Here is a 57,671-nt window from a genome sequence, read left to right as displayed (position 1 = left end):
TCCGCCTATCATACCGTGGAGCAAGAGTATTTCGATATTTTAGCACAATACCGTCTCGGTGAAGTTAATACTAATATTGGTGATGACGATTTAGGTGATGTAGAATTTAGTGAGGGTATTGGTTCACAACTAACGCATGCAAGAAATGATTTAGATGCTTTTATCATAAACGCAGAACATAGAGGTGATTATAAAATCGATGAAGAATCTACTGTAGAATGGTCTCTTAAATACACGCATGAAGATATCAGAGATCGACTTGTAGAATATGAAATTATCGACTCAGCCGGATTCTCTATACGGCCTCCAAACTTTAGTATTCCAAACTTACAGCCTTACGACCCATTTGAAGGTCCATTAACAGCCTTTGAAAATATAAGAGCACTTAATAGAGTGCAAATAGACCGCATGCAAGCTTTTGCCCAATATAGCAAACGCACAGAATGGGGAAATAGCGACGTATTCTACAATGTCGGTGTTAGAGCACATCATTGGACGGTTAGTGGAGAAAACATTGAAAGTAACACACAGACCGTTGTTAGTCCGAGAGCCCAATTTGCCATTAAACCAGATTGGGAAAAAGACATGTTATTTAGGGTTGCGGGAGGTTTGTACTACCAACCACCTTTTTATAGGGAATTAAGAGATTCTTCTGGTGTGGTTCAACCCAATGTGAAAGCCCAGAAGTCATTTCATATTGTTTTGGGTAACGAATATAGTTTTGAAATTTGGGATAGACCATTTAAACTCGTTACGGAAGCCTATTATAAAGGTCTCTCTGACGTAAATCCTTATACTTTAGAAAATGTAAGAATTCGATATAGAGCGAACAATAATGCGAAAGCCTACGCCTACGGATTGGACATGCGACTTAATGGAGAGTTTGTACCAGGTACCGAATCTTGGTTTAGTTTTGGTTATTTAAAGACTGAAGAAAATATACACAATCGTGGTTACATTGCAAGGCCAACAGATCAGCGTTTAAAGTTCGGCGCCTTATTTCAGGATTATGTACCGAATATGCCACACTTAAAGATGTATCTTAATTTGGTCTATAATACTGGTGTTCCAGGGGGTTCTCCGAGTTATGCAGACCCCTATGATTTTCAAATTCGATTACGCGATTACAGACGTGCAGATTTAGGAGTTTCCCTAGAGTTGGTAAATCCAACTAAAACCTACAATGCACGCTGGAAAAAGAAATTCAGGGAACTATCTATTGGTTTCGAAATTTACAACATGTTCAACAACCAAAACTCTATTACCAATACTTGGGTTAGAGATGTTTATACCAAACGACAATTTGCCATCCCTAATTTTTTAACACCTCGTGTTTTTAATTTGAGATTGTCGGCGAAGTTCTAAATTTCAGAAGAATTTCTAGGAACTCACAAAATCCTTTAATACATCAACCACATAATCTAATTCGTCCTTAGTATTGAAAATACTAAATGAGAAACGCACTGAGGGCTGATTCAATTGCTCTTCGTCCAGAATAGCAGAAAGCACATGGGACTGCTGATTGCTCCCACTTTGGCAAGCACTTCCCTTAGAACAAGCTATACCTTTAAGGTCCAATTGAAATTGTAACATAGGTGCTTTTTCAGGAGCTATTGGTAGCCAAACGTTGACAAGTGTATACGTGCTATTGCCCTGATCTTCACAGCCACCATTAAAGCAAACACCAGGTATATGTTTTTTAAGTTGCTGAATGAAGTAAGTTTTCAATTCTGAAACATAGGCTTTTTCATCATCAAGATTGGTGTAAGCTATTTTCAAAGCTTCGTCCATACCAACAATGTTATGAATTGCTTCCGTACCGGCTCTATAGCCTCTCTCCTGCTCACCTCCAAAGATTAAAGGTTTTAATCCAGATTCTTTCCTAATATAACAAAAACCTACACCCTTAGGACCATGAAATTTATGGGCGCTGGCTGCTAAAAAGTCAATCCGAATCGCGTGCAAATCAATCTTATAATGACCAATCGATTGTACGGCATCGGTATGAAACAAGGCATCATGATTTTGGCATAGTTCACCTACATGTTCTACATCTAAAATATTACCGATTTCGTTATTAATGTGCATTAAGCTTACAACAGCTTTGTCTGCAGACGTTAATAACGCTTCCAAGTGGTTATAATCAATCAGACCACAGCTGTCTAGATTCACAAAACTTAGTTTTACTCCATATTCACTTTGTAATTGTTCTGCAGTATGCAAAACCGCATGATGCTCTATTCTGGATGTGATGATTTCGGTGACACCCAAATCCCTAACCGCACTGCGTAATGCTAAATTATCTGCTTCCGTGCCACCAGAAGTAAATACAATCTCCGAAGCGGATACATTAAAATAGCTGGCAATATTTTTTCTGCACTGCTCTAAAAGTGCCTTGGAAGAGCGGCCAAAACTATGTGTAGACGAGGCATTTCCAAAGTTATTTCTTAATACTTCGGTGATACGTTCTATCACTTCCGGACGTAAAGCTGTCGTTGCTGCATTATCTAAATAAACCTGCTTCATGCTGCAAAAATATCGCAAATAAAATTATTTAGACAATGCAACGTTATAATTTTACAAATCCTTTATTTTTGTTCAAAATTGAGACTATGATGCGTCGTTTTTTTATATGCTTTTCTTTGCTTTCTTTGTTCACTTGCGATGATGGTGATATCATTACTGTAGAATTAGAATTTGACCAAGATTTGGAACGCTGTGAAGATTTTGAGGATTCTTATGTGATATTTGATACGAGAGAAGATCCTAATGAAGCTTTGATCTTGATTTTCCCGAGAGATGAAACAACCGATGAATACTTCACCAATGATACTCCTGCAGAAGAGATCGATGGCAATAGCATAATTAATTCACTTACAATTGACGAATCTGCGATTAGATTTATTTATAGAACTTACAATAGAGCATTAACCGCAGACGATATATGCTCTATTTTGCCGCCATCTAATCTTAACATTATAGAAGATTATGAAGCTGATGCAGGCGGGACTGTACAAGTTACCTTTTCATTTGTAGATGATGACAATGATGATGTACCAAGCATATATGAATATGGGCCAGGTGGTATTGATGATCCGCAAGATTCAGATGATGATGGAATTCCTGATTATTTAGACCAAGACGATGATAATGATAACGTACTCACAAAAGATGAGCTTAATGATGACGATGATGACGATGACCCTATGACTAACCCTTTGAATACTGATGCTAACTTACCAAATGGTGATGATATACCAGATTATTTAGATAATGATGATGATGGAGATGGATTCCCTACAAGACTAGAAGATGAAACAGAAAGCCAAAACCCTAGGGATCTTGAAAATTTTGTTATAGACACAGGTGGAATAGAAGTTTATCGTTATTTGTCTAATGATGCAAATGCTATGGAGTCATTTCCAGATTCTGGATTCATATTTAATACTTACACAAGATCTGCAACGACTCGCTTTGAAATATTAAATGCTGGATTGGAGATTATTAATTCTACCTATATCGATATGGGTACTTTCGAGGATTCATTCGATATAGACAACGAACCCGATGAAGACTAAGGCTCTAAATTCTGAAATATCCTTACTTCAGTAGCTCCCAAACCATAGGTCTTATAGTCGGCATCATAGAATTTTACATTGTTGTAGCGTCCAAATAAGGTTTCTAATTCTTGTCGAAGTACGCCCTCACCAACACCATGAATAAACACTATTTTTGGAATACGTTTTCGAATCGCGAATTCTAGCTGCCGCCTAGCTGTATCCAGTTGAAGATTCAACATGTCGTAATTGGTCATGCCTTTTGTAGAATCCGTTAAATGGTGAATATGTAAATCTACTTCAAACTTTGGTGCATGCCGTTCTTTGGGTTTTACCTTCGTAACTTTTCTTTTCTTATTGCCTTCCTTTTCTTTTTTTATGCTTTCAATGTCAGTATCATAAATGGCATTATCGAATTTTGATTTTGACTGTTTTAAGATAAGTTCGTTCGCATGAAATTGAAACTCAAAACCATCAACATCTTCAATAGTAATGTCATTTTCTGAAATTTTTATGACTTCACCAATTATGGCGTCATCAATCGTTTCTACCGTATCGCCTACTTTAATCTTCATCTAGCTCTTCACTTTTAACAAACGTCTCCTCCTCTTGCTTATCGTACTTACTAGGAATATTACGAGATGTTCTGTATATGCCAAACATGAGTAATACAATGCCTCCTATTAATAAATAGGTATTTTGTTTTTCTTCGGCTTGCGCATAAATGGCTATAGCACCTCCAATGACTATACTTATAAAATTTATTGTTCTAGAAATATTCATGATAAGATCTTATGATTTACAAAAATACGCTTTAAGGCAATTTACTTCTGTAATCCTAAAAATTATTTTACAAATCCTTAATTTAGCGCTATGCTTTTATCAATTAAAGGGTTAGAAGATTACATGCTACCTTGCCTTAATAAAAAATATTTTGGTTTTGAATGCATGGGCTGTGGGTTGCAACGCTCCTTTGCCCTACTTCTGAAAGGCCAATTTATAGAAGCCTTCTATATGTATCCTGCTATTTACACATTAATTGCCCTCTTTGGTTTTGTTTTCTTAAACAGTTTCAAAAATTTTAAAAACGGAACTAGAATTATTGTTATCTTGGCAATATTGAATGTGGTTGTTATCATAACCAGCTATTTACTTAAACTTTATATTAAATAAATCTAATCATGGAAAAACAAAAATTACCTTATGCCACCGCAAGTTTAATTCTAGCAATTTTATCATTAATCGGCTGTTGTTGCACGAGTGGAATTGGAGGCATTATTCTTTCTGGAATAGCACTTTTCTTAGTTAAAAAAGACGAAAAAACTTATGCGGAAGATCCAGATAAGTATGACAATTTTAGTCAGGTAAAAACAGCTAAAATTATCGCAATTATATCTTTAGTACTAAGTGTAATTATTGTAGGTATTTACATTTACTTAGTCGCCACAGGTCAATATGATGAAATGATGCAGCAGTACATGGAAATGCTTGAAGAAATGCAGCAGCAAAATCAATAAACAAACTTCTTTCTATATAAAAAAAGCGATTTTCAACTTAGAAAATCGCTTTTTTTATATTATAATTGTTGTTCTAATTAATCTTCAAACTCTTTTAAAGTCTTGGCAATAATAGACACGCAATCTAGTAATTGATCTTCCGTCATTACTAAAGGTGGTGCAAAACGAATAATATTACCATGTGTTGGTTTTGCCAGTAAGCCATTATCTCTCAACTTTAAACAGATATTCCAAGCTGTATCACTATCCTCATCATCATTAATAACTATAGCATTTAAAAGACCTTTACCTCTTACTAGGTTGACAATTGAGCTACTCTTAATGTATTTATTCATTTCGGCTCTAAACAGTTTACCAAGATAATCTGCATTTTCGGCTAATTTCTCATCTTTTACAACCTCCAAAGCTGCAATGGCCACTGCAGCAGCAATCGGATTTCCACCAAAAGTACTCCCATGATTTCCTGGTTGAATGACGTTCATGATTTCGTTATTGGCCATTACGGCAGATACAGGATATAAACCGCCACTTAATGCTTTTCCTAAGATTAACACATCCGGTTTTACATCTGGCGTACCAGAACAATTCTTATCTGCACAGTCGCAATTTCCGCAGCTTGCTAATAATCGACCTGTACGCGCGATACCTGTTTGCACTTCATCTGCAATAAATAATACGTTATACTTTTCACAAAGTGCCTTAGCTTCTCTTAAATAGTTTTCACCTGGTACGTAAACTCCTGCTTCTCCCTGAATTGGTTCTACCATAAATCCAGCAACATTAGGATTAGAACTTAGCACAGCCTCTAATTCTTCAAGATTATCGTATTCTACTTTGATAAAGCCATCAGTATAAGGTCCAAAGTTTTTGCGTGCTACAGGATCATTGGAAAATGAAATAATTGTTGTTGTTCTTCCATGAAAATTATTCTTACAAACAACAATTTCAGCTTTATTTAAATCAATACCTTTTACCTCATATGCCCATTTTCTACAAAGTTTCAAAGCGGTTTCAACTGCTTCAGCTCCTGAGTTCATTGGTAACATTTTATCGAACTTAAAAAACTCGGTCGCATATTTTTCGTAACGTCCAAGCATATCGTTATAAAATGCTCGAGAGGTTAATGTTAATCGTTGTGCTTGCTCGGTCATAGCATTCACAATCTTTGGATGACAATGTCCTTGATTAAGAGAAGAGTACGCTGATAAAAAGTCGTAATACTTTTTACCTTCTACATCCCAAACAAACACGCCATCTCCTTTACTCAATACTACTGGTAACGGGTGATAATTCTGTGCTCCATACTTGTTTTCTAGTGCCATCGCCTCTTGCGATGAAATGTGGTCTAAAACAGCCATTTCAAAAGTTTTTAAAGTTTAACATAAGCTGAGCAAAGAGTGAGGGGTTGCCTAATCTCGCTTAGCGAGTTCCTTATCTACCTTTATTCTTTCGAAGAGTCCGAAAAAGCAGCGTGGGAAAGAAATCATCCCTTAGAGCCCGCAAATTAATAAATAATCTTGTTGTTTTAAAACTTACTCAGAAATTTTACCAGATAGCGATGATACTTGCAGTTCAAGTCGTTTTATTTCTCTTATAATGGCCTTTTTATCCATTTGCATCCAAGAAAATAATTTAAGCATACTAGATCCTATTAAACTAATAGTTCCAAAAACGCCCCATTTTATGAGATCGTTTGTTGATTCAACTTCAAAGAACTGAATTGCACAGTAAATAAAAAGCCCGAAGAAAACAACTTGAACAATGCTCATTGTATAAACGATCCAGCTATTCTTTCCTGAGAATATACCAGATATCATCTGCATGAGGTTTTGTTCTTCTAATTCGTCATAGAACTTCGCTTCTTCTTCTGTAAGTGTTTCTTTAATTAATTGGTCTATGTCTTCCATATTAGTTTTCATAATGTCTATGTTTTAAAGTTTTTTTTAATTTTTCCCTTGCGTGGAACAACCTCGATTTTGCGGTTCCTACAGATATGTTCAATAGTGTACTTATTTGTTTTAAGCTATGGTTTTGCAAATAAAATAGTTTTACAACAGCGTTTTGATTTGGAGGCAAATTGTTTATAGCTTTTAAAAGCATTACTTTCTCAATATCGTTTTCGCTGTATTGCCCTTGTTTACTTTCTATTTCCGTATCATAGCTCAAAGTTCGTTTTTGATTTTTGGATTCCTTTCTAAGCCAGTCCGTTGATTTGTTGCACACAATTCTATAAGCCCAAAATTTAAATTGATTAGGGTTCTTGAGACTATCTATTCTATTAATAATGATCGTCCAACTATCCTGCGCAATATCTTTGGCTACATCCTTATCCTTAACTAGCCAGTAGGCTTTATTACAGAATAATTTGTGCCATCGTTTTACCAAAGTTGCCAAAGCGGTTTTGTCACCCAGCTTATAGGCTTCAATCAGTTCTGCATCTATGCTGTCTTCTTTTTTCAACTAAGCATGTTTGGTTTGAAACGATTTTCGTTTGTAAACTTCCCGCAATAGTTTAACCCATAGATTGTATTCACTGTGTGCTTTTTGTTCTGTGAATTGATTTTCAACTTTATCAAATGCATCCTCTATCAAAGCATCATGCAGCCAACGAATGACAAAAACCCATAAAAGAGTAGCTCTGAGAGATAGTTTTGCACTTATAATATGTTCTATTGCTGTCTCTGAATCATTAATCTTACTAATTGCAAATTCATGAGTACCATTAAAACCATCAGGTTTTGAAAATTGAAACTTTATTGATTCACCAGTTTGAAAATCAATAATTGTATAGCGAATACGTCCATGGCCACCTTTAGAGCCTACTTTTAAGCCGTCTCTAAAACGTATAGCTGGCCAGTTTTCACCTGGCCAAATCAAATCGTTTTGAGTAGCAAGAGTCCTGAATATTTGAGACACCTGTTCTTTGGGTTTGTGAATCTTGCGCTTATGTATATTTAGTACTGTCATGCTATAAAGACGTGAAAGCATTGAAAAGGTTCAATTTTATTTTCAAACTATTTAAAGATAGTCTAAAATGCATCTATATTTGCATTCAAATTTGCATAGATGCCTAGACGAGAACGTAACAAGTTTGTTAAACGTGGACAAATCATTGAGATTTTAATTGAAGATTATGCCTTTGGTGGTAAAGGCATCGGTCGTATTCGTAATGAGCATGGTGAATTTGTGGTGTTCGTCCCCAATACACTTCCTGGTCAATGGGTTAAAGCTCAAGTAAAAAAGTCAAGTAAAAAATACGCAGAGTGCAAACTGCTTGATGTTTTAAAACTTTCAGAAGACGAAATAGAGATGCCTTATCAGGACATTCCTGGTGCTCCATATATTCAACTTCCTATTGAAAAGCAACATGAATACAAAAAGCAAAGTACATTGGAGCTTTTTAAACGAATTGGTAAGGTTGCAGATATTGAAGACAAATTTGACGAATTCGTTAGTTCACCAAACACCTTTCATTATCGCAATAAAATGGAATATGGCTTTTCTGCTATAGGCTATGACAGAACTTTAAAAACCGATGTTGACGAGTTCACTCTTGGATTTAAAAGACGAGGCCTTTGGTGGTGTGGCGAAAATTTAAATAAGGACTCTGGCCTATTTGATGCTGATGTCGAAAACCAGCTTAAAAATATAAAGGTATATTGTGAGAACACTGGGTTAGCACCTTGGCACGCTCCGAGAAAAGAAGGCTTCTTTAGATATTTTGTAATTAGAAAATCTTATAAAACCAACAGATTGTTATTCAACTTAGTAACAACATCTCATGATTTACCAAAATTCGATTTAGATAAATTCGCTCAGTATTTAGTGGAGCTTTTTGGAAGTCGTGTTGCAGGATTACTTCATACGATTAACGACGAGATTGGAGACAGAACTATTGCCACAACTGGAAGTATCGATTTAGTATATGGAGACGATAAAATTGTAGAAGAACTTTTAGGTTTAAATTTTGAAATTAGCATGAAGAGCTTTTTTCAAACTAATCCCAAATGTGCTGAAAAACTCTATTCTAAGGTTGCTGATTATGCCTTAGAAAAAAAAGAGAGCATTGATAATTCCGTGGTATTAGATTTATTTTGTGGTACAGGAACAATTGGACAGATTGTTGCGAGCAGAGCTGAAAATGCAAAAATCATTGGTGTAGATATCGTAGTATCGGCTATTGAGGATGCTAAAGAAAATGCCAAGCGAAATGTAATTAAAGGATTAGAATTTTATGCCGCAGATGTTGGTAAGTTCTTAAATGAGCACCCAGAATACAAGGATAGTATAGGAACAATTATACTAGATCCAGCACGTGCTGGCATTGCGCCAAAAACCCTTAAAAAAATAATAAACCTTAATGCAGAACGTTTGGTTTATGTATCTTGTAATCCTGCTACACAAGCCAGAGATACAGAGCAACTAATGTTGGCAGGATATCAATTAAAAAAGTTGAGTTTAGTGGATCAGTTTCCGCATACAGCGCATATTGAAACTGTGGTATTGTTTGAGAAATAGTTAATGAAAAAGCTAAATATATTTATACTACTCATAGCGATTGTATTCATCGGATGCGAACGTGATGACATTTGTGCAGAAAGCACACCTACAACTCCAAGACTTAGGATTGAGTTTTATGATGCTACTAGTCAAGAGGATTTAAAAAGCGTACCTCGATTAACTGTTTATGGAGAGGGCCTTATTTTAGACGACGACGGCATGGAAATAGAACCAATTGTAGTTTCTAATAAGACCATCATATTCAATTCAAACCAAAATACAGTGGACCTACCTTTAAGAATCGATGATGACATAGAGGAAGAACGTACCATTACAAGATTCATTTTGGAAAAAGATACCAATCTAAGATTAGACACCGAAAATCCTGAAACGTCCAACGTTGATATTATAGAAATCTCATATATACCAAAGTTTGAATATGTATCTAGAGCTTGTGGATATAAAAGTATCTTTACAGATGTTGAAGTCACTTTAGATACCAATAATGACAGTGATACGTGGATCAGTAACAATATAGCTGTTGATATAAGAGATGTTGAAAACGAAAATGAAATACATGTCCGCATCTTCCATTAAAATTCTCATAACCTTTTTGCTATGCTCTACAATAGCCATAGCCCAGCAGCAAGAGAAGAAAACCGAAAAGGATACTTTGATTTACAAACAAAAGTATGGTTTACGGCTTGGTGCAGATATCAGCAAATTGGCTCGTACTTTTTTTGATGATGCTTATACTGGCGTAGAAATTATGGGAGATTATCGTCTTACAAAACGCATTTACTTGGCTGGTGAGATTGGAAATGAAGAACGCACAATTGAAAATGAAGTCTTGAACAATACCACTAAAGGAAGTTACTTTAAAGGGGGAATAGACCTAAATTTCTACAAAAATTGGCTAGACATGGAAAACATGATTTATGTGGGTTTCCGAGGTGGTGCAAGTACCTTTAGTCAAACTTTGAATTCTTACGACATTTACAATATCAATAATCAATATTGGGATGAGCAGTTTTCTGTAGAAGAAGGTACTGAATTCAAAGGACTAACGGCTATTTGGGGAGAAATACTCATTGGTATGAAAGCTGAAGTATTTAATAATTTTTATGCCGGTATCAATGCTCAACTTAAAGGGCTAATCACCGAAACCGCGCCAAATAACTTCGAGAACCTTTACATTCCCGGTTTTAATAGAACATTTGATAGTGGTCGTTTTGGAGTGGGATTCGGATTTAATTTGTCTTATCTCGTTCCTATCTTCAAAAAAGATAAAATAGTTGTTCAAGAAAAAGAGGCTGAAGATTAGTTAACAACCATTTAGGTTAATATACTATTCAACATTTTTTCCTATCTTTTCTTTATCAAAATTAACGTCTTTATGGATAAAGAAACTATTGCCGAACTGATAGAAGTCAAACACACCGAATTACTTTCTTGGCTAGAACAACAACCCAATGAGTCGTGGACTCAAGGACCTGAGGGTAAATGGACTCAAGGTCAACAGGCTTTACACTTGCTTCAAAGTATTAAACCATTGAACACCGCCTTAAGTATGCCCAAATTTTTATTACGCTATAAGTTTGGAAAAGCCAATAGACCTGTTAGAGATTATGAGACTGTAACAAAACGTTACCAAGAACGATTACGAGATGTCAAAGGCAAGACCTACAAGGGTTCTCAAAATATGAAAGTACCCTCTATGAATGAGAAGCAGTATATACTTAACAGACTACAAACCGAAAGCAAAAAACTGCAATACAAAACAAAAAAGATTAGTGATAAAAATTTAGATACTGTAATACTTCCTCATCCCTTAATGGGTAAAATGCCAGTTCGAGAAATTATCATGTGGACGGCACATCATGTAGAGCATCACATGGAGAGTTTGAAAGAGAGGTATTAGTTCCTATGTTATGCTGAATTTAGTTCAGCATCTCACAGAGAAAAGCAGGCTAGATTCTGAAACGAGTTCAGAATGACACATCATCGAATTAAACAATAAACAATTAAACGTTTTCTAAATACTCCAAAACATTAGCCTCTATCCTACTCTGGATGTTTGAAACATCAGCTTTGACAAAAGTTTCGCCAGTAATGTTCTCGTATAATTCAATGTATCGTTCACTTACCGTTTCAATATAGTCGTCACTCATAAAAGGAACGCTCTGGCCTTCTAAACCTTGAAATCCATTACCTATCAACCATTGGCGAACAAACTCCTTGGACAATTGCTTTTGTGCTTCTCCACTATCTTGACGCTCTTGATAACCATCTGCATAGAAATAGCGAGAAGAATCTGGCGTATGGATTTCATCAATCAAAACGATTTTACCATCTTTAGTTTTTCCAAATTCGTATTTGGTATCGACTAAAATCAAACCGCGCTCTACAGCGATTTCTGTTCCTTTTTGAAACAACTTTCTGGTATAATCTTCGAGAACTATATAATCTTCTTCAGAAACAATACCGCGTTTCAATATGTCCTCTCTTGAGATATCCTCATCATGATCACCCATTTCAGCTTTTGTAGCAGGTGTGATTATTGGCTCTGGAAACTTATCATTTTCTTTCATACTATCTGGCATTGCCACGCCACAAAGCGTGCGCTTACCAGCCTTATATTCACGAGCGGCATGTCCGGACATATAACCTCTGATCACCATTTCTACCTTAAAAGGTTCGCATAGATGACCAACAGCTACATTAGGATCTGGCGTAGCCACTAACCAATTTGGCACCAAATCCTCAGTGTCTTTCATCATCTTAGTCGCGATCTGGTTAAGAATCTGTCCTTTATAAGGAATACCCTTAGGCATGACCACATCAAAAGCGCTCAGTCTATCCGTAGCGATCATCACTAATAGCTCATCATTGATGTTGTAAACCTCTCTTACCTTTCCCTTGTAAACACTTTTCTGACTTGGAAAATTGAAATTGGTATCTATTATGGTATTGCTCATTGTTGACTATTAGTTTATACGTTGAGTTGTTTATGTGTTACCCTGATATTGAGACTGACACTGCGTACTAGTCGCGATTTTCTATACTCTTATATGCAGAAATCACTTTCTTCACTAATTTATGGCGAATCACATCTTTGTCATCCAAATAAATCATACCAATGCCTTCGATATTCTTCAGGACTAGAAGCGCCTCTTTAAGACCAGAAATCGTTCGACGTGGTAAATCTACCTGCCCTGGATCTCCTGTCAATAAGAACTTGGCATTCTTTCCCATTCGCGTTAAGAACATTTTCATCTGTGCATGTGTCGTATTCTGTCCTTCATCCAAGATGACAAAAGCATTATCTAGAGTTCGCCCGCGCATAAACGCTAAAGGCGCAATTTGTATAACACCCTTCTCAATATAGCTTTCTAATTTTTCATGCGGAATCATATCTCGCAGAGCATCATACAAAGGTTGCATATAAGGATCCAATTTCTCTTTTAAATCACCTGGGAGAAATCCTAAATTCTCTCCTGCCTCAACCGCTGGTCTTGTTAAAATTATACGCTTTACCTCTTTATTCTTAAGTGCTTGTACAGCAAGTGCTACACCAGTGTAGGTCTTACCGGTTCCAGCAGGACCAATAGCAAAAACCATATCATTTTTACGCATACTTTCAACCAGCTTGCGTTGATTAGCCGTTTGCGCCTTGATCAACTTACCTCCAACACCATGAACAATCACTTCACCACTTTTAGCAGAAGTCGTGTAATCCTCACTACTATTGCTTGTCAGTACACGCTCTATAACATTTTCGTCTAACTTGTTATACTTACCAAAATGTTTCATCAGCATCATCATTCTAGTATCAAATTCCTCAAGTAAATCTTCATCACCATATGCCTTGATTTTATTGCCTCTAGCTACGATTTTAAGTTTAGGGAAGTATTTCTTTAAAAGTTCTATGTTGGCATTTTGGGCACCGAAGAATTCTTTAGGCGTTATTTCTTCGAGTTCAAGGATAAGTTCGTTCAAAAGGCTAATAAATTTAGTATGTTAATCTGTTTTCTTTTCTTAGTTTTGTGTCACGTTTGTGTACAAACAAATCTAAGAATTTTACAACCTCATTTCTAAAAAAAATATCAACAATTAATCCATGGCAATAATCACCTTAACGACTGATTTTGGAGAAAAAGATCACTTTGCTGGTGCCATAAAAGGAGCTATTTATAGTGAATTGTCGGATATTAGAATAGTAGATGTATCACATTCCGTATCGCCATTTAATATTTCAGAAGCAGCTTATATTATCTTAAATGCCTACAGTAGTTTTCCAAAAGGCACTATACATATCATAGGAATTGATTCTGAGTTAAGTCCTGAAAACAAGCATATTGCACTTAAGTTAGATGACCATTACTTTATATGCGCTAACAACGGCATAATGAGTATGATTTGTACTGAGATTGCGCCAGAAAAAATTGTTGAGATTAACATTCATGATAAAATAGAAACGAGTTTTCCGGTTTTGGATGTGTTCGTGAAGGTTGCATGTCATATTGCGCGAGGAGGTACCCTTGAGATTATTGGAAAAGTTATTAACACCATAAAACCAATTAAAAATTTGATTCCTTTTGTTAATGACGAAAAAAATCAAATTATTGGTAGTGTGATCTATATAGACAACTATGGGAATGTTGTTACCAATATCAAGCAAAAGTTTTTTGAGGAAGTTCAAAAAACAAGAGCTTATGAAATTTCGGCACGCAACCATAAGTTCAAAAGAATATATAGTAAGTACAGTGACATTGTAAATTTTGAAATCGAGGAATTCAAACGTAATGATGAGGGCAAGGGACTTGTGGTCTTTAACTCCTCTGGGTATTTGGAAATTGCTGTTTATAAAAGTAATTGCACTACGGTTGGTAGTGCGTCTACGCTCATGGGATTAAAGACAATGGATACGGTAACGGTAAACTTTCAGCCCACCCTTAGTCCCTCCCAACGCGAGGGAAACCTGAGATAGTGCTGAAAATATTTTCACAACAGTGAGAAAGTTCTTTCCTTTGGAAAGGATTTAGGAAAGGCTTTTAAAAATGTTAGTAAGAATTGTAAAAATGAGTTTTGAACCGTCTAAGATTGAAGAATTCTTAGCTAATTTTGGAATCAGTAAAAACAAGATTCGCAATTTTGATGGTTGTCAATTTTTGGAGCTCTACCAAGACCAAAACAATACCAATGTCTTTTTTACGTATAGTTATTGGAACTCGGAAGACGATTTAAATAATTACAGACATTCGGATCTGTTTAAAGGTGTTTGGGCGAAAACCAAACCGTTGTTTAATGCAAAACCTGAAGCTTGGAGTGTAGATAAAATCGCTTCACTTAAATAAGAAATGAATATAAAGATTTATTATTGATTTTATAAAATGCTAGCAATCCTAAAAAAAGAAATAAATACCTTTTTCGCCTCACCAATAGGTTATTTGGTCATTGGTGTGTTTTTATTACTTAACGGTCTTTTTCTATGGGTATTTAAAGGAGAATTTAATATCCTAGATAATGGTTTGGCGAGTTTATCATCATTCTTTTTGTTAGCACCTTGGATTCTTATTTTTTTAGTACCTGCTGTGACCATGCGAAGCTTTAGTGACGAAACAAAACAAGGCACGTTAGAATTATTGGTTACAAAACCTATTTCTCATTTTCAGATTGTTCTTGGAAAATATCTAGGGGCGTTGGCACTTATTCTTTTGGCCTTAATTCCAACATTATTATACGTCTACACAACATCACAACTAGGAAATCCAGAAGGAAATCTCGATATGGGCGGCACTATTGGCTCCTACTTCGGTCTACTATTTTTAATTGCTGCTTACACGGCAATTGGCGTGTTTGCTTCCACTCTTTCCGATAACCAAATTGTAGCATTCATTATTGCTGTTTTTATATGCTTCTTTTTCTATTTTGGATTTGAAGGGCTTTCAAATTATAATGTTTTTGGTGATATGGTCTATATGGAAAATCTAGGTATGTCAGCGCATTACAATAGTATGAGTCGTGGTGTTTTAGACACTAGAGATTTAGTCTATTTTATAAGTATTGCCTTGGCGTTTTTATTATTTACAAAACTTAGAATTCAAAAATAATGATCATTACACCATTTCTTATCATTTTTATGATAGTGGTTTTTGTACTGCTCTTTTTGTTTTTAAATACCGTTGACAGGCGCAAATGGCTAACAGGCTTAATCAGTCTAATCCTGACACCTTTCGTCTACTTTTATTTGTTCTATCCATTTGTTAATATTATTAGTAGTTATCATCATCAAAAGTATTTTGACAATGAAACTTGGGTAGAACAACCAGCTTTACGCTATGAAATGATCGATCATACCATCACATCAGATACACTTATTGGTATGCCTAAATCTAAAATCGAAAGCTTATTGGGCAAGCACGAATGGCTCTCATGGGATGATGACAAAAAAGATCATGATTCCGACAAATGGAATTATGCCTTAGGCATTGAACCTGGTGCATTCAATAATAAAAAAGAATGCGTGGAAATCACATTTAAAGAAGACAAAGTGGCTGTGCTAAAGCATTATCAAGAAGAAATTACATACGAGGATGAAAAAGAATAAAACCCAAATTTACATACTCGGTATTATTGTTGGCTTAATTGCTGTCAACGCTATTTCGAGCAAATTTTACGGTCGTTTTGATTTAACTAAAGATAAGCGTTATACCTTGTCTGATGTTTCAAAGAATCTAGTAAAAAATTTAGATTCACCCTTAATCATTGATGTGTTTTTGGAAGGCGAATTTCCGTCGGAGTTTAGATTACTTCAAACTGAAGTAAGACAAATCATAGAAGAGTTTCAGTTGCAAACTAGTGATATTAGGGTTAATTACATAGACCCCATCGAAAACGAAAGCACAAGAGAACGCTATATTGAAGAGCTTACGAGAGCTGGACTAGAACCTTATGTAAATACTGACAATAGTACTGGTAAGGTTACCCAAGAAATAATTTTTCCATGGGCATTTGCGAGCTACAAAGATCAAACGGTTAAAATTCCACTGTTAAAACGAAGCATAACCAAAGGACTTCAAGAACAAATTAACAATTCGGTTCAAGGTCTGGAATATGCCTTTGCTGATGGATTTAGCAAGTTGGTAAAATCTAAATCAAAAAAAATTGCCATTTTAAAAGGTAATGGCGAGTTAGATGACTTAGACTCTAATGGAATGATTAGAACTCGTTATCTAAATGATTTTTTATCAACCATACACCCTTATTACAACATTGCTCCTTTCACATTGGATAGCGTAGCTAAGAATCCTCAAAAAACCTTAGATAGCTTAAAAAGATATGATTTAGTTGTTATAGCAAAACCGACTGAAGCGTTTTCCGAAAATGAAAAACTGGTTCTAGATCAGTATACGATGTCAGGCGGCAAAAGTCTTTGGCTAACAGAAGCAGTTATCATGGATAAAGACAGTCTCTATAATGACTCTGGTTCTGGCGTATCCATTATGCGAGATTTAAATTTAAAAGATTTCTTTTTTAAGTATGGTCTAAGAGTTAACCCTAATTTGGTAAAAGACCTCTACTCTGCTCCAATTATGTTGGCAATTGGTGAAGGAAGTCAAGCACAACTCCAACCCATTCAATGGCAATATTCGCCACTAGCAGCGTCCAACCCAAATCATCCTGTTACCAAAAACCTGAACTTGGTTAAGTTCGATTTTGCAAGTCCTATGGATACACTTAAGAATGGTATTAAAAAAACAATATTGTTACAAAGTTCTCCAAAATCTAAACTTGAAGGTGCACCTACCAGCATTTCCCTGGCAAGTGTTACTAAGTCTCCAGATGAATCTACATATATGGCAGGACCACAAAACCTAGCCATTTTACTTGAAGGCGAATTTACTTCGGTTTATGATAAACGCGTACGTCCTTTTAAAGTTAACAACTATAAAGCGAAAAGTTTACCTACGAAAATGGTGGTGATCTCCGATGGTGATGTCGTTAAAAACAAAGTCATAAGAAATAGACCTCAAGAATTAGGTTTTGATGAAGTTACTGGTAAAGCTTTTGGAAATAAGGAATTCCTGCTCAATACAATCAATTATCTACTTGATGATACTGGACTTATAAACATTAGAGCCAAAGAGATTAGCATTGCGTATTTAGAATCTGATAAAATTAAAGACAATAAAGGGAAATGGCAGTTTATAAACATCGCCTTACCATTACTGATTTTGGCAATGTTCGGATTCGTTTTCAATTATCTTAGAAAGCGAAAATATACGTAATGAAATTCATTTTTTTCAATATTCCCATTCCCGCTTTCGTGGGATTTTTTTGTTAATAAGTTTGTTTTAGAAAACCCTAGTATTGGGATATATTTGTAAGACAAAATAATACGACCAAAACATATAATTTTCATGAAATTTATAGTTTCAAGCACATATTTATTAAAACAACTTCAGGTATTGGGAGGTGTGATTAACAATAGCAATACGTTGCCTATTTTAGACAACTTCTTATTCGAGTTAAACACATCGAAACTTACAGTGTCTGCGAGTGATTTGGAGACTACAATGTCCTCTACAATTGATGTGGAAAGTAATTCTGAAGGTAGTATCGCGCTACCAGCACGTTTGTTATTGGATACACTCAAGACATTTCCTGAGCAACCGTTAACATTTGTTGTAGAAGATAATAATACTGTTGAAATCAGTTCTAATCATGGTAAATATGCTTTGGCTTATGCTGATGGCGCTGAGTTCCCAAATGCAGTTTCTGTTGAAGATGCCAGCAAGACCACAATTATGGGAGATATTTTAGCAACGGCTATAAGTAAAACTATTTTTGCAGCTGGGAACGATGATTTAAGACCTGTCATGAGCGGCGTATTTTTTCAGTTTTCACAAGATAATTTAACCTTTGTAGCAACTGATGCACACAAGCTAGTAAAATATACAAGAAATGATGTTTCGGCGACTGAAACTGCAGAATTCATAATGCCTAAGAAACCTTTGAATCTTTTAAAAGGAATTCTAGCAGGAAGTGATGATGATGTAGTCGTTGAGTATAACGAGTCTAATGCCAAATTTACATTTGAAAATTCGGTACTTATTTGTCGTTTAATTGACGGTAAATACCCTAACTACGAAGCGGTAATTCCAAAAGAGAATCCAAATAAATTGATTATTGACAGAACACAATTTTTAAATTCCGTGCGTCGTGTTAGTATTTTCTCTAACAAGACTACGCATCAAATACGTTTAAAAATTGCTGGCGCAGAACTAAACATCTCTGCAGAAGATATCGATTACAGCAATAAGGCCGAAGAACGCTTAACTTGTGATTACCAGGGTGACGATATGCAAATTGGTTTTAATTCGCGTTTCTTAACCGAAATGATTAACAACTTAAGTTCTAACGAAGTACAGTTAGAAATGAGCTTACCAAATAGAGCTGGTATTTTAACACCGACTGACGGTCTTGATGAAGGTGAGCATGTAACAATGCTTGTTATGCCTGTTATGCTTAATAACTAAATTAAGCCAACGCTTTGCTATTTCAACAATTTTGACTGAGAAAAGGCTCACTGTAATGGTGAGCTTTTTTTTTAATTAAAGTATTAAAAAACTAAAAAAGACCCATCATAAGATGAGCCTTTTCAATTCCATTTTCTTTAATAACTAACTAACAAAATTAAGAGATAATGGATAGCTAGGTAATTCTCCATTACTAGCTTTAATAGCGTTTATGATTGGCATTACAAAGGCTAAGATGCCTATTAGTAATAAAGGTATAAAACCTATCAAAAAAAGAGGGATAAGAAATATACTTATAATAACATATACAATGATGCTTAATTGAAAATTAATAATTGCTTTTCCATGAGCATTCAAACCATCTACACGATCTTTTTGTGTAGCCCAAATAATTAACGGCACAATTAATCCACCAAAACCTGTAATATAAGTCAATAGTTGGGCTAAGTGCGTAATCATTATTAAATGGTTGTCCGTTCGTTTAAGCGTATGATAATTCGATTCCATTTTATTCTAATTTACAACTATGTGACGCAAATAATTTGAAAATGTTACAAAAAAAAGCACACAAAATTGTGTGCGTGAAAAACGATAGATAATTTGGTTAGTTGTCTTCGGTTTTGTTCTTGCCCTTACCACTCATCATAAAATTAACCAAGACTCCAATTAATATGACACAAACCAAGGCAAAGACGGAGATCATTACTACGCCATTAGTCCAGTCGTATAACAAAGCTAATAATGTACTAGTCATAATTTATTCTATTAATTTGAATGATAAAATTATAGCATTCTACAATTAATACACATGATATTTATCATATATCATTGTGCTTTCTGTTTTTATGATGTATGTTAAATCATTAGGAAAAAGTGTGACCCATGATGTGCCAAATTAAGATTCAGAAATTACTTTGATAGCTCTTTAAAGATAATATAAACACCCATAACGAGTACAAACCATCCAAACCCTTTTTTGAGTTTTTTACCTTCAATAAAGTTAGAAAGGTAAATCCCCAAGAATATTCCAATAACAGAAATTGAAGTAAAAAGCAATAGGAATGACCAATCTATCTCAAGATTCTCTACATCACCAATAAAACCAATTAGAGATTTTATGGCTATAATTAAGAGTGATGTAGCAACAGCTTTTTTCATTGGCAGCTTGGCCAGTAACACCAACGCAGGAATAATTAGGAAGCCACCACCTGCACCAACAATTCCTGTGATAATCCCCACTAATAAGCCTTCAATAATTATCAGAGGGTAATTATAGGTTATTACAGTTTCTTCAGGCGAATCTGCGCGTTTATTTCTTATCATAGATATTGAGGCGACCAACATTACAATAGCAAAAAATAACATTATAGCTATATTCTTAGTTACAGAAAAATTACCAACTGTAAATACAGTTTCAGGAATAGCAGGCACTAAGTACTTTCTTGCAATATATACTGCAATAAAAGCAGGAACCGCAAAAACGATTGCTGTTTTAAAATCAACTAAACCTTTTTGAATATTTCTAATGGCTCCTACCAAAGAGGATACACCAACTACGAATAATGAATATGCCGTTGCAGTAACAGGATTTACAAATAACAAATAAACCAAAATTGGAACTGTTAGTATGGATCCTCCACCTCCAATTAGTCCAAGTACAATACCTATGAGCAGTGCACCTAAATATCCAAATATTTGATTTATATCCATATAAGATTGGTTAGTTTCGATCCAAAACTAGTTGATAAAGATATTTAAGATAGTAACCAATGTTACAGTATTCATTCTAGTCTAAACATATTACTTCCCAATACAAAAATTAGCAAAGATGTTACCTAATAAATCATCATTAGTAATCTCACCAGTAATTTCTCCAAAGTGATATAAGGCTTGTCTTATATCTATTGCCAATAAATCTCCAGAAAGCCCAGTCTCAAGACCATTCCGTACTTTCTGAATTTCCTCAGAAGCCTTTAATAAAGCGTCATAATGACGTGTGTTTGTCACTATAGTTTCATTATTTCTTAATGCACCTGTATTTATTAAATTCAAAATTGAATTCGTTAGTTGTTCTACTCCAAAACCTGTTTTGGCAGACAACAATAATACATCAGCAATTATTTTATTGATTTCTGCCAGTTGTATATCAGTTAACGTATCTATTTTATTAGCAATTACCAATAAAGGTTTTTGAGGATGCTTATTCCGTATTTTCTCTATTTCAATTCTGACATCCTCTAAACTTGCAATATTTTTTTGTGCATCGAACAAGTAAATAGTCACTTGAGATTGTTCAATCTTCTCAAATGTCTTTTTAATACCAATACTTTCTACAACATCTTCGGTTTCTCTAATACCCGCAGTATCAATAAAGCGGAATCCTATACCACCAATGGAAATTTCATCTTCAATGGTATCTCTAGTGGTTCCAGCAATTTCAGATACTATCGCTCTATCTTCGTTTAATAGTGCATTGAGTAATGTAGATTTTCCAACGTTGGGTTCGCCAACAATGGCCACTGGTATGCCATTCTTGATAACATTACCTACAGCAAAGGAGTCTATAAGACGTTTCAAAACAAAAGTAATGCGCTCAATAAGCTCCTTGAATTGCGCCCTATCTGCAAATTCTACATCTTCCTCAGCAAAATCCAACTCCAACTCTATTAGTGATGCAAAGTTCAGTAGCTCTTCTCTTAGCTTGGCGATTTCGGAAGAAAAGCCTCCTCGCATTTGCTGCATAGCTATCTGATGTGAGGCTTCATTATCGCTTGAGATTAAATCGGCTACTGCTTCGGCTTGGCTTAAGTCCAGTTTTCCATTCAAAAAAGCACGTAATGTAAACTCTCCCGCATTTGCCATGCGACAACCACACCTTAAAAACAATTGAATGATTTCCTGTTGTACATATGACGAACCATGGCAAGAAATTTCAACAACATCTTCACCTGTATAAGAATTAGGATTCTTAAAAATAGAAACCAAAACCTCATCTAATGTTCTTTTTCCGTCTACAATATGTCCTAAATGAATGGTATGTGTTTTCTGGTTCTTGAGCGACTTCTTGGGAGTCACAGACTTAAAATTATCATCTGCGATAGTTATAGCATTTTTACCAGACAAGCGTATGATAGCGATAGCACCGCTCCCAGAAGGTGTCGCCAAAGCTACAATAGTATCGTTATATATCATTTTCACGTGTTACAAATGTATAGCAAAATATGGGATTGGCTCAAAAAGAGTCTCATGTATTTTTTAGATTTAATTTATGTATCACTCCTGTAACTTTCCACTTTGTTTTTATATTTGTGAGACAAAAATTTTAGAGTAATGAAGTACAGCATCTTATTAATGATATCTGTTTTATTTTTTTCTTGTAAAACTGAAACAGCTAGCACTGGATATTTAATTGAAGGCAATGCTCCTGGTATTTATAATGGCATAAGGTCATATATTATGACCACTGATGACCGCGGAAGACAAAGGGCCATTGACACTGCTATCGTTATGAATGAGAAATTTGTGTTTGAAGGTCAAACCGATAATCCAGATCAATATGTTTTGACTATTGACAATGTTCAACGGTCTTTACCTTTCCTGTTAACAAATGAGACCATGACAATAGATATCAATAAATCTGATATCACTAAGTCCGAAATTAAGGGTTCTCAAGCAAATGCTGACTATAATAGATTTAACAAAGGTCTAGAAGTTTTAATCTCTGATCTAAGATCCATCAGTAATGAGAGACGTGCAGCCATTAGGAATAAAGATACTGCTCTAGCCAAATCGTTAGAAGACAAATTAAGGGAGGATCAAGTGAAAGTTGTCGATTATGGATTTGAATTTATTAAAGACAATCCTGAAAGCCTCACGTCTTTGGTTATATTAGGCCAACAATTGGGAGCTAAAAATATTAACGCTGAAAAGTTGTTGAACACATTTAATGGTTTAGGAGAAGACTTAAAAACTACAAAAAAAGGTAGAAGCTTAAATGCAGCAATCCAAACACTAATAGATACTAAGAAAAAAGAAGAAGCTCTTGCCATAGGAAAAATGGCACCAACGTTTGAGGCGCCTTCACCAGAAGGCAATACGGTTAGTTTAGGTGACATTAAGGGCAAAGTTACTATTATTGATTTCTGGGCAGCATGGTGTGGGCCATGTCGTAGAGAAAATCCTAATGTTGTTAGAATTTATGAAAAATATCACGATAAAGGATTAGAGATCATAGGTGTATCTTTAGATGGTGAAAGAAGACAACAAAACCCTAAAAAAGCTTGGACCGATGCTATTGAAAAAGATGGATTAAAATGGCATCAAGTTTCAAATCTAAAGTACTTTAACGATCCTGTCGCTAAATTGTACAACATAGAAGCCATTCCTGCAACCTTTATTTTGGATGAAGAAGGTAAAATTGTTGCAAAAAATTTGAGAGGTAAAGCTTTGGAGAATAAAATTATGGAGCTTCTTGAGAAGTCCTAAAATAAATAAAACTTTATATTCTATTAAAGCCTGCATCTGCAGGCTTTTTTTAATGCAATTTACCCGTCTTATATAAGATAAATAAAATGATAATCGGAATAGCGAGAAGACCAATATGGCCTAAGTCCGTTTTAAACAAACTAGGCATGAGTATCAGTGTTACGGCATAACCTCCTACTGCGCCACCAAAATGGGCATCGTGACCTATATTGCCAATTCTTTTCTTCATACCATAAATAGAGTATAGCAAATAGCCTATACCAAAGATGTAACCAGGTATTGGAATAGGTATGAAGAACATGTATAGACTCATTTCAGGTTGTAAGAGTATCGCTGCATAAAGTATCCCGGTTACAGCACCACTCGCTCCAACTGCACTATACCAAAACTCATCTTTATGAAAATAGAGTGACAGAAGATTGCCAAATACTAAACTTGCGATGTAGATTATAATAAAATTAAGTTGACCCAACTCCAAAATCACAGGATTAGCAAAGAAATATAAAGTGAACATGTTGAAAAGTAAGTGTGTGGTGTCAACATGTAAGAATCCAGAACTAAACATCCTGATTTGCTCGCCTCGTGTAATACTACCGACGTTAAACTTATATTTTTCAAAAAAAACACGGTCGTCGAAGCCTTTAATAGACATTATAACGTTAGCCGCAATTATAGCAATTGTAACAGGATCTAAATTGTACATAAACTCTAATCTAATAAATCAAATATAACATATATTTGTGCTATAAAACTAACAATCAAAGATGCAACTTATTGCTTATATTTTAATCTATCCATTTCTTTGGTTAATTTCTATTTTACCGTTTAGACTACTATATTTTGTCTCCGATATAGCCTATGTTTTCGTTTACAAAATTTTTGGCTATAGAAAGAAAACCGTTATTCCCAACTTAAAATTGGTTTTTCCTGAAAAATCAGAAAAAGAAATTTTAGAATTGGCTAGTCTGTTCTATCATCATCTTTGTGATATGATTTTAGAATCTATAAAATCTTTGACCATATCAGAAAAAGAACTCAAAAAAAGATTTGTTGCTACAAACATAGACCTCATTAACAACCTAGGTGTAAAAAACAAATCAATTATTATAATGTGCGCACATTATGGTAGTTGGGAATGGATATTTATTATTCAAAAGTCTATTAAGCATAAGGGATACGCCATTTATAAACGCTTAACAAACAAATATTTTGACAAATTGGTTAAGCGTATAAGAGCTAAGTACAATACGTACCTCATCACGAATAAACAAGCTATTACAACATTAACGGAGTCTAAGAAAAAAGGTGAATTAACACTTAATGGTTTTATATCTGACCAATCGCCAAAAGCTCACAAGGCCTACTATTGGAATGAATTTATGGGTATAAAAGTACCCATGCACACAGGCGCTGAAATTCTTGCTAAAAAACTAGACATGGCAGTTGTATTCTTTAGGGTCAAACGAAAAAAACGTGGTTATTACGAACTAACGTTTGAAACTATTACCGAGAATCCTAAAGACTATGAAAACTATGAAATTACGGATATATTCTTTAAAAAGGTTGAGGAACAAATCTTAGAAGCACCACAATATTATCTTTGGACACACAAACGTTGGAAGCATAGAAACAAGGTTCCTCCTGAGTTTCAATAGAAGTTAATCTAAGTCAAACCAATCATCAACATTAGTAGCATTGCATGGCTTATGTAGTAATGTCTTATGAATAAATTCATTATTACATCTTGAGTATTCATAATCCTTAGCCCATGCATCATGATGTTTTGCTAAAGCTATAATACTGTCACAGACAAATTCAATTTCTGCGTTCGTTGTAGTAGGGTGAATAGACATACGAATCCAACCCGGTTTTCTTACCAAATCACCAATGGAAATTTCATCAGTTAATTCTTTTGAGGTTTGTTGATCCACATGCAATAAAAAATGACCATAAGTACCTGCACAACTGCAACCACCTCGTGTTTGAATACCAAATCTATCATTTAACAACTTTACCCCTAAATTATAATGTAAATCATCAATATAAAACGAAATGACACCTAACCTCTCTTTATGTTTACTTGCAAGAATATTGATATTCGAAACAGGTTCTAACTTTCTAAATACAGTGTGAACTAATTCATGCTCACGCTTTAAAATATTGTCAACACCCATTTGCTCCTTGAGCTTAATGGACAATGCTGTTTTTATAGTTTGAAGAAATCCTGGTGTACCTCCATCTTCACGATCTTCGATATTATCAATGTACTTATGTTCGCCCCAAGGATTCGTCCAACTCACGGTACCACCACCTGGACAGTCTGGAACCATGTTATGGTATAATTTTTTATTAAAAACCAAAACGCCTGAAGTTCCTGGTCCTCCTAAGAACTTATGAGGAGAAAAGAAAATTGCGTCTAAATAAGAATCTTCATCCTTTGGATGCATATTAATATTGACATAAGGTGCCGAACAGGCAAAATCCACAAAACATACGCCGCCATGTTTATGCATAAGTTTCGCAACGTCATGATACGGTGTTTGTATACCTGTAACATTTGAGCCTCCAACAATAGAACAAATTTTAAGTGTACAATCTTTATATTGCTCAAGAAGTGTCTCTAAATTTTTAAGACTAAACAGTCCGCTTTCATCTGGAGGAACGACCTCAACTTTAGCCATCGTTTCTAACCATGACGTCTGATTAGAATGATGCTCCATATGCGAGATAAAAACGACTGGTCGAATTTCATCGGGAATATCAGTGTAATCTCTTAAATTTTCAGGAACCTTTAATCCTAAAATACGTTGAAATTTATTCACAACACCAGTCATTCCATTTCCGGTAACAATTAAAACGTCATCCTCACTAGCATTGACATGGTCTTTTATAATGTGCTTAGCCTTGTGATAGGCTTTGGTCATTGCTGTGCCAGAAACTGTAGTTTCCGTATGCGTATTTGCAACAAAAGGACCAAACTCGTTACACAATTTTTCTTCAATAGGTCTGTACAAACGACCAGAAGCTGTCCAGTCGGTATAAATGATTCTTTGTTCACCATAAGGTGATACAAAAGTCTGATCTTGACCAATAATATGCTTTCTGAACTGCTCAAAGTATGCCTCAAGCTTAGTAGTATATTGTTTTGTGGTTTCAGAAATCATATTCAAAGTTACTAAATATTAGCGACAGCCTTTATTTCATCAATAAAACGGGCGGCTAAAGTATCGGCAGTCTCTTGGGATTGTGCTTCTGTATAAATTCTTATAATTGGCTCTGTATTACTTTTTCTCAAGTGTGCCCAACTATCGTCAAAATCAATTTTAACACCGTCTACTGTAGTTAATTTTTCATGACTGTAATTAGATGCCATAGTTTCCAAAATACCATCCACATCTAACCCTGGAGTTAACTGAATTTTCTTTTTGCTCATAAAGTAATTTGGGTATGTTGCTCTTAATTCGCTTACCGTCATTTTCTTTTCTGCCAAAAGACTTAAAAACAAAGCTACGCCCACCAAGGCATCACGTCCATAATGCAATTCTGGATATATAATTCCTCCATTACCTTCTCCTCCAATAACCACATTGTTTTTCTTCATCAATTCCACAACATTCACCTCACCTACTGCACTGGCTTCATACATGCCGCCGTGTTTTTCAGTAACATCTCTCAACGCCCTAGTCGAGCTCATATTACTAACGGTGTTTCCTGGATTTTTACTTAAAACATAATCTGCACAAGCGACCAAGGTGTATTCCTCTCCAAACATCTCTCCAGTTTCATCCATAAAAGCCAAACGATCAACATCTGGATCTACAACAATTCCGAAATCAGCACGCTCTTTGACTACAGCTTCTGCTAAATCGCCCAAGTGCTCTTTTAGCGGCTCCGGATTATGAGGGAAATGACCCGTTGGATCACAATATAATTTTACAGGATGTACGCCTAAGCGTTCCAACAATAAAGGAATAGCGATACCACCTGTAGAATTTACACCGTCGACTACCACTTTAAAATTAGCATCTTCAATCGCTTTCTTATTCACCAATGGTAAATCTAAAACTTCATCAATATGCAAATCGATATAAGCTTCATTTTTAGTGATTTTGCCTAAGTCATCTACTTCGGCAAAATTCATAGTATTAGATTCAGCTAACTCTAAAATCTTCTGACCTTCAGCACCATTTAAAAATTCTCCTTTATGATTTAATAACTTCAGGGCATTCCATTGTTTTGGGTTATGACTAGCAGTTAATATGATACCACCATCTGCATGTTCCATAGGTACAGCAACTTCTACTGTTGGTGTTGTTGATAATCCTAAATCAATAACATGTATCCCAAGTCCAACTAAGGTATTCATTACCAAATTCTGAATCATTTCGCCAGAAATACGTGCATCTCTTCCAACGACTACACGATAGTTTTCTTTTTGACGTTGCGCTTTTAACCAAGTACCATAAGCTGCTGCAAATTTTACAGCATCAATAGGTGTTAGATTCTCCTCAACTTTACCACCAATTGTACCACGAATTCCAGAAATAGATTTTATTAAAGTCATGTCCTTTGTATTTTCAGCAAATATAACATCTTAATACTATTTTGTAATTATGAATTTGTAAATTCGATGAATGAATTTTCTCGCTCACATCTATCTTTCTGGTGAAAACGAATTAGTGACCATTGGCAACTTTGTAGCTGATGGCGTTAGGGGAAATAAATACAAAAACTATCCCAAGGATATCCAAATAGGCATCCAGTTACATCGTGAAATTGATACCTTTACAGATGCTCATCCCATCTTTAGACAAAGCACGAAAAGACTCCACAAAGGTTATGGACATTATAGCGGTGTTATTGTAGATATTTTTTACGATCATTTTTTAGCAAAGAACTGGATAGCCTACTCCGATATACCTTTAGCCAATTATATTCAAGATTTTTATAAAAGCTTAGATAATAATTTTGATAGTCTCCCACCACGTTTTAAACATTTAACGCCAATAATGATAGAGGGCAATTGGCTCTTAAGTTATGCAACTGTTGATGGTATCCAGCAAGTTTTGAATGGCATGAATCGACGAACTAAAGGAAAATCAAAAATGAATGAAGCCACAAAAGAACTTCAGACCCATTACAATGCATTTGAAACCGATTTTACCTTGTTTTTTGCTGAACTGGTTGAATTCAGCACTAAAAAGCGTGAAGAGATAGAAAAACGATTCAACTTATGAAACAAAACATCATCGTCTTACTTTGCTTTGCAATTTGTTATTTAAGCTGCAAGGATCAATCAAAAACTTCTAATTCAGTAATAGAAAATAGAGGTGTGATTTCTAAAAGTGCCATGGTTGTAAGTGCACGTGGAGAAGCCTCTAAAATTGGTGTTGAAATTCTTAAGCAAGGTGGAAATGCCTTTGATGCCATGATGGCTACCGAAATGGCTTTAGCAGTATGCTATCCATATGCTGGAAATCTTGGTGGTGGTGGGTTTTTGGTCTACAGAATGGCTGATGGTACCAAAGGTGCACTCGACTACAGGGAAAAATCACCTTTGGCATCTAGTAAGAATATGTATCTAGATGAAGATGGGAACGTCATCAAAAACCTCAGTACTATTGGCAGTATGGCCGTTGGAGTTCCTGGAACTATTGCTGGTATTTTTGAAGCCCAAAAACGCTTTGGTAAACTTGATGTTGCATCCATTTTAAAGCCTGTCATTGAATTGGCACAAAATGGTTATAAAATAACTGAAAAACAAGAAAGACGTATTGCCAGTTACGACAGTCTTATTACAGCTGTGAATGAAAAAGAAATTCTTTATAACAAAAAGCTTAAAGCTGGCCAAACTCTAATAAATACTGCTTTAGCGAAAACCTTGCAACGCATTGCCGATAATGGAAGAGACGAGTTTTATACAGGTGAAACAGCAAAGCAACTCATAGATTACTTGCAATCTAAAGGTAGCATCATTACCCTAGAGGACTTAGCGAAATACGAGGCCAAATGGCGCGATCCTATTTCGTTTCAATATGATGATTTAACCATTACATCAATGTCACCTCCATCTTCAGGTGGCATCTGCCTAAATCAAATCATGACGATGGTAGAACCTTTTGATTTAGAAGATTATGGTCATAATTCCTTGAGGACCATTCAAGTCTTGGTCGAAGCTGAAAAGCGCGCATACGCAGACCGAAGTTTTTATTTAGGTGATCCTGACTTTGTTGATATTCCTATTGAAACATTAACAAGTGATATGTACTTACAGGAAAGAATGAAAGAATTTTCTTTTCAAGCACCAACGCCAGTCGATTCCATTTCACATGGAAAGATAATTGCTTATGAAAGTAATGAAACGACCCACTACTCCATTGTGGATCAATTCGGCAATGCCATTGCGGTAACCACAACACTAAATGGCGGCTATGGTTCTAAACTCTATGTTGAAGAATTAGGTTTCTTCCTAAATAACGAGATGGATGATTTTAGCAGCAAGCCAGGAGAACCAAACTATTACGGTTTAATCGGTGCTGAGGCCAATAGCATTGCACCAGAAAAACGCATGCTTAGTTCTATGACACCAACAATAGTCGAAAAAGATGGTGAATTTTACATGTCAGTGGGCACACCTGGTGGTTCAACCATTATCACTTCGGTCTTACAAACCATTCTTAATGTTCATGAATTTAAAATGACCATGCAAGAAGCTGTAAATGCACATCGTTTCCACAATCAATGGTTGCCAGATGAAATCCGTATGGAACCTAACTCGTTTGATAAAAGCTTAGTCAAGCAACTCCAAAATCTGGGTTACAATATAAATGAAGAGCGATCGCCTATTATTGGTATCGTTGACGGCATTCTCATGCAGGAGGATGGTACTTTGGAAGGCGGCGCTGACAAGCGCGGAGATGATACAGCTGTTGGGTTTTAATAAATCTTGATTATGTTAAAAAGAGTTCTTCAAATAGTTCTAGTTATATCATCATTTATTGGATGCAAAAAGCAACCTAGTGTAGAATTATATGAATCCAAGACTTTAAAAATAGAAAAGATAAACGACAAACTTTACAGACATATTTCCTATCTGCAGACCAATGATTTTGGTATGGTACCTTGTAATGGATTGGTTTACATAAATAATAATGAAGCCATTGTTTTTGATACACCAGCTAACAATTCAGCATCAAAAGAATTAATTGAGATAATTAACAAAAAGAATAAAATAAAAGCAGTGGTAGCTACTCATTTTCACATTGACTGCTTAGCTGGACTAAATGAATTCCATAAGAAAAAGATAAAATCTTATGCTAATAATCTAACAATAGCATTGGCTAAGCAACCTCCAAATAATTTACCTCAAAATGGTTTTGACAATAAGTTTCAACTTACAATAGGTAATGAGACAATCATCTTACAATTTTTTGGGGAAGGGCATACAAAAGATAATATTGTAGCCTATTTACCTAGCGAAAAAGCTATGTTTGGTGGTTGCCTTGTAAAATCTTTAAGTTCAACAAAGGGTAACTTAGAAGATGCAGACACTATTAAATGGTCTAATACCATTAAAAAAATAAAGCGTGAATTTATTGATCTTGACATTGTCGTTCCTGGTCATGGTAAAACAGGAGGAATGGAATTACTTGACTACACCGAAAAATTGTTTGAATACAATAATGATTTTTAACAATTCTCTTGATTAATAGCCTGTTCTAATTTGTATCTTTATTTCATCCAATTTGGACATAAACCAACTTCTTAAAACCAACTCAAATGCGACAACTCATTGTTACACTAGCTTTCTGCTATTCATTATTTACATTTTCACAAGGCACACAATTACTTAGACAACCAACACTCCATGGTGACAATGTGGTCTTTGTATATGCCAACGATTTATGGAAAGCGTCTCTTAACGGAGGAACCGCCATTAGACTTACCAGTGACGAGGGTTATGAATCCAATCCTCATTTTTCAAACGATGGAAAGATGATTGCTTTTACAGCACAGTACGATGGTAATGTGGATGTTTTTGTAATACCATCCGAAGGTGGAGAGCCGAAACGATTGACATATCATCCTAGTGGTGACATAGTCCAAGGATGGACACCAGATGGCAAGGTACTGTTTCGATCCAGCAGAGAATCACAACCAACAATGACCAATAAATTCTTTACGGTTTCTACCAAAGGTGGTCTGCCAGAAGCTTTGGACATTCCTAGAGCTGCATACGGTGAGATGTCTGCTGATGGTAAATTCTTAGCATACACGCCTATTACAGGTTGGGATGCAGAATGGAGAAATTATCGAGGTGGGCAAGCCATGCCTATTTGGGTCGTAGATCTTAAAACAAAAGAGTTAATTAGAACCTCACAGCCAACAAAAGAGCGACATTTGAATCCTGTTTGGCTAAATGACATTGTCTATTTTATGTCCGAGCGTGACTACACTATGAATATTTGGTCATTCGACCCATCTACTAAAGAAGAAAAGCAAATTACCTTTCATAAAAAGTTTGATGTTAAAAGTTTAGATACTAGCGCCGACAAAATTGTTTATGAACAAGGCGGTTATCTTCATATCTACAATCCAAGTTCTGGGAATTCAAATCAATTGAATATTGATGTTAAGGCAGACCTGAATTTCTATCGTACGAAATGGGACGATGTTATGCCTTTTCAATTATCCAACCCTAATCTATCGCCAAAAGGAAAGCGTGCCATCTTTGAGCACAGAGGTGAAATTTTTACGGTTCCTAAAGAAAATGGTACTTGGATGAATATTACCAATTCACCAGGGGTTGCGGATCGAAGCCCTATCTGGTCGCCAAAAGGTGATAAAATTGCTTGGTTTTCAGACAAGAGTGGTGAATATCAGCTCATGCTGGCTGATCAAGATGGTCAAAATGCTGAAGCCATTAAATTACCAAATCCAACTTTTTATTTTCAACCAGATTGGTCGCCTGATGGCAAACATATTGCCTATACAGATACACATTATAATATTTGGATAATCAATCTAGATACTCAAAAAACTAAAAAAGTAGCAACAGATCGTTACGCACATCCTAACCGAAGTATGAATCCTGTGTGGTCACCAGATAGCAAATGGATAGCCTATGCTAAGCAGCAGGACAGTCATTTTAAATCCATCTTTGCGTATAATGTAGACTCTAATAAAACCATTCAGCTTACAGATCCAATAGCAGATGCTATTTCGCCAGTTTGGGATGCTTCTGGTAAATACCTTTATACCTTGGCAAGTACCAACTACGGATTACAAAGTGGTTGGTTGGATATGAGCAACTATGATCCTGCGGCAAATTTGACACGTAGTCTTTACGCCGTGGTTCTTAATTCTGAAGATAAAGCACCGAATCTTCCAAAAAATGATATGGAAGCGGCTGATAAAAAAGAGGCTGGAAATAAGTCTGATGATAAGAAAGGTGACAAAAAAGATGATAATAAGACATCTGACGGTGTCACCGTAACAATAACTGAAAACGGTATTTTCGATAGAGCTGTAGCATTAAAATTGCCAGCAAGAAATTATGTGGCCTTGCTAAAAGACTCAAAACATAAAGTGTTCATAGCAGAAGCCATTCCGAATGCCAACGGATTAAAAGTGCACACATATGATGTTGAAAAAGAAGAAGCCTCGGATTTTGCAGATGGTGTTAATCAAATGGTGGCATCAGAAGATAGAAAATCGGTTTTATTATTTCAAAATAGAAATTGGGTACTAACTAGTGCTTCGTCACCGCCAAAACCCGGAAAGGATAATCTAAAAACAAACATTAAAATAAAATTAGACCCTAAAGCCGAAGCCCACCAAATCTTTAAGGAAGGTTGGAGATATATGCGTGATTTCTTGTATGTAGATAACGTGCATGGCGCGCCATGGGATGATGTTTATAAGTGGTATGCACCTTGGATAGATCACGTACGTCACAGAACGGATTTAAATTATGTGGTCGATATTATGAGTGGTGAAGTTGCTGTGGGTCATTCTTATGTCTCTGGTGGTGATTTTCCTGATGTTGATTTCGTTCCTGTAGGTTTGCTGGGTTGTGATATTGAAGCAACCGATGGAAATTTTAAAATTTCAAAAATCTATAATGGTGAACGTTGGAATCCAAATCTAAGAGCACCACTTGCCCAGCCGGGAATAGATGTGAAAGAAGGAGATTATCTCTTGGCTATAAATGGAAAACAATTAACAGCAGATAGTAATCCCTATAATTTATTGGAACAAACTTCTGGTCGTGAAATCAATATTACCGTGAATTCTAAACCAACAATGACTGGCTCTAAGACAGTTTTAGTTAAGCCAATAGGCAGTGAGCGTGGCTTGCGCACTATTGAATGGGTTGAGAGTAACCGAAGAAAAGTAGATGAACTGTCCAACGGTAAATTGGCCTACGTTTATGTACCAAATACAGGTGGAGGCGGTTTCACATCCTTTAATAGATATTACTTTTCACAACAAGATAAAAAAGGAGTTGTTATCGATGAACGTAATAATGGTGGAGGTTCTGCAGCAGATTATATGATAGACATTATGTCTCGAGAACTCTTCGGTTTCTTTAATAGTAAGGCTGGAGATAAGCGACCATGGACCACACCTATTGCTGGAATTTGGGGACCTAAGGTAATGATCATTAATGAGCGAGCAGGCTCTGGTGGTGACTTATTGCCATACATGTTTAAGATGAAAAATATCGGACCACTTATTGGAACTAGAACTTGGGGAGGATTAGTAGGCACTTGGGATACGCCACGTTTTATTGATGGTGGACGTATGGTAGCCCCCCGTGGTGGCTTTTATGATATCGATGGCGAATGGGCCGTTGAAGGCGAAGGTGTTGCACCAGATATTGAAGTGACTCAACATCCAAAAGAAACGTCAAAAGGTAATGATCCACAATTAGAACGTGCTGTCGAAGAAGCACTAAAGTTGCTTAAAGGTAATGAGTTCGAATTAAAACCAGAACCAAAAGCACCAGTACGCTGGAAGCGTCCACAAGGTTATAAAAGCGATAATTAATCTTTGCTGTCTGTTCGAGTGTCCCGACGTTTAAAGTCGGGATGTATCGAGAATTTTTTAATGCTGAAAGCCTAAATGAAAACATACGATGTCGTTATACTCACAGATCAGAAACACGCTTATCCAAAGTCTGTAGATGATTACACAAAAAACGTCATAGCCGAAGATGCACTGGTAATGAACGCCTTAGGTAAATTAGGCCTTAAAACTATTCGTCTTGCTTGGAATGATCCTGATTTCGACTGGTCCACAACAAGATCAGTCTTATTTAGAACTACTTGGGACTATTTTGATGATTTTGCTAAGTTCTCAGAGTGGTTAAATTATATCGCAAAAGTGACAACACTTATTAATTCAGAGCGCTTGATTCGTTGGAATATAGATAAGCATTATCTGCAACACCTAAATATAAATGGTGTACATATAGCGCAAACACTATTTGTTGAGCAAGGCAATTCCAAAACCTTAAAAACCTTGCATCATGAAACAGGTTGGAATGAGACAGTGCTAAAACCTTGTGTCTCTGGTGCAGCACGGCACACTTATAGATTAAATACAGAAAATATTGCTGATCATGAAGCCATCTTCAAATCACTGATAGCACAAGAGGCTATGATGCTTCAACCATTTCAGCACAAAATAGTCACTGAAGGCGAAGTATCAATGATGGTCTTTAATGGGATATTTACACATGCTATTTTAAAGCGTGCTAAAACTGGGGATTTTAGGGTTCAAGATGATTTTGGTGGTAGTATACAAGACTATACACCTACTGACAAAGAGATAGAATTTGCCATTAATACGGTTAATGCTTGTAATGAACTACCGATATATGCCAGAGTTGATATTTTTAATGATAATAATGGAAACATTACGTTGGCTGAACTAGAATTGGTTGAACCCGAACTATGGTTTAGAAATCATCCACAAGCAGCATTGATATTGGCAGAAGCTGTAAAAGAAAAAATTAGTACTTTGTCATTCCACACTTGATGCGTAATCCACATTTATGTAAACGTTATTGTGGATTCCTGATTTCACTTCGACCACTTCGAGTAACCTCAGTGACCAAAGCTCAGTGTGATACGCAGGAATTATGGTAATAATATTATTTTTGAAGAATTATAAAACCTCATGCCAAAAAAGTCAAAAACAAAACGCATCCTTAAAATTATTGGAGGAGTTATCATATTCTTTACACTGCCCACTCTCCTATTTTTCGGTTTTATGTATTTAAAATATAATGAAGATCTGCCTGATGGGCAACAAGGACCAAAAGCAGATCAATTGGCTACTAGAATGTTAGAAGCATTAAACGAAGATGCTTATCGCAATACCGATTATTTAGAATGGACATTTAAAGGTATTCATCACTATAAATGGTACAAAACAGATAAAACCTGTGAAGTGTCTTGGGGTGAGATGACGGTGATTCTTGACCTTCAAAATCAGAATAACTCTAAAGTATTTGCAGGGAAACAAGAATACAATGGCAAAGAAAAATATGACTACATTCTTAAGGCTGAATCATATTTCAACAATGATTCCTTTTGGCTTGTAGCGCCTTACAAAGTTTTTGACGTAGGTACTGAGCGCAGGTTGGTCATAACCGAAGAGGATAAAGACGCACTTTTAGTCACTTATACTTCTGGTGGTTCTACACCTGGAGATTCCTACTTATGGCATTTAGATGACAATGGTAAACCAAAAAGTTTTCAAATGTGGGTCGACATCTTACCAATAGGGGGATTGGAAGCCACTTGGAATGATTGGTTAACAACTGAAAGTAGCGCCATACTACCTAAATTTCATAAACTGTTGTTTTTGAGTTTGGATATGGGTGAGGTTAAAGGATTACGGTTTTAAGTTGCAATTATTTTTGATAAAAGTACCCGATTACTAAACCAAAACTTACTTACTCCTTTGTCCAACAAACTGTTGAGACTTCAATTTAAACAACACATTAAAACTCGTTAAACTTCCGTAACTTCTCGTAATATACTGCTGCAAGTCTATCTTTTCTTGTTCTTCAAGATTACTGGAATTAATTTTCTGTTCCATGACGCGCAAACGGTCACGGACCATGGTTATTTTATGAAAGAATTTATCGATAGGTAGTTCACTTGATTTAAGATTGTCATCCGCTGGTTGCATTATTATTTTACCGCCTTTCCATTTATCGGCAATAGATACGACTTCAGATACATCAGACCATTTTTTAAGAATATCTCTGAGACTCCTTTCAACCTCATAAAAACTTACGGTATCTACATCGTCTTCAGCTGCTTCAATAATTTCAAATTCAGAGTCGATATCTATGGTTTCCAAACCTTGATCAATAAACGTCACCCAATAATGTTTTGAGGTGACATTGGTAACAACACCTTTACCATATTCAGAATGGTTGATTCTTGATCCTATTCCTAGTAATTTCATTACAATTTAAAATTTGTTCCCATAATATATAGGGAAGCTATTACACAATAATTATAAAACGAAATTAACTAATATCGTTTAAAACTAGATATAGGAATTTGATAAAATTTTTGGCAATCGCAAAATATCGAAAACAAAAAAAGCAACGTTTACGCGTTGCTTTTCCAATTAATCATTGTCATCTTCTCGATCGCAATCAGCCAGTTGCTTCATGTAATTAGAAGTGAGATTTTTAATAAGACCAATCATAGAACCTTTAATAGCCTCCAAAGACTTGGCTTGCAGTTTATCTTTCTCAATCGAAGCATTCAAAACCTTATTATCACAATCACATGCCTGCAATGCATTGTTAAAGGTAGTCACATTCTGAGTCAATGTAGATTCTAGTTTAGCAATCAATTCTTCTTTCTGTAAGCGTAGTTCTTCTTGTTTCTTTTCAGTTAATTTTTGCTGCAACTCAGCTTGCTTACGTTCTAGTTCTTGCTGTTGCTGCAACAATTGATTTTGTGCAGCCTCTATAGAAGCCAATTCATTTGTAGCTTCATAACTTTCCACATCAGTAGATTCCATTATTGGTGCTTCTATACCTAAGGTGCAAATATCCAATTGCGCTATAGTGGCATCAGCTAGTTTTTTACCTTTATTGGCGTAGTAATACGCGTCTTCTAAGGTTGTTGACTTTTTAGCTTTGGACAAATATTGTATAGCATCATAAACGGTATCATCTACTTCATCACAATCGCAATCGTTTAGTGATGTTTGTACTTTTATAAAGGCTTCTTTAGCGCGCTCTGCGAAATGTTTGGCATGCGTAATATTGTTAGCTTCTAAGGCAGATTCTGAATGCGATAGTGCATAAACAATATGTGCATAAGCTGTTGAACAGTCGGATTGTGCGAAAGTCTTTAGATAAGCAGCACAACAAAAGAGTAGAAAAATGTAGGTGTTTTTCATGTCGATTTGGGTTATTTTAGTTTAAGTAGGTAGGCTAAAATAACTAAATTTTGGAATTGGGCCCGATTTTTATCAACTAATTCGATGAATCGCTCTTATAGCTAATACGATCCCTTATTCCTCCACTTTCGCGATGAATAATGACATCGGCCTTATAGCGCTTGGCCAATGCTTTGGCTTTTCGTATTGCTGTGCTTTGCTTTCTATGTTTTGAGGTAATACGTTTATTGCCTTCACGATGAACGGCCCAGCCATCTTTATAAGGAACTACATGTTGGTGCCAAGTACGTTTTTTGGCGCTACTGTAACCTAGAGCTTTGAATATAGCTTCTATAAGGTTTTGAATAGCATCTATCAAGGTATTCTGCTTAGGCATGGATTTTATTTTAAAAAGTGTATGAATCTAACGTAATTATTAAAGATATCAAAAGCCTTAATTATTTGATAAAAGATAATAACAAAAAAGTCTATTAAATAATGATTAAAATCATTGTTTAAATTAGTTATTCTCGATAATTTTGCATTATTCTTAATTTAAATCGATTTAATTATGAAAAAAATATTTTTTACCCTCTTATTTTTCGGATGTTGTTTTTTGATAAGTGCACAAACTGAACCTAAAGTTGGTGATGAACTTATTATTGAAGCGCAAGATGGACCAACATACCACCATATTAAGTTTCCAAAACTCAATATACTTGTGAAACGCGGAAAAGTAGCTAATTACAAAAGCGTTCATGGTAATGTTGTAATTATTGATGATGTTATAACCGACAAGGATAATAATACGTATGTAGTTCTAAAGAAAAAAGATGGGTCAAAATTCTTTGGATATTTAACTAAGGTAAAAGCCAATTATGAAAAATCCATAGCCTCAGGCGAAATGGTTGTTAAGTCATAAATAGTATTTTACACTCATAAAATTAGAGCCTTGATTCGTCAAGGCTTTTTTTTATGAATTGGAACTAAAACTCATAGCTATCGTATAAACCTTCACACTAAATTAACAACTAAATATTGTACCTTTGCACCTTCGTTCATAAATGCAAATAATGCAAAGGTGAATCATCTAAAAACAAAAGAAAGAGCATAATCATCTATGAGTCTATTCGAAGATTCCATTGAAGTAAAAGGCGCACGAGTACACAACCTCAAAAACATTGATGTTACTATACCTAGAGAGCGACTGGTAGTTATTACAGGGCTTTCTGGTAGTGGAAAATCGTCATTAGCTTTCGATACCATTTATGCAGAAGGACAACGTCGTTACATTGAAACCTTTTCTGCTTATGCTAGACAATTTTTAGGGAGTCTGGAACGTCCTGATGTCGATAAGATTGATGGTCTTTCACCTGTTATTGCTATTGAACAAAAAACAACGAGCAAATCACCTCGTTCTACTGTTGGTACTATTACTGAAATTTATGACTTTCTGCGTCTGCTATTTGCTAGAGCTGCAGATGCTTACAGTTACGAGACTGGCGACAAAATGGTAAGCTACAGTGATGAGCAAATTAAAGATTTGATATTAGAATCCTATCAGGGAAAACGCATTAATATATTATCTCCTGTTGTCCGCTCTAGAAAAGGTCATTATCGCGAATTATTTGAGCAAATCGCTAAACAAGGCTTCGTTAAGGTACGTACCGATGGTGATATTGTAGACCTTGAAAAAGGTATGAAGCTCGATCGTTATAAAACCCATGATATAGAAATAGTTATCGACCGCCTAAAAATTGACGATATTCAAGATAAAGAAAAACGATTGATGGAAAGCATCAACACAGCTATGTATCATGGCGACGATGTACTGATGGTGATTGACCAAGACACCAATGAGCCACGCTACTTTAGTCGCAATCTCATGTGTCCATCATCCGGTATTTCCTATCCAAATCCAGAGCCCAATAATTTTTCATTCAATTCGCCTAAAGGTGCATGTCCTAACTGCAACGGAATTGGAGAACTTTATGTGGTTAACGAGCAAAAATTGGTTCCTGATGAAAATCTATCCATAAGAAATGGTGCACTTGCGCCTCACGGTCCAGAAAAGAAGAGTTGGATATTCAAACAATTTGATACTATAGCACAACGTTTTGATTTTTCATTAAATGATGCATGGGCAGCTATTCCAGATGAAGCTAAACAAGTAATACTCTATGGCGGAAAAGATAGTTTTTCCGTTGAAAGCAAGTTGCTAGGTGTAAAACGTGATTATAAAATTGATTTTGAAGGTGTCGCTAACTTCATTGAAACACAATACAAATCCAACTCTACGTCCTTAGTGCGCTGGGCAAAGGAGTATATGGATAAGGTAGAATGTTCAGTTTGTGAAGGATCAAGGTTACGCAAGGAATCCTTGTACTTTAAAATAGACGGCAAGAGCATTTCGGACCTTGTGAAAATGGATATCATAGAATTGGGTGAATGGCTAGAAGAACTCAATGACAGACTATCAGAAAAGCAACGTCAAATTTCTGAAGAGATCATTAAGGAAATCAAAGCGCGCACACAGTTTTTACTTGATGTTGGTCTTACCTACCTCTCCCTAAATCGAAGTTCCAAATCTTTGTCTGGTGGTGAAGCGCAACGCATTCGTTTAGCAACACAAATTGGCTCTCAATTAGTCGGTGTACTCTATATTCTGGATGAGCCCAGTATTGGTTTGCATCAAAGGGATAACGAGAAGCTTATTAATTCTTTAGAGTCTCTTAGAGATGTCGGTAACTCAGTGATTGTAGTTGAGCATGACAAGGATATGATTGAACGCGCAGATCATGTTATTGATATTGGTCCTTTTGCTGGAAAGCATGGTGGTGAAATTATCAGCGAAGGCACTCCAAAAGAATTACTAGAGCATCAAACACTAACTGCCGACTACCTTAATGGCACCAAAGAAATAGAAATTCCAAAAAAACGGCGTAAAGGCAACGGTAAAAAAATAGTACTTAAAGGTTGTACAGGAAATAATCTTAAAAATGTGGATGTAGAGTTTCCTTTAGGTAAAATGATTGGTGTTACTGGTGTTTCAGGAAGCGGTAAATCGACCTTAATCAATGAAACGCTCTACCCTATTCTCAATGCGTATTATTTTAACGGTGTAAAAAAGCCAATGCCTCATAAAAGTATTAAAGGTTTAGAGCATATCGATAAAGTGATAGATATTAACCAGTCACCTATTGGACGAACACCTAGAAGTAATCCTGCTACCTATACTAAAACGTTTGATGAAATAAGAAAGTTATTTGCTCAGATCCCAGAAGCAATGATTAGAGGTTACAAACCTGGTCGCTTTAGTTTTAATGTTGCTGGTGGACGTTGCGAAACCTGTCAAGGTGGTGGATTACGCGTTATAGAAATGAATTTTTTACCTGATGTGTATGTTGAATGTGAAACTTGTCAAGGTAAACGCTTTAATAGGGAAACCTTGGAAATTCGCTATAAAGGAAAGTCAATCAGTGATGTTTTGAACATGACTATTAACGAAGCTGTTAGCTTTTTTGAGCATATCCCAAAAATTTATAGAAAACTTAAAACCATTAAAGACGTAGGTTTGGGTTATATAACACTTGGACAACAAAGCACCACACTTTCTGGTGGTGAGGCACAACGTATTAAGTTGGCCACAGAATTAAGCAAGCGCGATACTGGAAACACATTCTACATATTAGACGAACCGACAACTGGTTTACATTTTGAAGATATTCGGGTGTTGATGAAAGTCCTGAACAAATTAGTAGACAAAGGCAATACAGTATTAATTATAGAGCATAACTTAGATGTAATAAAAACTGTTGATTATATTATTGACATAGGTTATGAAGGTGGAAAAGGTGGTGGTGAAGTTGTTGCCAAAGGCACTCCTGAACAAATAATAAAAGACAAAAAGAGCTATACAGCTAAATTTTTAATAAAGGAGTTGAAATAGTGCTATATTGTTATTGTACTTAACAATAATCTATTAAATAAAGTATATTAGCGAGTTTGCAAAAGTTTGCGACACGAGAAACAATAAGAACAGAATATTAAAATACATGAGACAAGAAAGCAAGCATAAAGGCTGGAATGAAATAAAAACCAATGACTCTTGGGCCATATTTAAGATTATGGGCGAGTTTGTAAGTGGCTATGAGAAATTGAGTAAAATAGGACCTTGTGTATCTATTTTTGGATCTGCACGTACTAAGCCAGATCACAAATACTATAAACTTGCGGAAGAAGTTGCCCAAAAAATCGTTGAACATGGTTACGGAGTCATCACAGGTGGTGGTCCTGGTATTATGGAAGCAGGTAATAAAGGTGCACATATTGCAGGTGGAACTTCTGTCGGTCTTAATATTGATCTTCCTTTTGAACAACATGATAACCCTTACATAGACAATGATAAGAGCTTAGACTTTGACTACTTCTTTGTGAGAAAGGTCATGTTTGTAAAATATTCTCAAGGTTTTGTTGTTATGCCTGGTGGTTTTGGGACTCTAGATGAACTATTTGAAGCCATGACATTAATACAAACCCATAAAATTGAGACATTCCCTATTATTTTAGTTGGAAAAGAGTTTTGGGGAGGCCTACTAGATTGGATAAAAACTACACTTTTAGATGCAGGTAATATCAGTCCAAAAGACTTAGATTTGATACATTTAGTTGATACAGGAGATGAAGTCATCGATATATTAAATAGTTTCTATAAAGAATACGGTTTAAGCCCTAACTTTTAAGAAAAGACCATATTTTACATTCAAATGCTATGAAAATGAAAATAATAGGTTTTTTTGCAATAAGTCTATTGACTATTTTAAGTGTTTCCGCACAAGAAACGCTTAAAGTGATGTTTTATAACCTATTAAATTATCCACTTGAAGATGCCGTACCCAATCGTGAGGTAGATTTGGAATTTATACTTGCAGATTATCAACCCGATTTGTTTCTAGTTTGCGAACTTAATAATGTTACTGGAGCTAATAATGTCCTAAACATTACAAGAACTGCCATATCTTCAAATTATGAAATGGCGACTTATGTTTCAAATACATCAGATGATACTAGTGGCGACCCAAATGATCTACAAAACTTACTCTATTACGATAGCACCAAATTTATTCTTGAGGATGAAATTATCGTTCCAACGAATTTAAGAGACTTCAACATTTACAAATTACAATTAAATACTATTGACCGAGCTACAAATCCCATAGAAATTTATGTTGTTGTTTGCCACTTGAAAGCATCAAGCGGAGCGCTTAATGCTCAGAGAAGATTTGAGATGGTATTAGAATTGGATGCATACCTCAATACGCTTCCTTCAAATACCAAAGTGCTCCTAGGTGGGGACTTAAATATATATACTGCTAGTGAATCTGCTTTTCAACAGTTATTGCAAGACACTAACAATATTACTTTTGCAGATCCAGCAGGCAGAGTTGGAAGTTGGAACAACAATCCTAACTTTGTTGATGTTTTTACACAATCTACACGCACACAATCTGGATTGGGAGGCGCTTCTGGTGGCTTTGATGATCGTTTTGATTTTATCCTAACTTCAGAAAACATGTTAAATACTGGCAACATAACTTATGTACCTGACTCCTATCAAGTTTACGGTAATAATGGATTATCTGCCTGTTACAACCAAGCGATAAATTCTTCGGCTTGCGCTATACCCGGTTCTAAATTCACGTTTCCTATAAGAGATGCACTGCACAACTTCAGTGATCATCTGCCAGTAACCCTGACTTTAGAAACTGATGCCACGCTTTTGAATATTGATGATATTGTAGCTAGAGAAGGTTTTTCCTTAGAAAAAACCATGAATACATCAAGCTTGTCCATAGTTGTGAATTCACCTAGATTCTACAATGAATCTGTCTCTATTTACAATATTTTAGGAAAGCACATTAAAGATTTTCAAACAAATTCCAACAACAAACAACAGGTTGATATTTCAGAATTACAAAACGGTATGTACTTTTTAGTTCTAAAAAATTTCGATATGCAACCGCTTAAATTTATTGTACAACATTGAATAAGGTTTTATTGACAATATTGGGCTTGTGCTTTTTTTGTTCGACTTTGTCTGGGCAAAATAAGATCGATGTCAATGCTATTGTCGATATTGAAACCAAAACAATTTCCATAACACAAACTATTGTTTACAAAAACGAGACAGAAGACACTTTAGAAGACATCTACCTTAATGATTGGAACAATAGTTATTCTAACAAGTCTACACCTCTTGCCAAACGTTTTGAGGAAGAATTCAGCACTAAATTTCATCTTGCCAAAAGTGAACAACGTGGTTTTACCCTTATAACTTCAATTGAGGACGATGGTGATAGGTTAGATTTTAATTATTTAAAATTACACCCTGATGTTATTAAGGTAAGCCTTAATCAGTCTCTTAAACCCGGTGAATCCTACAACCTCAAACTGAGCTACATATTGGTTTTACCAGATGCAACGTTTACGGGTTATGGAATAACAAAAAACAAGGACTTTGAACTAAAGCATTGGTATATTACGCCTACGGTTTATGATGGAAAATGGCAGTACTACAGTAACAAGAACCTAAATGATCTTTTTGTCCCAAAGACAGATATCACAATTGCTTTAGAACACCCTATTAACTACAGAACTACTTCTGAACTTGACTTGGTCAATATGATCACGGATAAAGAAAAAAGAAGGCAGACAACTATTCTATATGGAAAGGACAGAATTGACACCTATCTATCTCTTGAAAAGTTTCCGCTTTATCGCATTGTGCAGACGGATGATTTAATATTTATATCTAATATCAACGAAAAAGGACTACCTAGTGTCGATAAAGCTATTCTAACGGATAGAATTGGAAAATTCTTAACTGAAAATCTCGGTAAGTATCCTCACAAGCGTTTATTGGTTTCAGAAATAGACTATAGCAAAGATCCACTCTATGGACTCAACCAATTACCTGATTTTTTAAGCCCATTCCCAGATCAATTTCAATATGAATTAAAGCTTTTAAAGACATCCCTCAAAAAATACATTAATAATATACTACTGCTTAATCCGCGCAAGGAGCATTGGCTAAGTGAAGGTCTTCAGGTCTACTTTTTAATGAAATATGTTGAAACGTATTATCCAGACATGAAACTGTTGGGCAAGCTAGCTAATTTCTGGGGAATTCGAGCGTTTCATGCGTCAGATTTAGACTTCAATTTCCAGTACTTTCTATATTCTATGGAAATCGCTAGAAAGAACAGAGATCAACCTTTATCTACATCAAAAGACTCCCTTATAAAATTCAATAGTAATATTGCAAGTAAGTATAAAGCTGGTGTAGGCTTAAATTACCTAGACGATTTTACGGAAGATATACAGTTAACTGAAATTATAAAAGAGTTCCTAGAGTCTTATAAGCTAAAAACAGTATATATCAAAGATTTCGAGTCATTCTTGAATTCAAAAACCTCTAAAGATGTCGATTGGTTCTTCAATGATTATGTGGAAACGCGAAAGAAAATAGACTTTAAAATTAGTGATATTGAAACTACTAACGATTCTATAAAGCTTACGATAAAGAACAAAAGGGACAATAGCATGCCCATTTCATTGTTCAAAATGTCCAATGACTCAGTAATGGAAAAGCTATGGGTAGAAAACATAAACGGATTAAAAACATTAAGCTTACCTAAAGACAATACAGACAAGTTTGTATTAGACTATGGCAACGTGGTTCCAGAATTTAACCAGCGTGACAATTATAGATCGGTCAACGGTTCATTCCTAAATAATAAACCTTTACAGTTCAGACTCTTTAAGGATATAGAAGACCCAAATTATAATCAGATTTTCTTCATGCCCTTGGCAGAATTCAAGAATATTTATGACGGATTAACCTTAGGTGCAAAGGTCTACAATAAAACCATTCTTAGAAAGCGTCTTAATTATAGGTTTTCACCGCAATACGCAACAAAATCAAAATCACTTACAGGTACGACCTCAATATTTTATACCCACAATATTGAAAATAAAAATTTATTCGATGTTACATATGGCATAACTGCCGGTTATCAATCCTTTGCTGAGGACGCTTTTTTCACGAGGATTAGACCTTCTGTTTCATTTAGCTTTAGAAATGATGATGATTTTAGAGCAGATCAAGTGGATAATATTTCAGCGAGATATGTCAGCATCAACAGAGATATTGGCGAAAATGCTACGGTTGAGATTGATGAACCAGACTATGGTGTTTTCAATTTAAGGTATACTCATTTTAATCCAGGTATCATTAATTATTCTAGATTCAATACGGATTTACAAATTGCAGATAACTTTAGCAAACTATCCCTAAATTATGAGTTTAGAAAGCTAACCAAGAGCAATAGAAATATAAATCTAAGACTTTTTGCAGGTATCTTTCTTGATAATGACACCAATCCCGATTCCAACTTTTTCAGCTTTGCATTGGATAGGCCAACAGACTATTTATTTGATTTGAATTATCTAGGTAGATCAGAAGCTGCTGGGCTTTTTAGTCAGCAAATAATCATTGCAGAAGGCGGCTTTAAATCCATGTTAGAAACGCCTTTTGCCAATCAATGGATGACTACAGCTAATTTTAGTACTTCTATTTGGAGATACATCCAAGCTTATGGCGATTTAGGTTTAGTAAAAAATAAATTTAGTTCAGCTAAATTTGTTTATGATTCTGGCATACGATTAAATCTTGTTGAAGACTATTTTGAACTCTACTTCCCTTTATATTCAAACTTGGGCTGGGAAATTGCGCAACCTGATTACGACCAACGCATTCGCTTTATTATTACTGTAGACCCACAGGTACTTTTAGGTCTTTTTAGACGAAAGTGGTATTAACATATTCTTATTGAAATGTTAATTTTTTATTCAATTTTTAATAATATTTATTTTTTTACCGAATAATTTGATAATCTTTCAATATTTAGACAATTTAAGCTATTGCATAAGACCTTGAGATTTAATACCTTTGCAAGACTTAAATATAACCCTAAATGAAAGTAAATCCCGATTCAAAAACAGAAATTACATTCAAAGATTTTAAAGCGGAAGTTTTAAATGATTATAAACTCGCTGTAACGAGCCGTGAATGTAGTTTACTGGGGCGTCGAGAGGTTTTGACCGGAAAGGCAAAATTCGGGATTTTTGGAGATGGTAAGGAAGTGCCTCAAATCGCCTGGGCCAAAGCGTTTAAAAATGGCGATTTTAGATCTGGTTATTATAGAGATCAAACGTTTATGATGGCCATCGGCGAACTAAATATAGAACAGTTTTTTGCCGGTTTATATGCCAATACAGATATAAAGGAAGAACCAATGTCAGCTGGTCGTCAAATGGGCGGACACTTTGCCACGCACAGTTTGGATGACCAAGGTAACTGGAAAGATCTAACAGCACAAAAAAATTCTAGTGCAGACATCTCACCTACTGCTGGGCAAATGCCACGATTACTTGGATTGGCTCAAGCCTCAAAAATCTATAGAAATGTTGATGGTATAGATACAACCAACTTTTCAAATAACGGTGGTGAAATTGCTTGGGGAACTATTGGCAACGCTAGTACGAGTGAGGGACTGTTTTTCGAAACCATTAATGCTGCAGGTGTATTACAAGTACCAATGATCATTAGTATTTGGGATGACGAATATGGTATTTCAGTGCATGCAAAACACCAAACTACTAAAGAAAATATCTCCGAAATCTTAAAAGGATTTCAACGTGATAACGAGCATAATGGCTATGAAATTTTTAGGGTAAATGGTTGGAATTATCCTGAACTCATTGATACTTACCAACGTGCTGCTCAATTATCTAGGAAAGAACATGTGCCCGTAATGATACATGTACAAGAACTAACGCAGCCGCAAGGACACTCTACATCAGGATCTCATGAGCGTTATAAAGATAAAGAACGTCTAGCTTGGGAAGCAGAATACGACTGTAACGTGCAAATGCGTAAATGGATGATAGCCAATAATATTGCTACAGACGAAGAGCTAGCAACTTTAGAAAAAGACATTAAAAAAGCTGTTAGAGATGGCAAAAAAGCCGCTTGGTCTACGTTCATAAATCCAATCAAATCGGAAAAACAGCAGGTCATTACCTTGTTAGAAAAAGTAGCAGCTACAAGTGCAAATGGTGCTTTTATTAATAAGATCAAGAACGACTTAATAGCTATTGATGAATTGCTACGCAAGGATGTTATAGCAGCCGCTCGTAAAGCATTGCGCTATTTAGTCTCTGAACATACTGCTGAAAAAATCGAACTCCAAAACTGGATCAATACCTATATGGTGCAAACGCAACCTAAATATAGTTCGCATTTACATAGTGAGTCTAATTTAAAAGTCGCAAATCAATCTGAAGTTTTACCGACCTACTCTAGTGGGGCTGAAGAAGTAGATGGTCGTGTGGTATTAAGAGATAACTTTGAAGCTATTTTTAATAATTACCCAGAAGCTTTGATTTTTGGCGAAGATGCTGGTCATATTGGAGATGTTAATCAAGGGCTTGAAGGTTTACAGGAAAAGTTTGGTGAGTTAAGGGTGTCCGATACAGGTATACGGGAAGCCACCATACTAGGTCAAGGTATTGGAATGGCCATGCGAGGATTAAGACCAATTGCCGAAATTCAATATTTGGATTACATTCTTTATGCACTTCAAATTATGAGTGATGATCTGGCCACTGTTCAATATAGAACCAAAGGCCGTCAAAAAGCACCTTTGATTGTAAGAACTCGTGGTCATCGTTTGGAGGGTATTTGGCATTCTGGTTCTCAAATGGGAGGTATACTAAATTTAATAAGAGGCGTACATGTGTTAGTTCCAAGAAATATGACCAAAGCTGCAGGTTTCTATAATACGCTATTAGAAAGTGATGAGCCAGCCTTAATAGTAGAATGTTTAAATGGCTACCGCTTAAAGGAAAAATTACCGAACAATTTTGGGCAATTCAAAACACCTATTGGTGTCGTTGAGACGATTAAAGAAGGGGAAGACATAACCCTTGTTTCTTATGGTTCGACACTACGTTTGGTTGAACAGGCCGCAAGAGAACTATTAGAAGTTGGTATTGATGCGGAAATTATTGATGTGCAATCCTTATTGCCTTTTGATTTAAATCATGATATCGTAAAAAGTATAGCCAAAACCAATCGTGTGATGGTTATTGACGAGGATGTAAAAGGTGGTGCATCAGCCTATATCTTAGATCAGATATTAAACGAACAAAATGCCTTTCCATATCTAGACAGTCAACCAAAAACTTTAGCTGCTAAACCACACAGACCAGCGTATGGTTCTGATGGTGATTATTTCTCAAAACCATCTATTGAGGATATTTTTGAAGCCGTTTATGGTGTTATGCACGAAATGAGCCCAATTGATTTTCCAAAATTGAGATAAATCTTATACATTTAGCTTTTAAAGCTAAGTTACATGTTCCCGGATTTTAATAAGTGGAGTTTACCATTATTAATTCTAGTATTACAAGGACTCATCTATGTAGTACTGCTTTTGGTACGTTACGTTAAAAAGCGTAATCTTTCTGATTTGTTTTTGGGTTTAATTCTGCTCTTAACATGTTATTCACAAACGTGTTATACTGTTGGTTTTATGAGCTGGTATGATACTTTCAGAACAACGAAAATTAATTACTTCCTAATCAATATCGGTATAGCACTAGCACCTTTAATTTTTCTCTATGTAAAATCAGTTACAACATCTAATTTTAGGTTTAAAAAAGCATATTGGTTGCATTTTGCTCTTGCTATTGCCTTTATTATCTATCGCATAGGTATTTATACTTATGATGCGGCTCAACCTGGTTTTGACGATGTGCAAAATGGTGTTTTAAAGCTGAGCTTGGACGAAGCCTACATCCTATCGATTATGGGTTATGTAGAAGCTACTTTTATGCTACTCTATTTGGCATTTACATTTCAGTTATTTTATAACTACCGTAAGAAAATCATTCAATACTTTTCTAATATCTATAAATTAGAACTCAATTGGATTTTAACATTTCTTATTCTCTTTAGTATATCTTTCATTTTTGGAACCACTGTCGATATTGTGGACCTTAGCTTTATAGACTTAGATTATACGGATCGTTGGTGGCTCAATCTTTATGTAGCTATCGTAACATTATTTATAGGCGTAAAGGGTTATTTTACGGATACGACAAAACTAAACAGACTGGATTTCACGTTTTCACCAAAAACAATTGGTATTCCAGAGGATGCGAGTGACTTCGAACAAGAAAAAGCTATTTCTAAAAAAGACATTTCGATAGTAAAAAGTCTAATGGAAGAAGAAAAAGTCTATCTAAATCCAGAATTAAACCTATCGGATTTGGCAAAGATGGCCAATATGTCTCGAGGTCAACTCTCTGAGATTGTAAATACAGCTTTCAATAAAAATTTTAATGACTTTGTTAATGGTTACCGTGTTGAAGCGTTTAAAAATATGCTAAAAGCTGATAAGCATAAACAACTCTCCCTCCTTGGTATTGCTCAAGAATGTGGCTTCAATAGTAAAGCAACCTTTAACCGTGTTTTTAAAAAATTAACCAACTACTCTCCTACCGAATACCTTAAAACCCAATTGAATTAAGACGTCTCAAATCGTATTTGGGACGTTCTGGTACGTAATAAGTCGTTCACGGAAACATCTTTCTCGAAATTTGTGTCATCGAATAATTAAAACCATTTGTTATGACACGCTTAAAGTCCATCCTAAAATTTATTATCACACCTGTAACTCAAAATAGCTGGTTTATAGACGCTGTTTTTGCAATACCTAGAATACTTTGTGGCCTTTGGTTAACAGCAATGTTCGGAGCCGATAAGTTTGGTATGCCATGGACAGCAGAAAGCCAAAATCTTAATTTATTTGAAGTTGCCGCTTGGTTTCCAGAAGATGTAGCTTCTTACGGAGGCATATTTGCCGCAGCTCCAATTTTCTTTGCTTGGATGGGGGCATTCAGCGAAGCGGTTGGTGGTCTATTCCTTTTTCTAGGTCTAAAAACCCGAATTGCATCATTCTTAATTATGTGTACTATGCTCGTCGCCATATTTATGCAAAAATGGAATCAAGGACTTTGGGGAATGCTACCAGCTATGGGGTTCTTGTGGGTAGCTATCTATAATCTCTTTTTAGGTTCAGGACGTTTTGGACTAGATTACCTCATTAGTAAAACATTAAAATAACATATAAAAAACTATAATTATGAAAACTTTATTTACAACACTTAGCATTTTATTAATGGCATTTACTACAAATGCCCAGAACACTATTCAACTTTCAGACTTTGAGAGTATTGATAACACAAGTTGGAAAGGCACTCTAACCTACACTGATTACCAATCTGGAGATTTAGAAACCATTGATGTCTCTATGCAATTTAAAATTGAAAGAGATAAAATCATCACTAACATCCAGTATCCTTATGAACCAAATAAAAACTACAAAGGTTCTGTAAAAATCAAAAAAAATGGGACTTACTTTGGCAATGAAAAGGTTGAGAGTTTTACCGAAGACAATGGCGAAAAAGTCCTGGTTACAAGCTATAGAGGAAAAGATAATGGAAGAAAGGCGAATATGTATATGACACACACACTAACAGATACCACTTATACTGTGTCTAAAGAGGTAGTATACATGGACACTAAAGAAAGATTAGTAAGAAATACGTATAACTATAAAAAAATAAAGTAATCATGAAACTTTCAAAATTTGCACTCATACTTCTACTAATAATTACTCAAAGCTGTGTACAGGAAACACATACAAAAACAGTGACATTTAAAGTGGATATGAACGCGGTGGAAAATGTATCAAATGTTGGTATAAGAGGTAATTTTACAGATAACCCATGGACCGAAACTGTTCCACTTACAGATACCAATAGCGATGGCATTTATGAAGGAACGTTTTCACAAAAAACTGCACATAATCAAATACAATTCAAATTCGTCAACCAAGGAGGAGATTACGAGTTAAAGGACACTGACAATAGAATTATTGAATTTGAGTACAAACCAGAAACCATTACATATGAGGCGGTTTTTAATAATCCCGAAGCAAAAATCACTAAAAATTAATCTAAAATGAAAAATATATCATTGTTACTGCTATTCATTGGATCATTAGGAATAGCGCAAGTTAAGGGTAACAAAAAAATTGAGACCAAATCTTTTCCTTTCGAAAATGTTGAAACTATTAAAATCGATTTACATGCAGATATTACGATAGACATGGCTCATGAGGAATCATTGAGTATTACAACCGATGGTAATTTATTAGAATTTATAGATACCGAAATTGTAGATGGCACCATCCACTTCAGCCAATTAAAATGGATTGAATCTTCTAAAGGTATTACTATAAAAATTGGTGCTCCGAACCTTAAACGCGTTGTACATGATGCACATGATACCACCAAAATTATTAATGTATCCAATAATGAATTACGGGTTAATGCTAATATTGGTAATGTTATTATTGAAGGTAAAACCGATGAATTGCGTTTGGGCGTAGCAAATGGAAAAATTGACGCTTCCAAGATTGAAGCCAAAAGTGTCTATGTAAACCTATGGAATTGGGGAATCATCACTGTTAATCCTGTTGATTATCTGTGGGCTGACGTTAGTAATGATGGCAAACTCTACTACACCAATCTTCCAAAGGAGAATAAGATAAAAACAAAATCTGGTGGTATGGCGACGTCATTAGAAGATAAGAACAACCATAGCAAAAAGAGCATAAAATGGATTAGTTTCAAGATTAGAAACAATTCCGGTAAACGCAATCAATTCGCAGTTAAGGGCCCAAAGGCAGATGGTGGTTACTTTGGTTACGGATTTCCTATGAGCGCCAATACGAAGCGAAAAGAAAAATGGTCAGTAGGCACTAAAATCTATAAAGTAAATAAACTCGGTTTGAAAAAGTTATTGGTCACAATTACGGCAGAAGATGAAGGCAAGGTTGTCAACCTGTTCGACTAATAAAGTATGATAATATAATTAATGTTTAAACCATCGTTGAAGCGATGGTTTTTTTATCTTTATGTCTAAACCAATTAATATGCTTACCAAATCCGATAAGTCTAAGTTGAGAAGTACCATTTTTAGGCATTTAGATGGCATAGCCGTAGCCACTTCTGCACATGCACTTCATAAAAAAGGTATACTAGACTATATTTTAGAACACAAAAAAGTAGCTCTAAAACATCTGTCCAAAAAATTTAGTTCTAATGAAGGCTATCTCAATGTCGCCTTAAGGGTATTGTGTTCACAAGGTTGGATGGAGCAACAATTAGACAATAAGACCGATACTGTTATATATATAACAAACAGTAACTCAAAAAGCGCTTTTGGACATGTGCACTTATACGAGGATGTCGTGAATCTTTTAAATTACTCAGATCGTTTTGCTACGGACAAAATGATAAGCGCTGATGCATTTATTGCACTAGAAAGTGTTTTTAGAAAATTTGAGACAAATTTTGGTTTGATTGTTTCCAACGAAAATTCAATAGAATATCAAGTCTTAAAGCATATAGAAGGTGTTATTGCCGGACCCATTATTGTCCTTTTAGGAGTTAATGGGCTTTTTCACAAATACTTTATGGAGGCATCTTTCACAGCAGAAGAGTACCATAAAGATCCTGAAAGTTTCAAAAAGATATTAGACTTTCTTTCACATTTGGGTTGGTTCAAAAAGAAAAAAAGTACATATCAATTCACTGATGAAGGTCTATTTTTTGCAAAACGTGCTAGCGCTTATGGTGTTACAGTTTCATATATACCAACATTTTTGCAACTAGACGAACTCATCTTTGGTAATCCTCTCATACTTAAAACCGATTCGCCTAGCGATACTGAAAAGCATGTCCATAGAGAAATGAACGTTTGGGGAAGTGGTGGTGCACATGCTACCTACTTTAAGGTTATAGATAAAGTCATCATAGATCTCTTTAACAAGCCCATTGAAGAACAGCCGAAAGGCATCTTGGATATGGGATGTGGCAATGGCGCTTTTATCGAACATATCTTTAATGTCATAGACCAACAAACATTGCGTGGGCAACTTCTAGATGAGCATCCTTTATTCTTGGTTGGTGTCGACTTTAATAAAGCAGCACTTAAAGTCACAAGAGCTAATCTCATAAAAGCAGATATTTGGGCAAAGGTAATTTGGGGAGATATAGGCAGACCAGATGTTTTGGCCAACGACTTAAGAGAAGACTACGACATTGAGTTACAGGATTTATTAAATGTAAGAACCTTTTTGGATCATAATAGAATATGGGAAGCACCCATGAAAAAGTACAATAATATAAGTACGTCCACAGGTGCCTTTGCTACTAACGGAAAATGTTTAAAAAACAACGATGTAGAAGCTTCGCTCTTGGAACATCTACAAAAATGGAAACCTTTTGTAGAAAAATTTGGATTGCTCATTATAGAATTGCATACGATCGATCCAAAACTAGTTGCTGACAACCTTGGGCAAACAGCTGCAACAGCATATGATGCCACTCATGGTTATAGTGACCAATACATTCTTGAAGTTGACGTTTTAAGGAAAACAGCTATAAAAGCAGGATTAGTACCAAATGATAATCATTTTGCTAAATTTCCTAATAATGCATTAGCAACAGTAAGTATCAATCTTTTAAAAGGTAATTTCTAAGTATGAAAATTGAATCTATTGTTACCATAAAAAAGGAATTACAACATTTGCCCAAAGAAGATTTATTGGAGTTGTGTTTACGTTTAGGCAAATTTAAAAAAGAGAATAAAGCGCTACTTACCTATTTACTATTTGAAGCCCATGACGAAGATGGATATATTGTAAGTGTAAAATCTTCGCTAGATGAACTTTTTGAAGGTATAAATACTGACAGCTATTTCTATATGAAAAAGACGATTAGAAAGATTTTGAGACAGATTAGAGTCTATAGTCGTTATTCTTCTAAAAAATCTACAGAAGTTGAGCTCCTACTCTACTTTTGTGATCGCTTAAACGACCTTAGACCCTCAATTCATAGAAATAGAACACTAAGCAATTTGTACGAACGCCAAATTATTTCCATCAAGAAAAAAATAAGCGTCCTACATGAAGATTTACAATACGATTACCATACACAACTTGAAGAACTCTCTCATTAATTAGCATTCCTTTTATAAACTTGATATATGTCATAGTATTTCTGGCAAGTAATTAAGAACTTTAAATACATTTTAAATTACATTGTTATGAGAGTCCATTCTATAATTTACGGTTTTCTGTTACTACTTTTATATAATTGTGCTGCAACGACCGAAGTTGTTTACGATTACAACCTCAATGTTGATTTTAACCAGTACGACACCTATGTATTATGCATTGGTGATTTTGCTGTAGAACATAATGATTATCCGCAACTGGATAATGACCAAGTGAGACGCATAATTGGTGATGCGGTTGCAGAAGAAATGGAAAGTAAGGCACACAGAACCAATGTCTTGAGCCCACAATTGCAAGCTGGTTTTAGGATATTAATAAGTGAAGAAACCGTTGAGTTTAAAAATTGTGAACATTCCGAACAGCTTGAATATTGGGAAGAATGCAAAATTCATCAAGAAACTTATGAAGAAGAAACCCTAATTGTGTATGTAGCCGATTTTGAAACTAATGACGTATTGTGGCATGCTTCAGTGCTGTGCGACCTTAATAAGGCAAAGAGGAAGCTAGAACCCTATATAAAAGGATTGGTCAACGACTTATTTGATACGTATCCAAAGACACAAGTAGGAGGACAAAACCCTGATGAACGCAAGATGGTTCAATGATTTTGTTTTTTGGCCTTTTTGCTGCCCTCGTACATCTCGTATTTCACCAAGCGCGATTCTAACTTGGCGTTAAAGACTTTTATTTTTCTGGATGGTCTAAGTCCAATACATTTTAAGGCTTCAAGATTTGATGTAATTAACCAAGCATCCGTATTGGCATAACCATGTTTCAGCGTTGTCCCTATATTACCGTAAAACTCCTCTACATTCAAGTTTTCTAAACGTTCTCCATAAGGTGGATTAAATACCATATGCAACTTTTCAGTTCCAGCCTTTTGAGTTTTAAAGAAATCTTCATGCTGAATGTGAATAAACTCATCCAAATGCGCATTTTTTATATTCTCCTTAGCTTTATTGATAGCCGAAGGCGATTTATCATAGCCAATAATCTTGTGATGAAAATCGCGTGTCTTCTTTAATAAGGATTCCTCTATAGTTTCAAGCAAATCCACGTCCCAATCTTCCCAACGCTCAAAAGCAAATTCCTTACGCATAAGGTTTGGCGGAATGTTACAAGCAATCATGGCAGCTTCTGCCAATATGGTGCCACTACCACACATAGGATCCATAAAATCCGTTTGACCATCCCAACCGCTCATCATAATTAATCCTGCTGCCAATACCTCATTGATTGGTGCAATATTAGTAGCAGTCTTATAACCTCTTCTGTGCAAGGATTCGCCAGAAGTATCTAATGAAATAGTGCAACGTTGTCTATCTATGTGAACGTTAATCTTTAAATCCGGAAAACGCAAATCTACATTAGGACGCGTACCGTTATTTTCCCTAAAACGATCTACGATAGCATCCTTGGTTTTTAAAGCTGTGTATTGCGAATGGGTAAACACGCTATGATGAACCGTGGCGTCTACTGCTAAAGAACCATCAGCCTTTAAGTAGTTTTCCCATTTTATGTTTTTTACATTTTTGTAAAGGTCGTCTTCCCTTGTAACTCTGAATGATTTAATGGGTTTTAGGATTTTTATGGCCGTTCTAATACCAAGATTGGCTTTATACATAAAGCCCTTATCGCCAACGAAGCTAACATTACGTACACCTTTTTCTACCTCCATAGCTCCGAGCTGGGTCAATTCTTTTGCTAAAATATCTTCGAAGCCAAATAAAGTTTTGGCCACCATCTTGAAATTATTGTCCATACATTACGTCTGAGAGATTGCAAATTTACACTATTTTTGCAGGACGCATTATATTATGACAAAATCAACAAAACAATGGTACGCTTCGTGGTTCGACACACCATTTTACCACATTTTATATAAGGACAGAGATTATACCGAAGCCCAGGCATTCATGGATAATCTTACCAACTATCTCAATATTCCAGAACACGGAAAGATTTTGGATTTGGCCTGTGGTAAGGGCAGACATTCCATATATCTCAATACCTTGGGTTATAATGTTACTGGTGTTGATTTATCCGAACAAAGCATTAACCATGCTAAACAGTACGAAAATGAGAGTTTGAAGTTTGATGTGCACGATATGACCAAACCTTATCCAGATACATTCGATGCTGTATTTAATCTCTTTACGAGCTTTGGCTATTTTGAAGATGATATCTGTAACCTCAAAACCATTGCAGCAATCAAAGAAGAACTCAATGAATTTGGCTTTGGAGTAATTGACTTTATGAACGTCAATTATGTTATGGACAACCTGATTCCGGAAGACGTCAAAACTGTGGACGGTATAGGCTTTCATCAAAAACGCAGCTTGGAAGATGGTTACATTGTAAAAGATATACGTT

Annotated in this window: 57 protein-coding genes (2 of these 57 cut by a window edge); 37 read left to right on the top strand and 20 right to left on the bottom strand. The window is 35.5% G+C overall.

Annotated elements, in window-relative coordinates:
• A protein-coding gene (locus H7F21_RS16980) for a TonB-dependent receptor (RefSeq protein ID WP_185790513.1) crosses the window boundary here: on the top strand, positions 1 to 1,365 show its 3' portion. 1,101 nt of this gene lie to the left of the window's left edge; only the last 1,365 of its 2,466 coding nucleotides appear in the window; its start codon lies off the left edge, out of view; its stop codon occupies positions 1,363 to 1,365.
• A gap of 15 nt (positions 1,366 to 1,380) precedes the next feature.
• Here the strand turns inward: H7F21_RS16980 and H7F21_RS16975 are convergent, their stop codons facing one another.
• Entirely contained in the window at positions 1,381 to 2,526 is a 1,146-nt protein-coding gene (locus H7F21_RS16975; protein WP_185790512.1) for a cysteine desulfurase family protein, read from the bottom strand.
• Positions 2,527 to 2,561: 35 nt separating this feature from the next.
• Between H7F21_RS16975 and H7F21_RS16970 the strand changes: the two genes are divergently transcribed.
• A complete protein-coding gene (locus H7F21_RS16970; protein WP_185790511.1) occupies positions 2,562 to 3,578 on the top strand; it encodes a hypothetical protein in 1,017 nt (338 codons plus the stop codon).
• On the opposite strand, the gene H7F21_RS16965 is transcribed toward H7F21_RS16970, so the two are convergent.
• Positions 3,575 to 4,132: a Smr/MutS family protein gene (locus H7F21_RS16965; protein WP_185790510.1), complete on the bottom strand. Its 558-nt coding sequence runs from the start codon at positions 4,130 to 4,132 to the stop codon at positions 3,575 to 3,577. The genes H7F21_RS16970 and H7F21_RS16965 overlap by 4 nt on opposite strands.
• Complete coding sequence (locus tag H7F21_RS16960) at positions 4,122 to 4,340, bottom strand: hypothetical protein (RefSeq protein WP_185790509.1); 219 nt, start codon at positions 4,338 to 4,340, stop codon at positions 4,122 to 4,124. The genes H7F21_RS16965 and H7F21_RS16960 overlap by 11 nt, the downstream gene beginning before the upstream one ends.
• Positions 4,341 to 4,430: 90 nt before the next feature.
• Here H7F21_RS16960 and H7F21_RS16955 point away from each other — a divergent pair, with 90 nt between their 5' ends.
• Together H7F21_RS16955 and H7F21_RS16950 are read left to right on the top strand one after the other, a co-directional pair.
• Positions 4,431 to 4,730 carry a DUF2752 domain-containing protein gene (locus H7F21_RS16955; RefSeq protein WP_185790508.1) on the top strand — a complete coding sequence of 100 codons (300 nt, stop codon included), beginning with the start codon at positions 4,431 to 4,433 and terminating at the stop codon, positions 4,728 to 4,730.
• 8 nt (positions 4,731 to 4,738) lie between these two features.
• Positions 4,739 to 5,074, top strand: coding sequence for a CCC motif membrane protein (locus H7F21_RS16950; RefSeq protein WP_185790507.1), 336 nt, complete (start codon positions 4,739 to 4,741; stop codon positions 5,072 to 5,074).
• 77 nt (positions 5,075 to 5,151) lie between these two features.
• Here H7F21_RS16950 and rocD read toward each other — a convergent pair whose 3' ends face one another.
• From rocD to H7F21_RS16930, 4 genes are all read right to left on the bottom strand, one after another.
• Positions 5,152 to 6,432, bottom strand: coding sequence for an ornithine--oxo-acid transaminase (rocD, locus tag H7F21_RS16945; protein WP_185790506.1), 1,281 nt, complete (start codon positions 6,430 to 6,432; stop codon positions 5,152 to 5,154).
• A gap of 174 nt (positions 6,433 to 6,606) precedes the next feature.
• A complete protein-coding gene (locus H7F21_RS16940) occupies positions 6,607 to 6,993 on the bottom strand; it encodes a DUF6768 family protein (protein WP_185790505.1) in 387 nt (128 codons plus the stop codon).
• Positions 6,983 to 7,534, bottom strand: coding sequence for an RNA polymerase sigma factor (locus H7F21_RS16935; protein ID WP_185790504.1), 552 nt, complete (start codon positions 7,532 to 7,534; stop codon positions 6,983 to 6,985). Before H7F21_RS16935 ends, H7F21_RS16940 begins: the two co-directional genes overlap by 11 nt.
• Complete coding sequence (locus H7F21_RS16930) at positions 7,535 to 8,041, bottom strand: hypothetical protein (protein WP_185790503.1); 507 nt, start codon at positions 8,039 to 8,041, stop codon at positions 7,535 to 7,537.
• Positions 8,042 to 8,140: 99 nt separating this feature from the next.
• Here H7F21_RS16930 and rlmD point away from each other — a divergent pair, with 99 nt between their 5' ends.
• The 4 genes from rlmD to H7F21_RS16910 all read left to right on the top strand — a co-directional run bounded on the left by rlmD (position 8,141) and on the right by H7F21_RS16910 (position 11,495).
• Entirely contained in the window at positions 8,141 to 9,592 is a 1,452-nt protein-coding gene (rlmD, locus tag H7F21_RS16925; RefSeq protein ID WP_185790502.1) for a 23S rRNA (uracil(1939)-C(5))-methyltransferase RlmD, read from the top strand.
• A gap of 3 nt (positions 9,593 to 9,595) precedes the next feature.
• Complete coding sequence (locus tag H7F21_RS16920; RefSeq protein WP_185790501.1) at positions 9,596 to 10,171, top strand: DUF6452 family protein; 576 nt, start codon at positions 9,596 to 9,598, stop codon at positions 10,169 to 10,171.
• Positions 10,152 to 10,898, top strand: a complete 747-nt coding sequence (locus tag H7F21_RS16915) for a DUF6048 family protein (RefSeq protein WP_185790500.1) — start codon at positions 10,152 to 10,154, stop codon at positions 10,896 to 10,898. The genes H7F21_RS16920 and H7F21_RS16915 overlap by 20 nt, the downstream gene beginning before the upstream one ends.
• A gap of 72 nt (positions 10,899 to 10,970) precedes the next feature.
• Positions 10,971 to 11,495: a DinB family protein gene (locus H7F21_RS16910; protein WP_185790499.1), complete on the top strand. Its 525-nt coding sequence runs from the start codon at positions 10,971 to 10,973 to the stop codon at positions 11,493 to 11,495.
• 103 nt (positions 11,496 to 11,598) lie between these two features.
• On the opposite strand, the gene H7F21_RS16905 is transcribed toward H7F21_RS16910, so the two are convergent.
• Positions 11,599 to 12,552, bottom strand: a complete 954-nt coding sequence (locus tag H7F21_RS16905; RefSeq protein ID WP_185790498.1) for a phosphoribosylaminoimidazolesuccinocarboxamide synthase — start codon at positions 12,550 to 12,552, stop codon at positions 11,599 to 11,601.
• 67 nt (positions 12,553 to 12,619) lie between these two features.
• Positions 12,620 to 13,573 (bottom strand): PhoH family protein, encoded by a 954-nt coding sequence (locus H7F21_RS16900; protein WP_185790497.1) that lies wholly within the window; start codon positions 13,571 to 13,573, stop codon positions 12,620 to 12,622.
• 121 nt (positions 13,574 to 13,694) lie between these two features.
• Here H7F21_RS16900 and H7F21_RS16895 point away from each other — a divergent pair, with 121 nt between their 5' ends.
• The 6 genes from H7F21_RS16895 to dnaN all read left to right on the top strand — a co-directional run bounded on the left by H7F21_RS16895 (position 13,695) and on the right by dnaN (position 19,116).
• On the top strand, positions 13,695 to 14,564 hold the full coding sequence (locus tag H7F21_RS16895) for an SAM hydrolase/SAM-dependent halogenase family protein (protein ID WP_185790496.1): 870 nt from the start codon (positions 13,695 to 13,697) through the stop codon (positions 14,562 to 14,564).
• Positions 14,565 to 14,634: 70 nt separating this feature from the next.
• Complete coding sequence (locus tag H7F21_RS16890; protein WP_185790495.1) at positions 14,635 to 14,931, top strand: putative quinol monooxygenase; 297 nt, start codon at positions 14,635 to 14,637, stop codon at positions 14,929 to 14,931.
• 36 nt (positions 14,932 to 14,967) lie between these two features.
• On the top strand, positions 14,968 to 15,687 hold the full coding sequence (gldF, locus tag H7F21_RS16885) for a gliding motility-associated ABC transporter permease subunit GldF (protein WP_185790494.1): 720 nt from the start codon (positions 14,968 to 14,970) through the stop codon (positions 15,685 to 15,687).
• Entirely contained in the window at positions 15,687 to 16,184 is a 498-nt protein-coding gene (locus tag H7F21_RS16880; RefSeq protein WP_185790493.1) for a hypothetical protein, read from the top strand. The genes gldF and H7F21_RS16880 overlap by 1 nt, the downstream gene beginning before the upstream one ends.
• Complete coding sequence (gene gldG / locus H7F21_RS16875; protein ID WP_185790492.1) at positions 16,171 to 17,865, top strand: gliding motility-associated ABC transporter substrate-binding protein GldG; 1,695 nt, start codon at positions 16,171 to 16,173, stop codon at positions 17,863 to 17,865. The genes H7F21_RS16880 and gldG overlap by 14 nt, the downstream gene beginning before the upstream one ends.
• A gap of 132 nt (positions 17,866 to 17,997) precedes the next feature.
• Positions 17,998 to 19,116, top strand: a complete 1,119-nt coding sequence (dnaN, locus tag H7F21_RS16870; RefSeq protein WP_185790491.1) for a DNA polymerase III subunit beta — start codon at positions 17,998 to 18,000, stop codon at positions 19,114 to 19,116.
• A 144-nt stretch (positions 19,117 to 19,260) separates the two neighbouring features.
• On the opposite strand, the gene H7F21_RS16865 is transcribed toward dnaN, so the two are convergent.
• From H7F21_RS16865 to mnmE, 4 genes are all read right to left on the bottom strand, one after another.
• Complete coding sequence (locus tag H7F21_RS16865) at positions 19,261 to 19,623, bottom strand: DUF4870 domain-containing protein (protein WP_185790490.1); 363 nt, start codon at positions 19,621 to 19,623, stop codon at positions 19,261 to 19,263.
• 97 nt (positions 19,624 to 19,720) lie between these two features.
• Complete coding sequence (locus tag H7F21_RS16860) at positions 19,721 to 19,870, bottom strand: hypothetical protein (RefSeq protein ID WP_185790489.1); 150 nt, start codon at positions 19,868 to 19,870, stop codon at positions 19,721 to 19,723.
• Positions 19,871 to 20,025: 155 nt separating this feature from the next.
• On the bottom strand, positions 20,026 to 20,826 hold the full coding sequence (locus H7F21_RS16855; protein WP_185790488.1) for a sulfite exporter TauE/SafE family protein: 801 nt from the start codon (positions 20,824 to 20,826) through the stop codon (positions 20,026 to 20,028).
• Positions 20,827 to 20,916: 90 nt separating this feature from the next.
• Positions 20,917 to 22,308 (bottom strand): tRNA uridine-5-carboxymethylaminomethyl(34) synthesis GTPase MnmE, encoded by a 1,392-nt coding sequence (gene mnmE / locus H7F21_RS16850; RefSeq protein WP_185790487.1) that lies wholly within the window; start codon positions 22,306 to 22,308, stop codon positions 20,917 to 20,919.
• A gap of 138 nt (positions 22,309 to 22,446) precedes the next feature.
• Here mnmE and H7F21_RS16845 point away from each other — a divergent pair, with 138 nt between their 5' ends.
• A complete protein-coding gene (locus tag H7F21_RS16845) occupies positions 22,447 to 23,601 on the top strand; it encodes a TlpA disulfide reductase family protein (RefSeq protein WP_185790486.1) in 1,155 nt (384 codons plus the stop codon).
• Positions 23,602 to 23,650: 49 nt separating this feature from the next.
• Here H7F21_RS16845 and H7F21_RS16840 read toward each other — a convergent pair whose 3' ends face one another.
• A complete protein-coding gene (locus H7F21_RS16840) occupies positions 23,651 to 24,304 on the bottom strand; it encodes a rhomboid family intramembrane serine protease (RefSeq protein WP_185790485.1) in 654 nt (217 codons plus the stop codon).
• Positions 24,305 to 24,365: 61 nt separating this feature from the next.
• Between H7F21_RS16840 and H7F21_RS16835 the strand changes: the two genes are divergently transcribed.
• Positions 24,366 to 25,256, top strand: coding sequence for a lysophospholipid acyltransferase family protein (locus H7F21_RS16835; RefSeq protein ID WP_185790484.1), 891 nt, complete (start codon positions 24,366 to 24,368; stop codon positions 25,254 to 25,256).
• Between the two features lie 3 nt (positions 25,257 to 25,259).
• Here the strand turns inward: H7F21_RS16835 and H7F21_RS16830 are convergent, their stop codons facing one another.
• A complete protein-coding gene (locus tag H7F21_RS16830) occupies positions 25,260 to 26,765 on the bottom strand; it encodes an aminotransferase class V-fold PLP-dependent enzyme (RefSeq protein WP_185790483.1) in 1,506 nt (501 codons plus the stop codon).
• Positions 26,766 to 26,776: 11 nt separating this feature from the next.
• Positions 26,777 to 28,165, bottom strand: coding sequence for a phosphoglucosamine mutase (glmM, locus tag H7F21_RS16825; protein ID WP_185790482.1), 1,389 nt, complete (start codon positions 28,163 to 28,165; stop codon positions 26,777 to 26,779).
• 70 nt (positions 28,166 to 28,235) lie between these two features.
• Between glmM and H7F21_RS16820 the strand changes: the two genes are divergently transcribed.
• The 6 genes from H7F21_RS16820 to H7F21_RS16795 all read left to right on the top strand — a co-directional run bounded on the left by H7F21_RS16820 (position 28,236) and on the right by H7F21_RS16795 (position 36,519).
• Positions 28,236 to 28,838, top strand: coding sequence for an acyl carrier protein phosphodiesterase (locus H7F21_RS16820; protein WP_185790481.1), 603 nt, complete (start codon positions 28,236 to 28,238; stop codon positions 28,836 to 28,838).
• Positions 28,835 to 30,541, top strand: a complete 1,707-nt coding sequence (gene ggt / locus H7F21_RS16815; RefSeq protein ID WP_185790480.1) for a gamma-glutamyltransferase — start codon at positions 28,835 to 28,837, stop codon at positions 30,539 to 30,541. Before H7F21_RS16820 ends, ggt begins: the two co-directional genes overlap by 4 nt.
• Positions 30,542 to 30,553: 12 nt before the next feature.
• Positions 30,554 to 31,294, top strand: a complete 741-nt coding sequence (gene bla / locus H7F21_RS16810; protein WP_185790479.1) for a subclass B1 metallo-beta-lactamase — start codon at positions 30,554 to 30,556, stop codon at positions 31,292 to 31,294.
• An 86-nt stretch (positions 31,295 to 31,380) separates the two neighbouring features.
• Positions 31,381 to 34,653 (top strand): S41 family peptidase, encoded by a 3,273-nt coding sequence (locus tag H7F21_RS16805; RefSeq protein ID WP_185790478.1) that lies wholly within the window; start codon positions 31,381 to 31,383, stop codon positions 34,651 to 34,653.
• A 75-nt stretch (positions 34,654 to 34,728) separates the two neighbouring features.
• Entirely contained in the window at positions 34,729 to 35,646 is a 918-nt protein-coding gene (locus H7F21_RS16800) for an ATP-grasp domain-containing protein (RefSeq protein WP_185790477.1), read from the top strand.
• 141 nt (positions 35,647 to 35,787) lie between these two features.
• Entirely contained in the window at positions 35,788 to 36,519 is a 732-nt protein-coding gene (locus H7F21_RS16795) for a hypothetical protein (RefSeq protein ID WP_185790476.1), read from the top strand.
• A 45-nt stretch (positions 36,520 to 36,564) separates the two neighbouring features.
• Here H7F21_RS16795 and H7F21_RS16790 read toward each other — a convergent pair whose 3' ends face one another.
• From H7F21_RS16790 to H7F21_RS16780, 3 genes are all read right to left on the bottom strand, one after another.
• Positions 36,565 to 37,089: a hypothetical protein gene (locus H7F21_RS16790; RefSeq protein ID WP_185790475.1), complete on the bottom strand. Its 525-nt coding sequence runs from the start codon at positions 37,087 to 37,089 to the stop codon at positions 36,565 to 36,567.
• A gap of 168 nt (positions 37,090 to 37,257) precedes the next feature.
• Complete coding sequence (locus tag H7F21_RS16785; protein ID WP_185790474.1) at positions 37,258 to 38,043, bottom strand: hypothetical protein; 786 nt, start codon at positions 38,041 to 38,043, stop codon at positions 37,258 to 37,260.
• Between the two features lie 76 nt (positions 38,044 to 38,119).
• Complete coding sequence (locus H7F21_RS16780; protein ID WP_185790473.1) at positions 38,120 to 38,419, bottom strand: DUF2188 domain-containing protein; 300 nt, start codon at positions 38,417 to 38,419, stop codon at positions 38,120 to 38,122.
• 174 nt (positions 38,420 to 38,593) lie between these two features.
• Here H7F21_RS16780 and H7F21_RS16775 point away from each other — a divergent pair, with 174 nt between their 5' ends.
• From H7F21_RS16775 to H7F21_RS16710, 14 genes are all read left to right on the top strand, one after another.
• Entirely contained in the window at positions 38,594 to 38,944 is a 351-nt protein-coding gene (locus tag H7F21_RS16775) for a hypothetical protein (protein ID WP_185790472.1), read from the top strand.
• Between the two features lie 198 nt (positions 38,945 to 39,142).
• On the top strand, positions 39,143 to 41,971 hold the full coding sequence (uvrA, locus tag H7F21_RS16770; RefSeq protein WP_185790471.1) for an excinuclease ABC subunit UvrA: 2,829 nt from the start codon (positions 39,143 to 39,145) through the stop codon (positions 41,969 to 41,971).
• A gap of 106 nt (positions 41,972 to 42,077) precedes the next feature.
• The gene (locus tag H7F21_RS16765) at positions 42,078 to 42,764 is read left to right on the top strand and encodes an LOG family protein (protein WP_185790470.1); all 687 of its coding nucleotides are present in this window, start codon (positions 42,078 to 42,080) and stop codon (positions 42,762 to 42,764) included.
• A 35-nt stretch (positions 42,765 to 42,799) separates the two neighbouring features.
• Positions 42,800 to 44,068, top strand: coding sequence for a T9SS type A sorting domain-containing protein (locus H7F21_RS16760; RefSeq protein WP_185790469.1), 1,269 nt, complete (start codon positions 42,800 to 42,802; stop codon positions 44,066 to 44,068).
• Between the two features lie 47 nt (positions 44,069 to 44,115).
• A complete protein-coding gene (locus H7F21_RS16755) occupies positions 44,116 to 46,902 on the top strand; it encodes a gluzincin family metallopeptidase (RefSeq protein ID WP_246431509.1) in 2,787 nt (928 codons plus the stop codon).
• Positions 46,903 to 47,057: 155 nt separating this feature from the next.
• The gene (locus tag H7F21_RS16750) at positions 47,058 to 49,469 is read left to right on the top strand and encodes an alpha-ketoacid dehydrogenase subunit alpha/beta (protein WP_185790468.1); all 2,412 of its coding nucleotides are present in this window, start codon (positions 47,058 to 47,060) and stop codon (positions 49,467 to 49,469) included.
• Between the two features lie 33 nt (positions 49,470 to 49,502).
• Entirely contained in the window at positions 49,503 to 50,678 is a 1,176-nt protein-coding gene (locus H7F21_RS16745; RefSeq protein ID WP_246431508.1) for a helix-turn-helix domain-containing protein, read from the top strand.
• 101 nt (positions 50,679 to 50,779) lie between these two features.
• The gene (locus tag H7F21_RS16740) at positions 50,780 to 51,274 is read left to right on the top strand and encodes a DoxX family protein (RefSeq protein WP_185790467.1); all 495 of its coding nucleotides are present in this window, start codon (positions 50,780 to 50,782) and stop codon (positions 51,272 to 51,274) included.
• Positions 51,275 to 51,293: 19 nt separating this feature from the next.
• Positions 51,294 to 51,782 (top strand): hypothetical protein, encoded by a 489-nt coding sequence (locus H7F21_RS16735; RefSeq protein WP_185790466.1) that lies wholly within the window; start codon positions 51,294 to 51,296, stop codon positions 51,780 to 51,782.
• A gap of 2 nt (positions 51,783 to 51,784) precedes the next feature.
• Positions 51,785 to 52,168: a hypothetical protein gene (locus H7F21_RS16730; RefSeq protein WP_185790465.1), complete on the top strand. Its 384-nt coding sequence runs from the start codon at positions 51,785 to 51,787 to the stop codon at positions 52,166 to 52,168.
• Positions 52,169 to 52,174: 6 nt separating this feature from the next.
• Positions 52,175 to 53,071 carry a GIN domain-containing protein gene (locus H7F21_RS16725; RefSeq protein ID WP_185790464.1) on the top strand — a complete coding sequence of 299 codons (897 nt, stop codon included), beginning with the start codon at positions 52,175 to 52,177 and terminating at the stop codon, positions 53,069 to 53,071.
• A gap of 79 nt (positions 53,072 to 53,150) precedes the next feature.
• Positions 53,151 to 54,761: a class I SAM-dependent methyltransferase gene (locus tag H7F21_RS16720; protein ID WP_185790463.1), complete on the top strand. Its 1,611-nt coding sequence runs from the start codon at positions 53,151 to 53,153 to the stop codon at positions 54,759 to 54,761.
• Positions 54,762 to 54,763: 2 nt separating this feature from the next.
• On the top strand, positions 54,764 to 55,240 hold the full coding sequence (locus H7F21_RS16715) for a hypothetical protein (RefSeq protein WP_185790462.1): 477 nt from the start codon (positions 54,764 to 54,766) through the stop codon (positions 55,238 to 55,240).
• Between the two features lie 87 nt (positions 55,241 to 55,327).
• Positions 55,328 to 55,903 carry a DUF4136 domain-containing protein gene (locus H7F21_RS16710; RefSeq protein ID WP_185790461.1) on the top strand — a complete coding sequence of 192 codons (576 nt, stop codon included), beginning with the start codon at positions 55,328 to 55,330 and terminating at the stop codon, positions 55,901 to 55,903.
• Here H7F21_RS16710 and H7F21_RS16705 read toward each other — a convergent pair.
• Positions 55,897 to 57,060, bottom strand: coding sequence for a THUMP domain-containing class I SAM-dependent RNA methyltransferase (locus H7F21_RS16705; protein WP_185790460.1), 1,164 nt, complete (start codon positions 57,058 to 57,060; stop codon positions 55,897 to 55,899). The genes H7F21_RS16710 and H7F21_RS16705 overlap by 7 nt on opposite strands.
• A gap of 55 nt (positions 57,061 to 57,115) precedes the next feature.
• Between H7F21_RS16705 and H7F21_RS16700 the strand changes: the two genes are divergently transcribed.
• Positions 57,116 to 57,671, top strand: the 5' portion of a protein-coding gene (locus tag H7F21_RS16700) for a class I SAM-dependent methyltransferase (protein WP_185790459.1). 176 nt of this gene lie beyond the right edge of the window; only the first 556 of its 732 coding nucleotides appear in the window; it begins with the start codon at positions 57,116 to 57,118; the stop codon falls past the right edge of the window.

This window comes from Winogradskyella flava, assembly GCF_014243395.1.
In the GTDB taxonomy this organism is placed as follows: Bacteria; Bacteroidota; Bacteroidia; order Flavobacteriales; family Flavobacteriaceae; genus Winogradskyella; species Winogradskyella flava.
This window is presented reverse-complemented; position numbering and strand designations above follow the sequence as displayed.

What these genes read in the sequence shown, in the direction of transcription:
- H7F21_RS16910 (WP_185790499.1), top strand. Translation starts at nt 10,971, where the DNA reads ATGGATAAAGAAACTATTGCCGAACTGATAGAAGTCAAACACACCGAA.
- dnaN (WP_185790491.1), top strand. Translation starts at nt 17,998, where the DNA reads ATGAAATTTATAGTTTCAAGCACATATTTATTAAAACAACTTCAGGTA.
- H7F21_RS16845 (WP_185790486.1), top strand. Translation starts at nt 22,447, where the DNA reads ATGAAGTACAGCATCTTATTAATGATATCTGTTTTATTTTTTTCTTGT.
- H7F21_RS16830 (WP_185790483.1), bottom strand. Translation starts at nt 26,765, where the DNA reads ATGATTTCTGAAACCACAAAACAATATACTACTAAGCTTGAGGCATAC.
- H7F21_RS16710 (WP_185790461.1), top strand. Translation starts at nt 55,328, where the DNA reads ATGAGAGTCCATTCTATAATTTACGGTTTTCTGTTACTACTTTTATAT.
- rocD (WP_185790506.1), bottom strand. Translation starts at nt 6,432, where the DNA reads ATGGCTGTTTTAGACCACATTTCATCGCAAGAGGCGATGGCACTAGAA.
- H7F21_RS16835 (WP_185790484.1), top strand. Translation starts at nt 24,366, where the DNA reads ATGCAACTTATTGCTTATATTTTAATCTATCCATTTCTTTGGTTAATT.
- gldG (WP_185790492.1), top strand. Translation starts at nt 16,171, where the DNA reads ATGAAAAAGAATAAAACCCAAATTTACATACTCGGTATTATTGTTGGC.
- H7F21_RS16790 (WP_185790475.1), bottom strand. Translation starts at nt 37,089, where the DNA reads ATGAAATTACTAGGAATAGGATCAAGAATCAACCATTCTGAATATGGT.
- H7F21_RS16920 (WP_185790501.1), top strand. Translation starts at nt 9,596, where the DNA reads ATGAAAAAGCTAAATATATTTATACTACTCATAGCGATTGTATTCATC.
- H7F21_RS16955 (WP_185790508.1), top strand. Translation starts at nt 4,431, where the DNA reads ATGCTTTTATCAATTAAAGGGTTAGAAGATTACATGCTACCTTGCCTT.
- uvrA (WP_185790471.1), top strand. Translation starts at nt 39,143, where the DNA reads ATGAGTCTATTCGAAGATTCCATTGAAGTAAAAGGCGCACGAGTACAC.
- H7F21_RS16915 (WP_185790500.1), top strand. Translation starts at nt 10,152, where the DNA reads ATGTCCGCATCTTCCATTAAAATTCTCATAACCTTTTTGCTATGCTCT.
- H7F21_RS16880 (WP_185790493.1), top strand. Translation starts at nt 15,687, where the DNA reads ATGATCATTACACCATTTCTTATCATTTTTATGATAGTGGTTTTTGTA.
- H7F21_RS16745 (WP_246431508.1), top strand. Translation starts at nt 49,503, where the DNA reads ATGTTCCCGGATTTTAATAAGTGGAGTTTACCATTATTAATTCTAGTA.
- H7F21_RS16780 (WP_185790473.1), bottom strand. Translation starts at nt 38,419, where the DNA reads ATGCCTAAGCAGAATACCTTGATAGATGCTATTCAAAACCTTATAGAA.
- H7F21_RS16970 (WP_185790511.1), top strand. Translation starts at nt 2,562, where the DNA reads ATGCAACGTTATAATTTTACAAATCCTTTATTTTTGTTCAAAATTGAG.
- rlmD (WP_185790502.1), top strand. Translation starts at nt 8,141, where the DNA reads ATGCCTAGACGAGAACGTAACAAGTTTGTTAAACGTGGACAAATCATT.
- H7F21_RS16805 (WP_185790478.1), top strand. Translation starts at nt 31,381, where the DNA reads ATGCGACAACTCATTGTTACACTAGCTTTCTGCTATTCATTATTTACA.
- H7F21_RS16795 (WP_185790476.1), top strand. Translation starts at nt 35,788, where the DNA reads ATGCCAAAAAAGTCAAAAACAAAACGCATCCTTAAAATTATTGGAGGA.
- H7F21_RS16840 (WP_185790485.1), bottom strand. Translation starts at nt 24,304, where the DNA reads ATGTACAATTTAGATCCTGTTACAATTGCTATAATTGCGGCTAACGTT.
- glmM (WP_185790482.1), bottom strand. Translation starts at nt 28,165, where the DNA reads ATGACTTTAATAAAATCTATTTCTGGAATTCGTGGTACAATTGGTGGT.
- H7F21_RS16720 (WP_185790463.1), top strand. Translation starts at nt 53,151, where the DNA reads ATGCTTACCAAATCCGATAAGTCTAAGTTGAGAAGTACCATTTTTAGG.
- H7F21_RS16860 (WP_185790489.1), bottom strand. Translation starts at nt 19,870, where the DNA reads ATGACTAGTACATTATTAGCTTTGTTATACGACTGGACTAATGGCGTA.
- H7F21_RS16775 (WP_185790472.1), top strand. Translation starts at nt 38,594, where the DNA reads ATGAAAAAAATATTTTTTACCCTCTTATTTTTCGGATGTTGTTTTTTG.
- H7F21_RS16905 (WP_185790498.1), bottom strand. Translation starts at nt 12,552, where the DNA reads ATGAGCAATACCATAATAGATACCAATTTCAATTTTCCAAGTCAGAAA.
- H7F21_RS16730 (WP_185790465.1), top strand. Translation starts at nt 51,785, where the DNA reads ATGAAACTTTCAAAATTTGCACTCATACTTCTACTAATAATTACTCAA.
- mnmE (WP_185790487.1), bottom strand. Translation starts at nt 22,308, where the DNA reads ATGATATATAACGATACTATTGTAGCTTTGGCGACACCTTCTGGGAGC.
- H7F21_RS16855 (WP_185790488.1), bottom strand. Translation starts at nt 20,826, where the DNA reads ATGGATATAAATCAAATATTTGGATATTTAGGTGCACTGCTCATAGGT.
- H7F21_RS16725 (WP_185790464.1), top strand. Translation starts at nt 52,175, where the DNA reads ATGAAAAATATATCATTGTTACTGCTATTCATTGGATCATTAGGAATA.
- H7F21_RS16785 (WP_185790474.1), bottom strand. Translation starts at nt 38,043, where the DNA reads ATGAAAAACACCTACATTTTTCTACTCTTTTGTTGTGCTGCTTATCTA.
- H7F21_RS16760 (WP_185790469.1), top strand. Translation starts at nt 42,800, where the DNA reads ATGAAAATAATAGGTTTTTTTGCAATAAGTCTATTGACTATTTTAAGT.
- H7F21_RS16940 (WP_185790505.1), bottom strand. Translation starts at nt 6,993, where the DNA reads ATGAAAACTAATATGGAAGACATAGACCAATTAATTAAAGAAACACTT.
- H7F21_RS16865 (WP_185790490.1), bottom strand. Translation starts at nt 19,623, where the DNA reads ATGGAATCGAATTATCATACGCTTAAACGAACGGACAACCATTTAATA.
- H7F21_RS16750 (WP_185790468.1), top strand. Translation starts at nt 47,058, where the DNA reads ATGAAAGTAAATCCCGATTCAAAAACAGAAATTACATTCAAAGATTTT.
- H7F21_RS16895 (WP_185790496.1), top strand. Translation starts at nt 13,695, where the DNA reads ATGGCAATAATCACCTTAACGACTGATTTTGGAGAAAAAGATCACTTT.
- H7F21_RS16705 (WP_185790460.1), bottom strand. Translation starts at nt 57,060, where the DNA reads ATGGACAATAATTTCAAGATGGTGGCCAAAACTTTATTTGGCTTCGAA.
- H7F21_RS16930 (WP_185790503.1), bottom strand. Translation starts at nt 8,041, where the DNA reads ATGACAGTACTAAATATACATAAGCGCAAGATTCACAAACCCAAAGAA.
- H7F21_RS16735 (WP_185790466.1), top strand. Translation starts at nt 51,294, where the DNA reads ATGAAAACTTTATTTACAACACTTAGCATTTTATTAATGGCATTTACT.
- H7F21_RS16950 (WP_185790507.1), top strand. Translation starts at nt 4,739, where the DNA reads ATGGAAAAACAAAAATTACCTTATGCCACCGCAAGTTTAATTCTAGCA.
- H7F21_RS16800 (WP_185790477.1), top strand. Translation starts at nt 34,729, where the DNA reads ATGAAAACATACGATGTCGTTATACTCACAGATCAGAAACACGCTTAT.
- bla (WP_185790479.1), top strand. Translation starts at nt 30,554, where the DNA reads ATGTTAAAAAGAGTTCTTCAAATAGTTCTAGTTATATCATCATTTATT.
- H7F21_RS16715 (WP_185790462.1), top strand. Translation starts at nt 54,764, where the DNA reads ATGAAAATTGAATCTATTGTTACCATAAAAAAGGAATTACAACATTTG.
- H7F21_RS16975 (WP_185790512.1), bottom strand. Translation starts at nt 2,526, where the DNA reads ATGAAGCAGGTTTATTTAGATAATGCAGCAACGACAGCTTTACGTCCG.
- gldF (WP_185790494.1), top strand. Translation starts at nt 14,968, where the DNA reads ATGCTAGCAATCCTAAAAAAAGAAATAAATACCTTTTTCGCCTCACCA.
- H7F21_RS16965 (WP_185790510.1), bottom strand. Translation starts at nt 4,132, where the DNA reads ATGAAGATTAAAGTAGGCGATACGGTAGAAACGATTGATGACGCCATA.
- H7F21_RS16765 (WP_185790470.1), top strand. Translation starts at nt 42,078, where the DNA reads ATGAGACAAGAAAGCAAGCATAAAGGCTGGAATGAAATAAAAACCAAT.
- H7F21_RS16820 (WP_185790481.1), top strand. Translation starts at nt 28,236, where the DNA reads ATGAATTTTCTCGCTCACATCTATCTTTCTGGTGAAAACGAATTAGTG.
- ggt (WP_185790480.1), top strand. Translation starts at nt 28,835, where the DNA reads ATGAAACAAAACATCATCGTCTTACTTTGCTTTGCAATTTGTTATTTA.
- H7F21_RS16740 (WP_185790467.1), top strand. Translation starts at nt 50,780, where the DNA reads ATGACACGCTTAAAGTCCATCCTAAAATTTATTATCACACCTGTAACT.
- H7F21_RS16890 (WP_185790495.1), top strand. Translation starts at nt 14,635, where the DNA reads ATGTTAGTAAGAATTGTAAAAATGAGTTTTGAACCGTCTAAGATTGAA.
- H7F21_RS16960 (WP_185790509.1), bottom strand. Translation starts at nt 4,340, where the DNA reads ATGAATATTTCTAGAACAATAAATTTTATAAGTATAGTCATTGGAGGT.